Below are 57,671 nucleotides of genomic sequence, written 5' to 3' on the forward strand. Positions count from 1 at the left end.
TCCTTGCCCAGGCGGCCTGCCTCGATCGGGGTCAGGCGGTGATGGATGTCGTGCAGCAGATGCACGTCCCAGCCGAGTGCCTCGCGGGCCTTCTCGAACAAGGGCGGGACGGAGCGCAGATATTTCTCGCTCGACCAGACATTCTCGGTCGGCAAATCGGCATCGGCCGGCTCGTAGAAATAGCGGTCCTTCGACACACCATAGGTCGAGGCAAGGCCCGGGACGCCCGACTGAAGCCTGATCGCCTTGTAGCCGAGCGACTGGTAATGGAGCGCGTTGTCGACCGTCTCCTCGATCGTCCTGCCATTGGCATGGCCGTACACCATCACGCCCTCACGGCTCGCCCCGCCCAGCAGCTGATAGACCGGCAACCCCGCGATCTTGCCCTTGATGTCCCACAAGGCCGTGTCGACCGCGGCGATCGCCGACATGGTCACCGGACCCCGGCGCCAGTACGCCCCCTTGTAGAGGAACTGCCACACATCCTCGATCCGGTGCGCGTCGCGCCCGATCAGGCACGGCACGACATGGTCCTGCAGATAGCTCGCCACGCTCAGCTCCCGCCCGTTCAAGGTCGCATCGCCAAGGCCGTACAACCCCTCGTCCGTCTCGATCTTCAACGTGACGAAATTCCGCCCAGGGCTAGTGACGATGACGCGCGCATTCGTGATCTTCGGCATCAGGCTCCCCTAGCCTTTTTCATACTTGTCATACAACTTTATTGACAGGGCCGCTGAAAAAGGAAAGATGTTTTTGTCACCGGTGTCAGAAAACCGGGACCGGACAGGAGGAGCAGGGATGCGCGAATCGGATTCATTCGGCCCAGCCGCGGGGTGCCGCGCCTTGCGGGCAAAAGGCTGGCGCGCCATCACCCTGGCGAGCCCGCCGCCGTCCTTCCGGTCGCCAATGAGCCGGGTATCTGGGAGAAAATGATGTTCGTGATCCTTCCCGCCGCGGCAAGCGCCGTCATGCTGGTGGCGCCGGCGACAGCCGAAACCGCCATGCCGCGCCCCGCCGATATCCTCGCCGCCACGCGCCGGGTCGCCGACTGGCAGCTCACCCACCGCGACAGTTTCGATCGGATGCCGTCGGCCACCGCGAGCACGGGCAATCCGCGCGGCTGGCAGCAGGCGACCTTCTGGGTGGCGCTGACCGAGCTGGCCGACCGGACCCGCGACCCGCGCTATGCCAAGACGATACTCGATCTCGGGCGGGAAGCCGGCTGGCAGCTGGGCGACCGGCCCTTCCATGCCGACGACCAGCTGATCGCCCAGGCCTGGCTCTGGGCGTCGCGGCACGGCGCCGGGCAGGCGGCGGTCAAGCCGATGATCGCCTATTTCGATCATGTGCTGGCCAATCGCCCGACGAACGATTTGCGTTTTGTTCCGCCGCCCGCGCCCGGCGATCCGGCCTGCACGACCCGGTGGTGCTGGTGCGATGCCTTGTTCATGGCGCCGCCGAGCCTGTTGGCGGTTTCCCGGGCGACCGGCGACAAGCGTTATGCCGCGTTCGCGCATGAGGAATATCGCGCGACCAGGGACTATCTCTACGACCCCGCCGAACATCTGTTCTTCCGTGACAGCCGCTTCTTCGAGCCGCGCGACGCGGCGGGGCGCAAGCTGTTCTGGAGCCGTGGCAATGGCTGGGTGATGGGCGGCCTCGTGCGGATCATCCCGCAGCTCGACCGGACCGATCCGATGCGCGCCTATTATGTCGGGCTGTTCCGCGAGATGGCGGCGCGGGCGCTGAAGCTGCAGAAACCCGATGGCTATTGGGCGCCGTCGCTGCTCGACGACGGGCCGAACACCCAGCCCGAATCGAGCGGTACCGCCTTTTTCGTCTATGCACTCGCCTGGGGGATCGAGGCGGGGCTGCTCGACGACGCCACCTATCGCCCCGCCGCGATCCGCGGCTGGGCGGCGTTGCAGCGCGCGGTCCAGCCCGACGGGATGCTCGGCTGGGTGCAGCAGGTCAGCGACCGGCCGGATTCGGTGGCGCAGGCCGACACCCAATTCTACGGCGCGGGCGCCTTCCTGCTGGCGGGAAGCGCGATGTACGATCTGTCGCGGCACAAGATCCGGCGATGAAGACGGTCCTGATGGCCGCGCTGGCCGCGGCCCCGCTGGCTGCTGGACCAAGCGCGCCGGCCTCGCCCGATCGCTGGGCCGGCCGGCCGCACGGACCCGTCTATGCGGTCGCGCCGCCGATGCACGACACGGTCGAGCGACGGCTGATGCCGCAGGTCGAGCACTTGCTGGCGCACTTGCTGCGCGAGCGCCGCGAGATGGTGCTGGACGGGGTGAAGGTCTTCGACAGCGGCGACAAGTTCCTGCCCGGCAAGATCGCGGCGGCGATGAGCTATCATGTGCTGGACCTGCCGCGCGGCGATCCGCGTCTCGACCGGCGCCTCGCCGACTATGCCGATATCGCCGATCTCACCATCGGCGACGCGAACGACAGCTGGGGCATCTATTATTACGTCTCGGCGCTCCACCAGCTGAAAGAGGCGGGGCTGCTGGACCGCGCGGTGCGGCCGGCGACCCTGGCGAAACTGCGGACGCAGCTCGACTGGCGGCGCTTCGTCCGGCCCGACCTTTCGCTGATCAACCTGCCGAACAATTATTACGGCGTCGCCTTCAGCGTCGCCCGCTTCCGCTTCCTGATGGGCTGGGAAGATGCCAGCGCCAGCGAGGCGCTGCTGGCGAAGATGATCGATCATTACCGGCTCTATTCCGGCAAATACGGCTTTGCCGACGAGACGGAAGGGGAAGGTCGGTTCGACCGGTACAGCGTGCTGCTGATCGGCGAGATCGCGCAACGCCTCGCCGAGACCGGGATGGCGCCGACGCCCGAGGTGAAACAATGGCTGCGCCGGTCGGTCGACCTGATGCTGCCGCGCTTCAACCTTGGCGGTGAAGGCTTCGAATATGGGCGCAGCATCGGCACCTATGGCGAGACGGCGTTTCTCGAGGTGCTGACCGCGGCGGCGCGGTTCAAGGTGCTCAGCCCGGTCGAGGAGCGCATGGCCTATGCCTTCTCGTCGCGGATCGCGGCGCGCTACATGGATTTCTGGGTCGATCCGGCGACGGGATCGGTCGACATGTGGGACCATGGCCGGCGGACCGACACCTATCGCGGCAAGCACCGCATCTTCGGCGAAAATCTCAGCCTTGCGCGCCAGTATATCTATACCGATGCGATCTGGAACGACCTGGGCTATCGCGGGCAGGCGCCGTCGGCGGACTATGCGCGGTGGCTCGACCGGTTGCCCAGATCGACCATGACCTGGTTCGCGCGCGGGGAGTATGACCGGGCGCTCGTCACGATCCGCGACCGCGGGCAGGTGATCGGCCTGCCGGTGATCAACGGCGCCGGCGGGCAGCATATGAACACGCCCTATTTCCCGGTGCCCTTCGCGCCGGGCCTGCTGCAGGGATCGGCCGATGCGGCATATCCGCACCTCGTGCCGCGGATCACGCTGGCCGACGGCAGCGTGCTGATGCCGCTTGCCTTTTTCAGGAACCTGTCGGTCAAGCGGCGCGGCGCCGTGACGGAAATAGGATGGCGCCAGGATGCGCTCGATCTGATGGGGGCGGCCAATGCCCGGCGCGATGCCCGGGTGGCGATCGAGACCCGCTATGTCTTTTCGCCGGGCAGGATCACGCGCAGCGACAGGATCATGGCGCAGCCGACGGCCAGGATCGCGCGGGTCGATCTGGAATTCGCGACCTTCTCGAATCGGGCGTCGGCGCGTGGCTCGACGGTCCGATTCGGCCAGGGCGAGGTCTCCGGATTCGCGGCGCGGGGCCTGGGCGATTGCACGGCAACGCCGGCCGATGGCGCCTCTTACGGCGCGCCGACAGGGCCTTTTTCGACGATTGTTCGCTGCAAGAAAGCCGTTGTTTCTCAATCGGAAAAACCAATGACAACTTTGTCCTTGGGCTGGACATTGTCATACAACTATCGCGATTTGGATTGACACGGCGCCAGACGCGGTTACTTTCGATCTCCAATGACACCGGTAGCAATCGGGGCGTGACGGCGGCTTGGGTCGCCGATCAAAAAACTTGGGAGGATATAATGATCAACACGACGAATCGCCGTCATGCGGCACGCGCGCTCCTGCTGGCATCGGTCGCGGGAATCGGCCTGTCGCCGCTCGCCGCCGCGGAAACCCCCTCCGCACCGCCGCCCGGCACGGGCGTCGTGCTGGCCGCGGCGGAATCCGGACAGGATCAGGTCCCGAAGACCGACACGGCCGATATCGCGGCGCAGGAAGGCGTCGCCCAGGATATCGTCGTCACCGGCGCTCGGGCGACCCAGCGCAGCTCGATCGAGCTCAAGCGCGATTCGGCGGTCATTGTCGACGGCCTGGTCAGCGACGAGATCGGCGCGACCCCGGACAATTCGGTCGGCGACACGCTCGAGCGCATCACCGGTGTTTCCGCCGATCGCTTCAAGGGCAATGCCAACGAGCTGTCGGTGCGCGGCTTCGGCCCGACCTTCACCCTCTCCACCTTCAATGGCCGCGAAGTCTCGACCGCGGGACCGGATCGCTCGGTCGCGTTCCAGCAATTCCCGTCGGAGCTGGTCAACGGCGTGCTCGTGTACAAGACTCAACAGGCCGATTTCCTGGAGGGCGGCGTCGGCGGCGTCATCGAACTGCGCTCGATGAAGCCGCTCGACTATGGCAAGCGCCGCATCCAGGCCGAGTTCCGCGCGGATTATCAGCCCAAGGACAATGACGTCTATCAGCATGACGGCATCGGCTACCGCGCCAACATCTCCTATACCGACCAGTTCAAGACCGGCATCGGCGATATCGGGATCAGCATCGGCTATCAGCGCCAGGATACCACCACGCCTGAGGATTATTACAACGCCAACGCGACCTTCCAGGCGTGCAACACCTCGGCGAACAATCCCACCGTCCTGACCGGCAGCGCCGCGGTGCAGACCGCGTCGGGCGCCAACCAGAATTGCGTGCTGGCGACGGGCCCGCGCACCGTGGCCGGCACGGTCGTCGGGGAAACCCGCGGCCCGGTCTATTTCGCCAATTCCTCGCGCAGCTTCCGCACGCAAAAGACCGCCGAGGTTCGCGACGCGGTGATCGGCGCGCTGCAATGGCGCCCCTCGCCCGATTTCGAGATCGCGCTCGACGGCCAATATTCGAAGCGCGACAGCCTCGAGGACCGCAACGTCCTGTCGATCGCCGAAGGGCTTCGCGGCATCCAGCCGCTGATCATCGGCAACGGCACCAACGGCTATTCGCCCGGCGCGCTGATCAGCTATCGCGGCAATTCCAACATCGAGGATCAGCTCGAGACGCGCCAGCGCAACGAGGAATATATCGGTGGCGGGATCAGCTTCGCCTGGACGCCTGACCAGTGGAAGATCACCGCCGACGGTTCCTATTCGCGCTCGCACCGGACCGAGACGCAGAAGGCGACGCGGATGCGCTCGACCAACCGCGTCGCCTATACGCTCACCTATGTCGGCGACAATGTCGTGCCGAATGTCGTGTTCGACAATTTCGACGTGACCAACCCCGCCAACTTCCTCGCGCTCGCCAACAACGCGGTCTATGCGCGCAATCGCTTCGTCACCGATCGCGAGGACGAGATCTGGGCCGGCCGGTTCGACGTGACGCGCGAACTCGACGGCTTCCTGACCTCGGTGAAGGTCGGCGGCCGGGTATCGAACCATCAGCGCACCAACGACAATGCGCGCAACACCGATCTGAACACCATCCCGGGCACGCCGGCGCAGGTGTCGGCGATCATCACCGCGGCCAACCAGAATTGCCGCGTACCGTTCACCACCACGTCCTACATGGCGGGGCAGGGCACCAACCTGACCAACTGGGCGACCTTCGACAATGACTGCCTGTTCCGCGCCTTCGCCGGCAGCGACGATGCCTTGCCCTATCCGGCCGACGGCCGCGACCCGAGCGATATCAACGTGCAGGAGCGGATCTATGCCGCCTATGCGATGGCGAATTTCCGGTCGGACCTGGGGAGCGTGCCGTTCAGCGGCAATGTCGGCCTGCGCTATGTCCGCACCGACATCACCTCGATCGGCTATCGCCAGGCCTATCTGATCACGGTGGATACCGGTGCCGACAATTATACCGTCGCGGTCGATCCGGCGGGCACGCTGACCTCGAACACCGCCAAGGGCCGCTACGAATATTGGCTGCCCAGTGCGAACATCGCGTTCGATCTCAGCGACAAGCTCAAGCTGCGCCTCGCCGGTTATCGCGCGATCGCGCGCTCGGGCATCGAGAGTTTCGGTGCCGGCATCACCCTCACCCCGGGCACCGGAACGGGCGCCAACAACATCATCTTCAACGCGACCACCGGCAACCCGAACCTCAAGCCGTTCCGCGCCTGGAACGCCGACGCCTCGCTCGAGCTCTACGCGTCGAAGGACACGCTGCTGGCGATCGCGGGTTATTATAAATGGGTCACGGGCGCGGTGATCGGCCGTTCGGAGCCGATCCCGACCGACATCACCGTCACCACCATCACCGATGGCGGTCCGCGTCAGACGCGGAGCATGACGATCAACCCGGTGGGCCCGGCCAACGATCTCGATCAACGCCATCTCTACGGCGTCGAGGTGACGGCCAGCCACGCCTTCACCTGGCTGCCCTCGCCGCTCGACGGCTTCGGGGTGACCGGCTCGGCCAACCGCGCCTTTGCCGATTTCGAATTCCCCGATACCTCGACGCTCGCGCCCTATCTCGAGCCGTCGAACCTGATCGGCCTGTCGAAATTCACCGCCAGCGGTTCGGTCTATTTCGAGAAATGGGGGGCGTCGTTGCGCGCGTCCTATCGCTACCGTTCGTCCTATTACAAGCCGAACGGGGGCACCAATCGCGAGGTGCGCGGCGCGGGCTATCTCAACCTGTCGGCGCAGTACGACCTGACCAAGAACGTCCAGCTCAAGGCCCAGGCGCTCAACGTCACGGGCACCAAGGACGTCTTCTACAAGGGCGGCGTGGACAGCATCGCCGAGGTCAGCAACAGCGGCCCGCAATATTTCCTCGGTTTCCGGGTGCGCCTGTGATCCGGTTCGGCACGGCGACTCTCTTCCTCGCCTGTGCCAGCTTCGCCGCTGCCGACTCCCCGTCGGCAGCGGCGGATTTTTCCCTGCGTGCGCCATCGACGCCGTCGTCCTGCGCCGCGGAGGAAGGGTATAAGGCGGCGTTCGGGGGGCGGCGGACCTTTTATCTGAAGCCCGATCAGCTGGAAGCGATCAAGGCGGTTCGCGATACCGATCCGGCGGTGGTGAAAGCCTATGCCGCGCTGATCGCCCGCGCCGACGCCGCGCTCCAGCGCAAGCCCGGATCGGTGATGGACAAGACGACCATCCCGCTGTCCGACGACCGCCACGACTATCTCAGCATCGCGCCCTATTGGTGGCCCGATCCGGCCAACCCCAATGGCCCTTATGTCCGCCGCGACGGCGAGGTGAATCCGAAGCGCGACACGAAATCCTATGATCGCACCGCGATCGGCCGGATGAGCGGCGACGCGGAAACCCTGTCGCTCGCCTATTTCTACAGTGGCGACCGCAAATATGCCGACAAGGCGGCCGAGGTCATCCGCACCTGGTTCCTCGACCCAGCGACGGCAATGAACCCCAATGCCAGGTTCGCCCAGGCAGTGCCGGGCCGTGAGAATGGACGCGCCGAGGGCGTGCTCGACACCAATGCCTTTCAGCCGGTGATCGACGCGGTGGGCCTGATCGGTCCGTCGGGCGCGCTAAGCGATGCCGAGGTGAAAGCGCTGGAAACCTGGTTCGGCCGCTATGTCGACTGGATGCTGAGCAGCCCGACGGGTCGCGAGGAACAGGCGGCGAAGAACAATCACGGCATGTGGTTCGACGCCCAGCTCACCCAATATGCGCTGTTCGCGCGCCGCCCGGCGATTGCGCGCAAGGCGGTCATGGAATTCCCCAAACGGCGGATCGCCAGCCAGTTCGATCCGTCGGGCTCGCTTCCGGGGGAGCTGACCCGCACGCGCAGCTTCCACTATTCGATCTACGCGCTGGAACCCGCTTATGACGTGGCGGAGATGGCCGGCTGCCTTGGCCTCGATCTGTGGCGCTATGCCGACGACAAGGGGCGCGGTCTGCGCAAGGCGACCGACTTCATCGCCGCCTATCGCGGCCGGCAGGCCGACTGGCCGTACAAGGAACTGAACTGGCCGGCGGCCGAACTCGACGCGCTGCTGACCCGGGCCGACTGGGCCTGGGGGCCGGGGCGTTATCCTCGTTCCGGTGAGGGCACGCTGGCGCTGCTCTACCGCCCTCAAGCGTCCGCGGCGCGCTGACCGTCATGGGTCGCCCGGCCCCTTCGCCCTTCCTGTTCGGCCGGCGGGACATGCTTGCCGGGGCAGCCTGCCTGGCGGTGGCAGGCCGGTCGGCCGCCGCCGCGCCGATCGATCTCGCCGCGATCGACCGGCAACGGGTGATGCGGGCGGCCGATGCCTGCCTGGCGCGGGCGCCGCTGACGATCACCGCCGTCCCGGCGCCGCGCAGCCCGGGCAGTCGCCACGATTATTATTCGGAAGGCGATTATTGGTGGCCCGACCCGGCCAACCCCAACGGCCCCTATGTCCGCCGCGACGGCTTCTCCAATCCGGCGAAGTTCGACGGCCACCGCGACCTGCTGATCCGCTTCGGCATCGATATGCCCGCTTTGACCTCGGCCTGGCGGGTGTCGCGGGATGCGCGCTATGCCCGCCACGCCGTAGCCCATCTCAAGGCCTGGTTCGTCGACCCGTCGACCCGCATGACGCCGAACCTGGCCCATGCCCAGGCGATCATCGGGGTCAATCAGGGTCGCGCGATCGGCATCATCGATACGCTGCAGATCGTCGAGGTCGCGCGCGCCGCCGAGCTTCTCGGCCGGCACCACGCGCCGGGCTATGACGACCGGACGCGGCAGGGCGTCGATAGGTGGTTCCGCGACTATCTGGCCTGGCTCACCACCTCAGCGCCCGGCCGGGAGGAGCGCGACCAGGCCAATAATCACGGCAGCTGCTGGCTGCTTCAGGCAGCCGCCTTCGCGTCCCTGACCGGCGACAGGGCGGTCCTCGACAACGTCCGCACGCGGCTGACGGACGTGCTGATTCCGCGCCAGATCGCACCAGATGGCAGCCAGCCGTTCGAACTCGCGCGCACCAAACCCTTCAGCTATTCGCTGTTCAACCTCGATGTCCTTGCCGGGGCCTGCCAGCTCCTGTCGGGCGGCGGCGTTGATCTCTGGCGCTTCGCCACGGATGACGGGCGGGGGGTCGGCCCGGCGATCGACTTCATGGCACGCTATATCCGCGACAAGACGCGCTGGCCCTATCCGCGCGATGTCGAATATTTCGACGCGCTGCCCGTCCGGCAACCGAGCCTGCTCTTCGGCGGGCTTGCGCTTGGACGGGCCGACTGGCTCGATCTGTGGAAATCGCTCGAGCCCGACCCGACAGTGCCGGAGATCGTCCGGAACTTCCCGATTCGCCAGCCACTGCTCTGGGTTTCGCCCGGCGCCTCACACAATGGAACAGACTCATGATGGCGGATCGAACGCCCCGGGACCTCGTCGAGGGACGCGCCGAGCATCGGTCGATCGCGGCCAGCTTCGTCGCGGCGCGGCGGGCCGGCAAGGCGCTTGGCTATTATCCCGGCACGCTGCCGGAATCGCTCGGTGAAGCCTATGCGATCCAGGCGCTGGCGATCGCGTTGCGCGGCGGGTCCGTCGGTGGATGGAAGCTCGGGCGGATCAATCCCCCTGCTTCCGAGCATATGGGCGCCAACCGGCTTGCGGGCCCGATCTTTGCCGACGCGATCGTCGAGGGAGACCTGGGCGGTACCCGCGAGATGCCGGTGATCGCGGGCGGGTTCGCTGCGGCCGAGGCCGAGTTCCTGTTGCGCATCGGCACGCGAACCGATCCCTCGAAGACGGTGTGGACGTTGGAGGAGGCCCGTGGTCTGGTCGATCGGGTGGCGATCGGCATCGAGATCGCCAGTTCGCCGCTCGGTGCCATCAACGATCTCGGGCCTGCCGTCACCGCATCGGATTTCGGCAACAATAACGGCCTGCTGGTCGGTGAGGAGCTTGCCGGATGGCGTTCCGCCGACCTGGATTCGATTCCGGTCGCCTTCCTGCTCAACGGCACCGAGATCGGGCGCGCCACCACCGCGACCATGCTGGATGGCCCCTGGGGAGCGGTCCGCTTCGTCGCCGAGCTTTGCGCGAAACGCGGCCTCGCACTCGAGCCGGGGCAGTGGATATCCACCGGCGCCGTCACCGGGGTCCATCCCGTTTCGGTCGGGGAGCGGGTCGAGGCACGGTTTGGCGAGACACTGTCCGTCGGGTGCGCCATCGTGGCGCAGGGCAATCGGGATTGATCGGGACATGACGATGAGCACAGGCGACACGGTGGTGGCGGCGGCAACCGACAGGATCGGGCGCTATCGATGGCTGATCTGCGGCCTGCTCTTCGCGGCGACCGCGATCAACTATGTCGATCGCCAGATGATCGGCGTGCTGAAACCGACCATTTCGGCCGAACTCGGCTGGAACGACAAGACCTATGCCGACGTGATCTTCTGGTTCCAGGCGGCCTATGCGATGGGCTATCTCAGCTTTGGCTGGATCATCGACCGGCTTGGCGCGCGGATCGGCTATTCGATCGCCTTCACCATCTGGACGCTTGGCCACACCCTGTGCGGCTTTGCCGGCAACGCCTTCCAGTTCTCCGCCGCGCGCTTCATCCTCGGCATTGGCGAATCCGGCAATTTCCCGGCGGGCATCAAGGTGGTGTCGGAATGGTTCCCGGCGCGGGAGCGCGCCTTCGCGACCGGCGTGTTCAACGCCGGCGCCAATATCGGCGCGGTCGTCACCCCGCTGATCGTGCCGATCATCACCATCGCGTTCGGCTGGCGCATGGCCTTCGTCATCACCGGCATTGCCAGCCTGGTTTGGCTGGTCGCCTGGATCGCGGTCTATCGCCGACCGCGCGAGCAGCCGCGGGTTTCCGAGAGCGAGCTCGCCTATATCGAGAGCGATCCCGCCGACCCGGCCGAGAAGATCAGCTGGCTGCGCCTGCTGCGCTATCGCGAGACCTGGGCCTTTGCGATCGGCAAGTTCCTGACCGACCCGATCTGGTGGCTCTTCCTGTTCTGGACGCCCGACTTCCTCGCCAAGACCTATGGCCTCGATCTGAAGAGCTTCGGCCCGCCTTTGGTCGTCATCTATCTCATCTCGGACCTGGGCAGTGTGGCCGGCGGCTGGAGTTCGTCGAAGCTGATGAAGCGCGGGATGACCGCAAACCGGGCGCGCAAGCTCACCATGCTCGCCTGCGCCTTTCTGGTGATGCCGATCTTCTTCGCGCAATATGTCACCAGCCTGTGGGCCGCGGTGGCGATCCTGGGCATCGCGACCGCCGCGCACCAGGCCTGGTCGGCCAATCTCTACACCATCCCGTCGGACATGTTCCCGCGCGCCGCGGTCGGATCGGTGGTCGGGATCGGCGGGACCGCCGGCGCGATCGGCGGGATGATGATGGCCAAGTTCGTCGGCTATATCCTCGACGCGACCGGCAGCTATACGCTGATCTTCGCGGTGGCGGGAAGCGTCTATGTCATCGCCCTGGCCTGTGTGCATCTGCTCACGCCGCGTCTCGCCCGCGTTCAGGTCGCCTGATCCCGGAAACCGCCGGACGATGACGGACGCTTCCATCGAGCCTGTCATGGTCGGTGAGCGGCATTGCTCGCCATGGCGACGACACCGATAGCAGGTGCGCGCCGTCGCGGCAGGCGCTCGCTGACGACTAGGGCGGCTCGGCCTTCAGCGGCGGGGGGCGTCGATTCAACCTGACAGCGACTCATGGCAGCGTGGGATCGGACGACGCTCTCGCTGGGCGCCGCCCCACTCTTTCTCAGCTTGAAGATGCCGGACGATCGGCGCCGGCTGTTTTTCCGGCAGAACAGCCAGCATGCTGGCTGTTAGCTGGCTGTTATTCGATAACAGCCAGCATGGCCGCAAACGCTTGAAACCGGGCCGTAAATCCCGGTTCAAAATCCAACATAACAGCCAGCAAAAAATTATCAGCCAGGAACAGGCAGCACGGCGCCCTTTTTGTTGGACGCGTTTCATGCCGTCGATGTGCCCCAGGCGATCCCAAGGCGGGCGCCGACCATCTCGCTCGGCTCACATCGGAAGTGACGCGCACCGGCAGGCGCAGGGGGCGTGTGGGTCTTGCGGCCTTCAATCCATCATGCTATATCACATAACAATTATGGAGAGGGTGATGACCGAATCCGACACCATGCTCGCCGAACGTTCGGCAACGACTTTCGATCGCCTCGATCCAGTAACGGGTGAAGTCGCGAGCACCGCGCCTGCGGCGAGCGTCGCTGATGCCAATGCCGCGTGCGAAGCGGCGGCGGCGGCCTTCCCGGTCTGGTCGGCGATGGGCCCGAATGCCCGGCGCGTACTGCTGATGAAGGCCGCCGATGCGCTGGAAGCCAGGGCGCCGCAGTTCATCGAAGCGATGATGGGCGAGATCGGCGCGACCCGGGGCTGGGCAGGGTTCAACCTGATGCTCGCCGCCGGGATCGTGCGCGAGGCGGCAGCGATGACCACCCAGATCGGCGGCGAAGTGATCCCGTCGGACAAACCCGGCTGCATCGCGATGGCGCTACGCGAGCCGGTCGGCGTGATGCTCGGCATCGCGCCGTGGAACGCGCCGATCATCCTCGGCGTGCGTGCGGTGGCCATGCCGCTGGCGTGCGGCAACACGGTGGTGCTGAAGGCGTCGGAACAATGCCCGCGTACCCACGGCCTGATCGTCGAGGCGTTCGAGGAAGCGGGCCTGCCCAAGGGCGCGATCGTGCTGGTCAGCAATGCGCCGAAGGACGCGGCCGAGATCGTCGCCGCGCTGGTCGACCATCCAGCGGTGCGCCGCATCAACTTCACCGGATCGACCATGGTCGGCAAGATCATCGCGAAGCGCGCGGCGGAGCATCTGAAACCCGTGCTGCTCGAACTGGGCGGCAAGGCGCCGCTGATCGTGCTGGACGATGCCGATCTCGACGAGGCAGTGAAGGCGGCCGCGTTCGGCGCGTTCATGAATTCGGGCCAGATCTGCATGTCGACCGAGCGGATCATCGTGGTCGACAGCGTGGCCGACGCGTTCGTCGAGAAATTCGCGGCCAAGGTCGGCTCCATGCCGGTCGGCGATCCGCGCGAGGGCAAGACGCCGCTGGGCGCGGTGGTCGACCAGAAGACGGTCGATCATGTGAAGGGCCTGATCGCGGATGCGCTCGGCGCCGGCGCGGTGCAGGTCAATGGCGGCGACGCCGATGGCGTGCTGATGCCGGCCCATGTCATCGACAGGGTGACGCCCGAGATGAAGCTGTTCCGCGACGAAAGCTTCGGACCTGTCGTCGGCATCACCCGCGCCCGGGACGAGGCGCATGCGATAGAGCTGGCCAACGACACCGACTATGGCCTGTCGGCGGCGGTGTTTACGAAAGACACCGCCCGGGGCCTGCGCGTCGCGCGTCAGATCAAGTCGGGCATCTGCCACGTCAACGGCCCGACCGTGCATGACGAGGCGCAGATGCCGTTCGGCGGCACCAAGGCCTCCGGCTATGGCCGCTTCGGCGGCAAGGCAGGCATCGACAGCTTCACCGAGCTGCGCTGGATCACCATCGAAACCCAGCAAGGCCAGTTTCCGATCTAGGCCTCCCCTCCCTGCTTGCAGGGAGGGGCCGGGGGTGGGTGCTCTCCACGAGCGCTGCCCCTGCGGCCGACCCACCCCCGACCCCTCCCTTCCAGGGAAGGGAGAATACAGGAATTGTGTATGACCGAGACCAGCTCCAACGGCACCGTCGCCTATGACGTGATCGATCGCATCGCCTGGGTGCGTTTCAACCGGCCGGACAAGCGCAACTGCATGTCGCCCACGCTCAACCGCGACATGATGGAGGTGCTCGATCTCCTCGAATATCGCGACGATGTCGGTGTGCTGGTGCTGTCGGGCGAGGGCGCGGCCTGGTCGGCGGGCATGGACCTGAAGGAATATTTCCGGGAGACCGAGGCCAAGGGTCTGGGCGCGACCCGTCAGGCGCAGCGCGAGAGCTATGGCTGGTGGCGGCGCCTGCGCTGGTATCAGAAGCCGACGATCGCGATGGTCAATGGCTGGTGCTTCGGCGGCGGTTACGGCCCGCTGTTCGCCTGCGACCTGGCCTTTGCGGCGGAGGAAGCGCAGTTCGGGCTCAGCGAGATCAACTGGGGCATCCTGCCCGGCGGCGGGGCGACCAAGGTCGCTACCGAGCTGCTGCCGTTCCGCAAGGCGATGTACCACGCGATGATGGGCGAGAATGTCGACGGCAAGACCGCCGCCGATTGGGGCCTGGTCAACGAGGCACTGCCGCTCGCTGAGCTCAAGGACCGGGTGACCGAGGTCGCCGGGGTGCTGCTCAAGAAGAATCCGGTCGCGCTGAAAGCGACCAAGGACGCGGTCCGCCGCGTCGGCGTGATGAGCTATGACGATGCCGAGGATTATCTGATCCGCGCGCAGGAAGCGGCCAACAGCCACGACAATGAAGGCCGCAAGGAAGGCATCAAGCAGTTCATCGACGACAAGAGTTTCAAGCCCGGGCTCGGAGCGTACGACACGTCGAAGCAGAAGGCCTGAAGCCTCCTAATCGTCACCCCGGACTTGTTCCGGGGTCCATCGTCCCGCGCACGCAACGGCCCGATGATCTTGCGGCGCGGTGGATGCCGGAACAAGTCCGGCATGACGGAGTGGGCGTAGACTGCGTGTTCGATTTGCCGGAGACTGAAGTGACCACCGACACCAAGCTCGCCACTCCTTCTCTCGACCGGCTGCTCAAGGCGGAATCGGTTGCGATCGTCGGAGCGTCGCCGACGCGCGGCGCGCTGGGCAATTCGGTGCTGCTCAACCTTGAGCGGCACGGCTTTGCGGGCGATATCCACCTGATCAACCCGAAGCGCGACGAGATTGCCGGGCGGCCGTGCCTCAGGTCGATCGACGATTTGCCGATGGGCGTCGACGCCGCGGTGCTGGCGATCCCCGGCGCGGCAGTGCTCGATACGGTGCGGGCGCTGGCCGCGCGGGGCGTGGGCGCGGCGGTGATCTTCTCGGCCGGCTTTGCGGAAGGGGGTGAGGAAGGGCTCGAGGCGCAGCGCGAGGTCGCCAGGATCGCGGCCGGGCACGGCATGGTGATCGAGGGACCGAACTGCCTGGGCATGGTCAACTATGTCGACGGCATTCCGCTGACCTTTGTCGAGACGCCGGCGCGGCGTCTCGGCGACAAACCCGGCATCGGCATCGTGTCTCAGTCCGGTGCGATGGCGGTGGTGCTGGGCACTACCTTGATGGCGAAGGATCTCGGAATCTCGATCTCGGTGTCGACCGGCAACGAGGCGGCCAGCGGGGTCGAGGATTATGTCGAGTATCTGCTCGACGATCCGAACACGCGGGTGATCGGCATGATCGTCGAGCAGTTCCGCAAGCCCGCGCGCTTCCTGGCGCTGGCGGCGAAAGCGTGCGCGGCGGGCAAGCCGATCGTACTGCTCCATCCGGGCAAGAGCAGCGCCGCGCGCGCGTCCGCCGCGACCCATACCGGCGCTATGGCCGGCGATTATGCGGTGATGCGGGCCAAGGTGGAGCGCGCCGGCGTGGTGCTGGTCGACAGCCTGGAAGAGCTGGGCGACGTGCTCGACCTCGCGCTGCGCAGCGGGCCGATCCCCGCAGGCGGCTGCGCGGTGCTGACCGAATCCGGCGCGTTCAAGGCGCTCGCGCTCGACCTGTGCGAGGCACTGGCGCTCGACCTGCCGGCGATGGAAGCGGCGACCGCGGCGCGGATGCGCGCGGCGATCCCGGATTTCATCCCGGTGAGCAATCCGATGGACCTGACCGCCCAGGCTTTGGTCGATCCCGACCTGTATCGTCGCACGCTCGAGCCGCTGCTCGACGACCTGACCTATGGCAGCGTGATCATGGGCATCATCCAGACCGACGCGGCCACGTCGCGGATGAAGTTCCTGCCGATCATCGAGGCGATCCGGACCTTGAAGCCGGGCAAGCCGGTGGTCTTTGCCGGGCTGGACGACGGCGCCGATGTGCCGGCGGACTATGTCCGCGACCTGCGCGCGCTGGGCGTGTCCTATTTCCCCTCGCCGGATCGCGCCTTCCGTGCCGTGGCGCAGCTCGCGCGGCTCGGTGCCCGCGATATCGCCAGCGCCGACGCCGCACCGGTGGTGGCCGACCTGCCGATCGGCGGCGGTGTGATCCCCGAATATCGCGCCAAGCAAGTGTTGGCGCCGCTCGGCGTGCCCTTCCCCAGGGGCGGGTTCGCGCGCGATGCGGGCGAGGCCAAAGCGGTCGCGGCGGAGATCGGCTATCCGGTGGTGCTCAAGGCGCAGGCTGTCGCGCTGTCCCACAAGAGCGATGCAGGTGGGGTAATCCTGAACATCGCGGACGATGACGCGCTCGATGCCGCCTGGATCCGGCTCTACGCCAATGTCGCGGCGCATGCGCCCGACGTGTCGCTCGACGGCGCGCTGGTCGAGGCGATGGGTGCGCGCGGCACCGAGCTGATCGTGGGTGCGCGGAGCGACCCCGAATGGGGTGCGACGATCCTGGTCGGCTTTGGCGGGGTGATGGCCGAGATGCTGCACGATTTCCGCCTGCTGCCGCCCGACCTGACCCGCGACGCGATCATCGCCGAACTGCGCCGGCTGAAGAGCGGGCAGCTGCTCGATGGCTATCGCGGATCGCCCGCGCTGGATGTAGGCGCGGTGGCGGACATCATCGCAGGGCTGGGGCGGCTGCTCGTGGGCACGCCGGCGATCCGCGAAATCGATCTCAACCCGGTGGTGGTCTATCCCGACGGACAAGGCGCGGTGGCGCTCGACGCGCTGATCCTGGCCGATCCGGGGGAGTGATCAGCGCTCCTGCGCTTCGATCTTCGTCAGAAGCGCGATCAGGGTCTTGCGCTCGGCGGCGGTGAAGCCGGCGAGCATGCGCTGTTCGTGCTGCTCGATCCGGGCGAGGCAATCCTTGAGCATCGCGTCGCCGGCAGGGGTGAGGTTGAGCGCGAAGGCGCGGCGATCGTCGCTCGCGGTCTTGCGGTCGACAAGGCCGGCATCGACGAGCTGGTTGATCAGCGCCACCATATTGGCACGCTGGATGCCGAGCAGGCGGCCCACCTCACCCTGGTTGATGTCCTGATTGGCGCCGACCACGGAGAGGATGCCGAACAGCACCTGGCGCATGCCGGTACCCTCGATCGCACGGGCGAAATCGTTCGAAAAGGCGCTAGAGGCGCGGCGCAGATGATAGCCGGCGAGGTCTTCCAGCGCGCCGAGCGCGGTATCGTCCTCTTCCATGGGCACTGGCGCGACGGTCAAACGGCTTCTCCTGATCGGCCTTCGGCATAAGTCGAGTCGTGCTTCGCCTCAAGCCGCAGCCGCGTTCCGTCGCAGCCCGAGCAGCGCGAGCGCGGCGACCAGCGAGCCCATCGCCATCAGCACCGCCACGGTCGCGAGGCCGAAGCCGGCCGCGAACAGGAAGCCGGCGAGGGCAGGGGCAAGCGCCGATCCACCTCGGCCGATGCCGATGACGAACCCGGTCGCGGTGCCACGCAGCGAGGTCGGGAAGGACTGGGCGACCAGCGCATACATGCCGACCACGCCGGCATTGGTGACGAAGCCGGCGAGCGCGGCGACGATCGACAGGCCGTGCAGGCCGGACTGGGGCTGGCCGAACGCGACGACGAAGCCGGTCGACAGCAGCGTCGCGACGATGGTCAGGGTCAGCAGCCGGACGCGGGCGGTGAGCAGGCCGAGGATCAGCGATCCGCTGGCGCCGCCGAGACTCGCCCAGACCAGTACGCCTGCCGCCGCCGAGGGTGCGAAGCCCATGTCGACGACGATCTTCGGAATCCATTTCAGGATGAAATAGAAGGTCATGATGTGCGCGAGATAGGCGAGCGTCAGCAGGATGGTGACGCGGGCGAGCGCGGGCGAGAACAGCGCCGAGACGGGCAAGGCGGGCGGCTCGTCCGCGGCAGGCGGCAGCGCATCGATCGGCGGATGGCCCATGCGCGCGAGCGTGCGGTTGATCCGTTCCAGCGCGTTCACCGGGCGGCGCTGCATCAGGAAGGCGATCGATTCAGGCGCCCGCCACAGCACGATCGGAATGAAGCAGAGGGTGACGATGCCGCCGAACACGAACACCGCCGGCCAGTCATAGGAGCGCAGCAGCACCGCCGAAACCGAGCCGCCGACCACGGTGCCGATCGGATAGCCGCCGGCCATCAGCACCACGGCGAGGGGGCGGCGCGCGCCGTTCGACGCCTCGGCGACGGCCGCGTTGGTCGCGGCGAGCATGCCGCCGATGCCGAGCCCGGTGAACAGCCGCCAGCCGGACAGGGTGACGATGTCATGCGCAGTGGAGGCGCCGAACATGCCGGTGGCCATCACGACGAGGCAGGTGAGGATCATCGCGCGACGGCCGATGCGATCGGTCACGCGGCCGAGCACCAGCGAGCCGGCGGCCATGCCGATCAGCTCCATCGAGAGGACGAGGCCAAGCGCGGCGCGATCCACGCCCCAGGCCTTGGCAATGCCGGGAGAGGCGAAGCTGATCGAGAGCACGTCGAACCCGTCGAGCGCGTTCAGCCCGACCATGACCGCCACGACGCCCCATTGGAACGGCGACATGGGCTCGCGGTCGAGTATCGCGCGCGGATCGGTGGCCATGTCATCCCCTCACTTCTCGTTATGCCCGGATGCTGCCGGATTTTGCTATGTTGTGCAACAATATCTGGGTCGGCGCGTCAGTCGTGGATCCGACGCAACAATGCGATCAGCTGTGCCGTCTCCGCCTTGGTGAAACGCCCCCTCAGCCAGGCCTCATGCGCCTCGATCGCCTTGCGCGCGGTGCCGAGCAGGGTTTGTCCCTCGGGTGTCAGGGTCAAGGCGATGCGGCGGCGATCGGTCTCGGCCGGGCCACGCGCGAGCAGGGTGCGGCGTTCGAGCGCGTGGACGATCGCCATGGTCGTCGCGCGGTCCATCTGAAGACGGCGCGAGAGGTCGGTCTGGGCGATGCCCGGCTGGTCGTGGGCGAGCCACAGGACCGAAACCTGTTTCTGGGTGAGGTCGAGATCGGCGAAATGCTCTGAGAAATGGCGCTGCACCGCGCCGTGCGCGAGGCGGATGTGAAAGCCGAGGATCGCGTCGAGCGCGCCGATATCATCCGGCAAGCTCGGCCTCCTCCGTGCGCGCCAGCCGGTCGATGATGCGGCGCGCGCGGACGCCGCCCTGATCGATGGCATAGGCCCTGAGCTTCATGTCGGGATTGGCCGCGATCGACCGTTGCTGCGCTTCCAGTATCTCGACATCCTCCTGGAACACCGCGCCCTGCTGTGCCTTGAATCGGGCGGTGAAGCCCGTATCGGCGATATCGAAATTCCGCGCCATGCCCCAGAAATAATGGCAGCTCGTCTCGGTTTCCGGGGTGATCGCATCGACCACCATGCCGCGCACGCCCTGATCGTGCCGCTCGGGCGTCGCGCCGGCCGCGACCGGGGCAACGCCGACATCGATCAGCACCGATGACGGCGGCAGGAAGTGGCAGATCTGCCAGCGGTCGACCAAGCCATCCTGCCTCAGCGCATCGCGCCAGAAGGGCGGCGGTTCGATGCCGGGCATCCAGCGCCGGACGATCACTTCGTCGCCGCGCGTCTCCGTCTCGATCGGGGTTTCGTTGATCTCGAGCTGGCCGATCGATCCCGCATGGACATAGGTCTCGTGGCTGAGGTCCATCAAATTGTCGATCACCAGGCGATAGTCGCAGGCGATGGGGTAATAGCCGCCGTCGAAGGTCCAGCCCGGGGCGCTGCATGGCCAGTAGTCGGGGATCAGCGCCGGGTCGGCCAGGGCCGCCTCGCCGATCCAGATCCAGACATAGCGGTGGCGTTCGACGACCGGATAGAGCGTCGCGCAGACCGATTTGTTCACCCGTTCGGACTTGACCGGCATCTCCTCGGCGCAGCCGTCCGGGCCGATCTTCAGGCCGTGATAGCGGCAGCGGATCGAATCGCCTTCCTTGATGCCCATCGACAATGGCAGCAGGCGGTGGGGGCAGGCATCGCGCATCGCGACCACGCCGCGATCGAGCTTGCGATAGAGCATCACCGCCTCGCCGCAGATGGTGCGGGCGATCGGCTTGCGGTCGACCTCGCTGTCCCAGGCGGCGACATACCAGCGGTTGCGGATGAAGGTCATGATCTCTCCTTTCGACGCGCTTGACCGCGTCGCGATATTGTACGTAACACATACAGATAATCCGACTCGATCGGATCATGCAAGGAGAGTGAGACGATGCCGGGCAAGCCGCCTTTCCGTGCCGACCATGTCGGCAGTTTCCTTCGTCCCAGGGCACTGATCGAGGCGCGTGCGGCGCACCGCGCCGGGGAAATCGGGCCGGACGTGCTGCGTGTGGTCGAAGATGACGCGATCCGCGACGTGGTGCGCTTCCAGGAAGATCTCGGGCTCAAGGGTATCACCGACGGTGAGTTTCGCCGGACCTATTTCCATACGGATTTCCTGCTTCAGCTCGACGGGGTCGAGGAGGCGGGCGGAACCCAGGTGAAGTTCCACCAGCACGGCGGCAAGGAACTGGAATATGCCCCGCCGGTGATGAAGGTGGCGGGCACGATCCGCCATGCGCGCGACATCCAGCGGCGCGATTTCGAATTCCTCGCCTCGGTGACGTCGGCCACGCCCAAGGTAACGATCCCGTCGCCGACGATGCTGCATTTCCGCGGCGGGCGTGAGGCGATCGATAGCGAGGCCTATCCTGATCTCGAGCAGTTCTACGAGGATGTGGCGGCGGCCTATCGTGCCGAGATCGCCAGCCTGGCCGAGGCGGGGTGCCGCTATATCCAGCTCGACGACACCAATCTCGCCTATCTCTGCGACGAGACGCAGCGCGAGAATGCGCGCCGGCGCGGCATGGACCCCGACGAGCTGCCGCGCGCCTATGCCCGGCTGATCAACGCGGCGATCCGCGACCGGCCGGCCGACATGGCCGCCTGCGTCCATCTGTGCCGCGGCAATTACCGGTCGAGCTGGGCGGCGGAGGGTGGCTACGAGCCGGTCGCCGAGGTGCTGTTCAACGAACTCGCGGTCGACGGTTATTTCCTTGAGTATGACGATCCGCGCTCAGGCGATTTCGCGCCGCTGCGTCATGTGCCCAAGGGAAAGACGGTGGTGCTGGGGCTGGTCACGACCAAGCTTGGCGAGCTGGAAAAGGCCGACGACGTGAAGCGGCGGATCGACGAGGCGGCGGCGTTCATGCCGATCGAGCAGATGGCGCTGAGCCCGCAATGCGGCTTCTCCTCGACGGTGCATGGGAACGACATCGAAGTCGGACAGCAGTACGACAAGCTGAAGCTGGTGGTGGATATCGCGCGGGATGTGTGGGGGACGGTCTGAGCCAATCCCTCAGCGGTTGCTCGCGGCGATCAGGCTGTGCGCCGTCTGCCGTAGCAGCGGGGTGGCCTCGCCCGGTTCGAACATCTGCGCGCTGACAAAGGCGCCGTTGATCAACACCGCAAGCTGGCCGGCGAGCTCGTCCGGCCGGTCGATGCCGAGCCGTCCGGCGATGTCCCGCAACCGCCGCCGCATCTCCCCTTTATGCGCGGCCGCCACCTTGCGTGCCGGATGATCCATATCGGGGAATTCGGCGGCGACGTTGATCTGCGGGCAGCCCCGGTAATCGGGCCGCCCGACCCGTTCGCCGATCCAGTCGAGATGCGCGTCAAGCTCGGCCCTCGGATCGTCGTTGTGCCGTTCGGCCACCTTGTCCCAAGTGCCCCAGAAATCCGCATCCTCGCGTTCGAGAAAGGCCGCGATCAGATCGTCCTTCGTCCCGAAATGACGGTAGAGGCTGGTCTTGGCGACATCGGCCTGTTTGACCACGAGGTCGACGCCGACCGCGCGCACGCCCATGCGATAGAAGAGTGTCGACGCCGTTTCCAGGATGCGCTCCCTCACATCGGCGCTTTGGGTGTCGGGGGCGGTTGCGGTCGTCGGCATCGGAAATCTCCGGTTCAACGCCGGATACCATATCGGCGATTGACACGCTACAGACCTGTACGTATCGAAAGAACAGACAGGTCTGTAGCGTATATGGAGAAGGACCATGGATGGGATGGAAGGTACGGAAAAGGAACGTCGCGTCGCGGTATTCGGGGCGGCCGGGCATACGGGCAGGTTCGTCGTCGCCGAACTGCTGCGCCGGGGTTTGACGCCGATCGCCATCGGGCGCGATGCGACCAGGCTCGCCGAGTTGAAGACTGCCGAACGCCGGATCGCCTCGGTCGAGGATCCGGCCTCGCTCGACCGGGCCTTCGACGGCGCTGCGGCGGTGATCAACTGCGCGGGCCCGTTCCTCGAAACAGCCGAGGCGGTGGCTGCCGCCGCCATCAGAGCGGGCATCCCCTATCTCGACGTGACCGCCGAGCAGGCCAGTGCCAGCGCCCTGTTCGACCGCTTCGATGCCGACGCGCGCCAGGCCGGCGTGCTCCTGATCCCGGCAATGGGTTTTTATGGCGGCCTGGCCGATCTACTCGTCACCACGGCCATGGGCGCGTGGGAATCCGCCGATGCGGTCGAGATCGGGATCGCGCTGGATAGCTGGCACCCGACCCGGGGCACGCGGATCACGGGCGCGCGGAACACGGCGCCGCGCCTCGCGATCGAGCAAGGGGAGTTGACGCCGATCGCCGTGCCCGCCGCGACAAGGGTCTGGGACTTTCCGCCCCCCTTTGCCCGCCAGACTGTCGTCGAAGTGCCTTTCTCCGAGGTGATCCTGATCTCGCGCCATCTGCGGACGGGGACTCTCCACACCCATCTCAACCACATCGCCCTGAACGATATCCGCGATCCGTCGACACCGGCGCCGAAGCCGGCCGATGCCAGCGGGCGATCGGCGCAGCGTTTCCTGGTCGAAGCCTTGGTCACGCGCGGTACGGATCGATGCAGCATCGTCGCGCAAGGCCAGGATATCTATGCCTTCTCCGCCCCGCTGATCTGCGAAGCGGTGGCGCGCATCCTGGACGGGCGGTTCATGGGCTTCGGCGTGCAGGCGCCGGGTGCTGCATTCGATGCGCCGGATTTCCTGCGGGCTCTCGCGCTCGACCATCTGACGGTCGACGCGATCCTACGGGCTTGAGCTGGTCCGGCCGATCGGCTGAGGTCAGGCGAGTTCCTCGCCGGGCAGCAACTCGGTGCTGACCTGGGCCTGCAAGGGTGCGGCATAGCGGGCGCCGCGGATCGCGCCGGGGGCGAAGATCGTGTCGATCTGCGCGATCGTGTCGGCGCCCAGCGTGACCGCCGCCGCCGTCACATCCTCCTCCAGATGCACCGGGTCGCGCGTGCCCGGAATCGGCACGACATGGTCGCCGCGCGCCAGCACCCATGCGAGGGCGAGCTGGGCCGGGGTCAGGCCGATCCCCGCCGCCAGCGCGTCGAACGCAGCAACCGCCTTGAGGTTGTGCGAGAGATTGGGTTCGACGAAGCGCGGCATATGCGCGCGGATATCGCCGGCTGCGTAGCGGTCGTTGTCGACCGCGCCGGCAAGCAGACCGCGCGCGACCGGCGAGAAGGCGACGAACGCGATGCCGAGGCCGCGGCAGGTTTCGAGCACCGCCACCTCGGGATTGCGCACCATCGGCGAATATTCGGTCTGGACCGCCGCGATCGGATGGACCGCCTGGGCGCGGCGGATGGTCTCGGCGCCCATTTCGGACAGGCCGATCGAGCCGATCTTGCCTGCCTCCTTCAGCCTGACGAGTGCACCGACCGACTCCTCGATCGGCACGTTCGGGTCGGGGCGATGCAGATAGAGCAGATCGATATGGTCGGTGCCGAGCCGCGCGAGCGAGCGTTCGACCGAGCGCATGATGGCCTCGGGAGAGGCGTCGAGGATGCGCTTGCCGTCGATCACCTCGAGCACGCATTTGCTTGCCAGGGTGAACTCGGCCTTGCGGTGCATGATCGCGCCGGCGATCAGTTCCTCGTTGCGGCCGCCGCCATAGAGCGCGGCGGTGTCGATCAGCGTGATGCCGAGATCGAGCGCGCGGTTAAGCAGGCGGGCGCCGTCTTCCGCCGAGGGCGCGACGTCATAGGCGTGGCTGAGGCCCATCGCGCCGAGGCCGATGGCGGAGACGGAAAAGGGGCCGATCCGGCGGACGGGCAGGGTCATGGCTACAGCGGCAGTCCCACATAATTTTCGGCGATCGCGGTCTGCATTGCCTCGGACGCGGCGACATAGTCCAGCTCCGCGATCTGCATGCGGTGTTCGAACGGGCCGTCTTCGGGAAAGCGGTGCATCAGCTTGGTCAGATACCAGCTGAACCGCTCCGCCTTCCAGATGCGGGCGAGCGCCTTGGCCTGATAGCCATGGAGGCCTGCCTCATCGGCGCGCTTGTAATGGGCGATCAGCGCGTCGGAGAGATAGGCGACGTCCGACGCGGCGAGGTTCAGGCCCTTGGCGCCGGTCGGTGGGACGATGTGCGCCGAATCCCCCGCGAGGAACAGGCGGCCATGGCGCATCGGCTCGAACACATAGGAGCGCAAGGGAGCGATCGAGATTTCCAGCGCCGCGCCGCGGGTGACGCCGCGGCTCGAGATCGGGTCGAAGCGCAGCGCCAGCTCGTCCCATAGCCGCTCCTCCGGCCAGTCCTCGACTGTGGCGGTCAGCGGCACCTGGACATAGTAGCGGCTGCGCGTCGCCGAGCGCATCGAGGCGAGCGCGAAGCCGCGCGGGCCGTTGGAATAGATCAGCTCGTGATGGCAGGGCGGCACATCGGCGAGCACACCGAGCCAGCCGAACGGATATTCGCGCTCGAACTCGCGGGCGGACGCGGGAAAGGCCTTGCGCGAGGGGCCGTGGAAACCGTCGCAGCCGGCGATGAAATCGGCCTCGATCGTGATCGTTTCGCCGCCCTTTGTGTAGCTGATCAAGGGATGATCGCTGTCGATATCATGCAACGCCACGTCCTTCGCCTCGAACACGATCTCCAGCCCGCGATCCGGTGCGGCGGCGATCAGGTCGCGGGTCAGCTCGGTCTGGCCGTAAACCATGACATGCTTGCCGGTGAGGCGGGTGATGTCGATGCGGATCAGCCGCTCGCCATCGGCGAGGTTGAAGCCCTGCTCGATCAGGCCTTCCGCATCCATCCGTGCCTCCACGCCGAGGCGGCGCATCAGGTCGGTCGTGACGGTTTCCAGCACGCCGGCGCGGATCCGGCTTTCGACATAGGCGCGCGTCTGGCGTTCGAGGATGATGCACTCGATCCCCTCGGCGCGCAGCAGATGGCCGAGCAACAGCCCGGCCGGGCCGGCACCGATGATCGCGACCTGAGTCTTCATCTATGAGTCTTTCCGAAGACGATCGAGCGCGCCGCGCACCCAGGCGACGAACTCCTTGTTGGCCTGGCGCACGCCCAGCGCCGACGCCCGATATTGCTCGACCTCTTCGCCCAGCCGCACCGCGGGCCAATCGGCCTGATGGAGCGCCGCGGCCGACCGCATCCGCGAGAATTTGCTGCGATACTCCAGGGTCATGCGGGCCTCCGCCGTGGCGAAGATCGGCTCGGCGACCTTGCCGACCTCGGCGATCTGGAGCGAGAGCGCGCGGCGCAACCGGATCAGGTCGTGCCGCCGTGCGTCGTCGGTCCGCTCGGCGATGCTGGCCAGCTCGGCCTGCACCGCCTCAAGCGTGCTCAGCTCGCGGGAGAGGGGACCGAAATCGTGCATATCACCCCGCGAGCTGCTGTTCGAGTGCGTTGAGCACGCGGTAGCAGGGCAGGACCTGCGCGACCGAGCTGTTGGGTTCGCGGCCCTCGCGGATCGCGGCGACGAATTCGCGGTCCTGCAGCTCGATGCCGTTCATCGAGACATCGACCTTCGACACGTCGATCTGCTCGTCCTTGCCGGTGAACAGGTCGTCATAGCGCGCGAGATAGGTCGCGGTGTCGCCGATATAGCGGAAGAAGGTGCCGAGCGGCCCGTCATTGTTGAAGCTGAGCGAGAGCGTGCAGATCGCGCCGCTTTCCGCCTTCAGCTGGATCGACATGTCCATCGCGATGCCGAGTTCGGGATGGATCGGGCCTTCGATGGCGTTGGCCTTGACGATCGGGCCGGCCTGATAAGCGAACAGATCGACCGTGTGGGCAGCGTGATGCCAGAGCAAATGATCGGTCCAGCTCCGCGCCTCGCCCTTGGCGTTCATGTTCTTGCGGCGGAAGAAATAGGTCTGGACGTCCATCTGCTGAATGGCGAACTCGCCTGCCGCGATCCGGTTGTGGATGAACTGGTGGCTCGGGTTGAAGCGGCGGGTGTGGCCGACCATGCAGGTCAGGCCGGTTTCCTGCTGCTTGGCCAGCACAGCCTCGGCATCGGCCAGGCTGTCGGCCAGCGGGATCTCGACTTGGACGTGCTTGCCGGCGTTCATGCACTGGATCGCCTGGTCGGCGTGCATCTGGGTGGGGGTGCAGAGGATCACCGCATCGACATCGTCGCGCGCCAGGCTGTCGGCGAGATCGGTCGTCGCATGGCCGATGCCGTATTTGTCGGCGATCGCCCGGGTGGGTTCGAGCCGGCGGCCGACGAGCGACACGACCTCGACGCCTTGGATCAGCCTGAGACCGTCAAGGTGTTTTTCACCGAAGGCGCCGGCTCCGGCGAGGGCAATTTTCATGGCATGCCTTTCTTCATGTTGCCGTGCCTCGCCGTGTCAGGCGAGGAAATCAGGAGAGGGGAGAAGGCGGCGACGCTTCTTCTCCCCTCTCCGTTCTTCGCTCGCGTCGGTCCCCCCGGAACGACGCGAGCGACGCTCACACCGGTTCCAGCACGATATGCCCAACAGCCGTGTTGCTGGCGGGCACGTGATAATGCCGGTGCAGCACCCGCGTGGCCTTGCCCAGCGCACCGCGCATGACGAGCCACATCACCATCTCGATCCCCTCGCTGCCGGTTTCGCGCAGATAGTCGATATGCGGGATACGGCGCAGGCGATCGCTGTCGCCGATCAGGCCGTCGAGGAAATCATTGTCCCAGGCGGCATTGATCAGCCCGGCGCGCGGGCCCTGGAGCTGGTGGCTCATGCCGCCGGTGCCCCAGACCTGCACGTTGAGATCCTCCGGGAAGCTCTCGATCGCGCGGGCGATCGCCTCGCCCAAGGCCCAGCAGCGATTGCCCGAGGGCGGCGGATAGGTGACGACGTTGACCGCGAGCGGGATGACCTTGCACGGCCAGGCGTCAGGCTGGCCGAACATCATCGACAGGGGCACGGTCAGGCCGTGATCGACGTCCATCTCGTTGATGATGGTCATGTCGAATTCGTCGAGGATCAGGCTCTGCGCGATGTGCCAGGCGAGATCGGGATGGCCCTCGACCACCGGCACCTTGCGCGGGCCCCAGCCTTCGTCGGCGGGCCGATACTCCTCGCCGCAACCGATCGCGAAGGTCGGGATGATCTTCATGTCGAACGCCGAGGCATGGTCGTTATAGACCAGGATGACGACGTCGGGCTTCGCCTCCTTCTCCCATTCCTTGGTCCACTCGTATCCGGCAAAGGCGGGCTTCCAGTAATCCTCGCCCGTCTTGCCGAGATCGATTGCGGCGCCGAGCGCGGGGATGTGGCTGGTCGCCACGCCGGCGGTGATGCGCGCCATTACTCGTCGCCCTTTTCGTTGGCCCTGATTTCATTGGCCCTGATCGACCGCACACCCTCGGGCGAGCGGCCGCCGGCGATCATCATGGCCGAATAGTCTTCCAGGCTCATGCCGCTCATCGTGCTGACCGCCTGGAGGAAGCTCTGCCCGTCGGTCGAAAAGACCTTGGCGAGGAAATAGATGTTGCCGCCGAGATCGAGCAGGCGGTTGTAATCACGATCGAGCACCGCCTGTTTCTGCTCCTCGCTGAGCTTCCATTCGTCGAGATAGGCGCGTTCGTCAGTCTTCCAGCGTTCGCGATTCTCCGCCTTCATCAGGCTCATCGCGAACTGGTTGAGGTGATAGCCCTGCCGCGCCCGCGCGGCAGTGAAGACGCGTGTGCCGGGGATGTCGTCGAACTGGGCGAGATAGGCGTGGATGTCGCGGGGCTCGGTCACAGGCCGCGTTCCTTGAGCTTGGCGTCGAGGCGCGGGAAGACGCGCCGGGCATTGCCCTCGAAGATGGCGTGCTTCTGCTCGGGGCTCACGGGCAAGGCATCGACATAGCGTTTGGTGTCGTCGAAATATTGCCCGGTCTGCGGGTCGATGCCGCGCACCGCGCCGACCATCTCGCTGCCGAACAGGATGTTCTTGGTGTCGATCACCTCGGCGAGCAGGTCGATGCCGGGCTGGTGGTAGACGCAGGTGTCGAAATAGACGTTGTTCATCACATGCGTGTCGAGGCTGGGCTGCTTGAGCATGTCGGCGAGGCCGCGATAGCGCCCCCAATGATAGGGCACCGCGCCGCCGCCATGCGGGATGATGAAGCGCAAGCTCGGAAAATCCTTGAACAGGTCGCCCTGGATCAGCTGCATGAAGGCGATGGTGTCGGCGGCGATATAGAAGGCGCCGGTCGCGTGGAGCGCCGGATTGCAGCTTCCCGAAACGTGGATCATCGCAGGAACGTCGAGCTCGACCATCTTCTCGTAAAAGGGATACCAGTAACGGTCGGTCAGCGCAGGGAAGGCGAAGTGCCCGCCGCCCGGATCGGGATTGAGGTTGCAGCCGATGAAGCCGAGCCCGGTGACGCAGCGCTCCAGTTCCTCGATCGACCCCTGTAGATCGGCCTTGGGCGATTGCGGCAGCATGCACACGCCGGCGAAGGTCTCGGGATAGAGTCCGACGACGCGGGCGATCAGGTCGTTAGAGACATGCGCCCAGGCCTTGCTGACGCCTTCGTCGCCGACATGGTGCGCCATGGTCGAGGCACGCGGGCTGAAGATCGTCATGTCGGCGCCGCGCTCCTTGAGGAGCTTGAGCTGGTTCGCCTCGATCGTCTCGCGGATCTCGTCGTCGGAGATGGCGGGATAGGGCGGGGGCGTCTCGCCGGCCTTGAACGCGGCTTTTTGTGCGTCGCGCCACGCGTCGTGCTGCGGCGGCGCGGTGGTGTAATGGCCATGACAATCGATGATCAGCGTCATGCGGCTTCGGCCTCTTCCTCGGAACTGGTGGGCTTACTCCCGCAGCCGTTCGTTTCGAGCGAAGTCGAGAAACCTGCGCCCGACGCCTGTTTCTCGACTTCGCTCGAAACGAACGGGGAGAGGGTTTCGAATTTGGCTTTCAAGCCTTTCGGGGGTGTCAGACCCAGCGCACCGATCGCGCGCTGGCGCTCGACCGTGCCGCGGGTCATCGCCGATCCGGTGCCGAGCGCATCGAGCGTCTTCACCACCTCTTCCATCTCCGCCGCGCGGCGCAGGCCATGGACCATCATGCGGTCGAGATTGTAGTCGGCCTTGTCGGCCCAATCCACGCCCGGCCAGCTCGCGTTGAGCGAGGCGGTGACCTCTCCGGACACGCCGGCCTTCTCCGCCGCGAGGAAGCATTCGGCGGTCAACGCTTCGAGCCCCTTCACCATCACCGATCGGATCATCTTGATCGAGGATGCGGCGCCGACCGGGCCTTCGACAATCGTGACATTGGTGAAGCCGAACTCGGCCAGCAGCGTCGCGCCGGTCTCTGCATGCGGCCCGCTGAGCAGCAGCGGCACAGCGCGCCGGGCGGGGTGGACGGGTGCCATCACCGCGACATCGACATAGCGCCCGCCGGCCGCCTCGATCAGCCTGGCGGCATCCCGCTTGGTGTCGGGCGCGACGCTGTTCATGTCGAACCAGAGGGCACCGGGCTCTATAGTGCGCGCGCCAGTCCTGGCGGCTGCCAAGGCCTGGTCGGCCGTCACCAGCGAGAGGATCGCGCGGGCATGCTCGATCGCTTCGGCCGCGTCGGCGCAGGCGGTCACGCCGGCCCTGGCGAAATCGTCGAGCTTGGCCCCGCGCAGGTCCGGCTGCTCGGTCTTGCAGTCATAGCCGCGCGCCGGGGCGCCGCCGGCAAAGGCCGCACCCGCTTCCCCGAAACCGATAAAGGCGAACGTCGCATTCATGGCTCGGGCCTAGGGGGTGCGCGCCCGAATCCGCCAATCCAATTGTCGACCCGGCTATTGGTTTTCCCGAATTCTTGTATCGGAGACCGCGGTTTCGAGCAGTGCGATGAAGCGGCGTTGCGCGGCGGTGGGCCGCCAGCCGATCCGGGTCGTGATGCCGATGGTGCGCACACCCTGGTCGAGCGGCCGGCCGATCGCGGTGAGGATGCCGCCCTGCATCTCCATTGCCACCTGGTCGGGCGACAACAGGGTCAGCAGGTCGCTGCCGCGCAGTACGCCACGGATCACCATCACCGACCCGCACTCGATCGGCGCGTCGGGGGTGGGGCGCCCGGCGAACAGGCTGTCCCAATGGCCCCGGAGCGGGGTGTCGGCCTGGCCGACGATCCAGCCGTAACGCGACAGGTCGTTCAGCGTCACGTCGGACTTGGCTGCGAGCGGATGGCCCGTCCGGCCGATCACCACCAGCCGGTCGGTGAACAAAGCGCGCTGGTCGAGCCCGGGCGGGGTCTCCTCGCGCAACGCCCCGATCATCAGGTCGATCACGCCGTCGCGCAACGGCTCGACCAGCTCGCGCCACGACCCCTCCGCGACGTCGACCAGCGCACGCGGCGACCCCCGGACGAAAGCGGCGATCGCGGCGGGCAGGATCAGCGCGCGCGACAGCGGCATCGCCCCGATCGCGATCCGGCCGCTGTCCGGCTCTCCAGCCACTTCGGCGATGCCGGCCGCCAGCTCCCGAGCGGCGAGCCGCACCCCGCGGGCGAGCCGGCGCCCCATGGTCGTCAGGACGACGCCGCGCCCGCGCCGCTCGGCCAGGGCAACGCCGCAGATCTGTTCCAGATCGCGCACCGCGCGATGGAGCGCGGGCTGGGACAGGCCGGTCGCCGCCGCGGCGGCGACGAAGCTGCCGGCATCGGCCAAAGCGAGAAAGGCGTGGAGCTGGCTTGCCGTCATGAGCTGCTCGGGCCGGGCGAATCCCCGCCCGCCACGCCGTAGCGCGGGCCTGGTCGCGATGGTCAGATAGTCGACCGCGGTCGTCGCCCGATCGGCCATCAGCACGCCGGCCTTGGTCGGGCTGACGCCGTCGGGATGGCGATCGAACAGGGGTATGCCGAGCTGGCGTTCGAGCTTGGCGAGGCCCTGGGTGAGCGCCGGCTGCGACAGGTTCACCGCCTGCGCCGCCGCGTTCATGCTGCGGTGCGCGGCGATCGCGGAGAGCGCCCGCAGATGACGCAGGTTCATGTCGAAAGGCGTGATCATCGACGCACCTATAGCAAAAACTTATTGGGCGGGTGCAATTGTGATTGGGGTGTGGTGTGGCTGCTGCCTAGGGCGGCTGCTTCAACCAGGAGATCAGCATGGCGGGTCGGGTCATTCGCAGTATCGAGCGCACCGAGGCGGGGGTGATCGACGGGCTTGGCGCAGCCGGGGTTGCCACGGTGCATGAGGCGCAGGGGCGGATCGGCCTGCTCGCCAGCCGGTTGCGGCCGATCTATCCCGGTACGCGGATTGCCGGCTCGGCCGTCACCATCTCGGCACCGCCGGGCGACAACTGGATGATCCATGTCGCGATCGAGCAGCTGCGCGACGGCGACATCCTCGTGCTGGCGCCGACCAGCCCGTGCGAGGACGGCTATTTCGGCGACCTGCTCGCGACATCGGCGATGGCGCGGGGGTGTCGCGGGCTGGTGATCGATGCCGGAGTACGCGACGTGCGCGATCTGACCCAGATGGGGTTCCCGGTCTGGTCGAAGGCAGTGTTTGCGCAAGGGACGGTCAAGGCGACGCTGGGTTCGGTCAATGTGCCGATCGTGTGCGCCGGCGCGGCGATCGAGGCGGGCGATGTGATTGTGGCCGATGACGACGGGGTGTGTGTGGTCAAACGGGCGGATGCGGCGGCGGTGCTGAAAAAGGCACAGGCGCGCGAGGCGGCCGAGGAGTCGAAGCGGCAGCGGTTGGCGGCGGGCGAGCTGGGGCTGGATATCTATGACATGCGCGGGAAGCTGGCCGAGCTGGGGCTGACCTATGAGTGACATCCTCCATTTCTCCCCATCGCAGATGGGGAGGGGGACCACGCGCTTCTTCAGCGCGTGGTGGAGGGGACGCCACGGGCGCGGCGCTTGGGGCCAAGCCCCCTCCACCATTCGCCGGAAGAGGCGAATGGTCCCCCTCCCCCGCTTCGCGAGGGAGGAACAGCGATGGGCGTGAAATGCATGTGGATGCGGGGCGGCACGTCCAAGGGAGGCTTCTTCCTCGCTGACGATTTGCCTGCGGAAATCGCCGAACGCGACGCGTTCCTCCTCCGGGTGATGGGATCGCCCGATCCGAACCAGATCGACGGCATGGGCGGCGCCGATCCGCTGACCTCAAAGGTCGCGGTCGTCTCCAGATCCGCCCGCGCGGGCGTGGATGTCGACTATCTCTTCCTCCAGGTCTTCGTCGACCAGGCGATCGTCACCGATGCGCAGAATTGCGGCAACATGCTCGCCGGGGTCGGGCCGTTCGCGATCGAGCGCGGGCTGTTCGCCGCGACGGGCGACGAGACGCGCGTCGCGATCTTCATGGTCAATACGGGCCAGGTCGCGGTCGCCACGGTGCGGACGCCGGGTGGCGTGCCGACCTATGAAGGCGAGGCGCGGATCGACGGAGTGCCGGGCACCGCCGCGCCGATCCCGCTCGAATTCCGCGACACCGCCGGATCGTCCTGCGGCGCGCTGCTGCCGACGGGCAATGCGGTCGATGTGATCGAGGGGGTGGCCTGCACCCTGATCGACAACGGCATGCCCTGCGTCGTGTTCAAGGCCGGGGATGTCGGTGCGACCGGCTATGAGGATCGCGACACGCTGGACGCGGCAACCGATCTCAAGGCGCGGATCGAGGCGATCCGGCTGAAGGCCGGGCCGATGATGAACCTGGGCGATGTGACCGAAAAATCGGTGCCCAAGATGATGCTCGTCGCCCCGCCCGCGCATGGTGGCGCGGTCACGGTGCGCAGCTTCATCCCGCACCGCGCCCATGCCACGATCGGGGTGCTCGGCGCGGTCAGCGTCGCCACCGCCTGCCTGGTCGAAGGGTCGCCCGCGGCAGCAGTCGCCTCGATCCCCGAGGGCAACCGCAAGATCCTGTCGGTCGAGCATCCGACCGGCGAAATGAGCTGCGTGCTGGAACTGGACGCTGGCGGGCAGGTAACGACCGCGGCGCTGCTGCGCACCGCGCGCAAATTGATGGACGGAGAGGTGTTCGCATGAGCGTTGACGAACAGGGCCGCATTCGTAGCTGGACCGAACATCCCTCGACACCGCGGTTCGTGCCGCCGCCCGGTGCGGTCGATGCGCATTGCCATGTGTTCGGCCCGATGGCCGACTTCCCGTTCAGCCCGCTTGCCAAATATCGGCCCCAGGATGCCGGGCCGGACATGCTGTTCGCGCTGCGCGATCGGCTCGGTTTCACGCGCAACCTGATCGTCCAGGCGAGCTGCCACGGCACCGACAATGCCGCGACCTTGAACGCCATCGCGACGTCGAACGGCAGGGCGCGCGGCGTCGCGGTGGTTGATCCGGCGATCTCCGATGCCGATCTGCAGGCGCTGCACGACGGCGGCATGCGCGGCGTGCGCTTCAATTTCGTCAAACGCCTCGTCGACAACGCGCCCAAGGACAAGTTCCTCGAGGTGGCGGGGCGCCTGCCCAAAGGCTGGCATGTCGTGGTCTATTTCGAGGCGGATATCCTTGAGGAGATGAAGCCGTTCCTCGCCGCGCTTCCGGTGCCGGTGGTGATCGATCATATGGGCCGGCCCGATGTCGCGCGGGGCCCCGACGGCCCCGACATGCGCGCCTTTCGCGCGCTGCTCGACAGCCGCGACGATATCTGGACCAAGGTGACCTGTCCCGACCGGCTGTCGCCGCAAGGCGAGCCCTATGACGATTTCGTCGACGCGGTGCGGCCGCTGGTCGAGGACTATCAGGACCGGGTGCTATGGGGCACCGACTGGCCACACCCGAACATGGAGCATCGCATCCCAGACGATGGCGGGCTGGTCGATGTGATCCCCCGCATCGCGCCGACGACAGCGTTGCAGCACAAGCTGCTCGTGGCCAATCCGATGCGCCTCTACTGGCCGGAAGAAGCCTGACCTCGGGGTGGCCCCGTTAACCTCGCGATTACGAGCGCGTCGTAGAGGTCGAGTGGGGAAGGTCGTCATCCGATGATTGAGGTCGTCATTGCAGCTATGAGCGACGGCCTCGGGCGCCTTGCCGGCTATTGGGGCAATCAGCTTGGCGGCACCTTCCTCGGGCGCGGGTCGACCCTCGCGATCGATGGGCTGATCTGCACCTTGCTGCTCGCCGCCTTCCTGGCCGTGCCGCGTGGCCGGCGGAGCCTGCCGCGCCTCCGGGTGTGGTGGCGCGCGCTGTTTCCCCGGCGGCTGTTCAGAAGCGCCTCGGGCCGCGCCGACATCGCCTATTTCCTGTTCGGCCTGTTCTTCTACGGTCTGGCTTTTGGCTGGATGCTGTTCTCGGCCGGCCCGCTGGCGCAGTGGATCGCGAACTGGCTGACGCTCCTGCTCGGGCCGGCCCCGGCGATCGCGATCCCGGCGCCGGTCCAGGGGGTGGTGCTGACCGTCCTGTTCTTCGTCGCCTATGAATTCGCCTATTGGCTCGACCATTATGTGAGCCACAAGGTCCCGGTCCTGTGGCAGTTCCACCGCGTGCATCATGGGGCCGAGAGCCTGTCGCTGCTCACCAATTTCCGGGTCCATCCGGTCGACACCCTGGTCTTCGCGCATATCGTTGCCGCGGTGCTCGGCCTCAGCCAGGGCATTGCCCGTTATGCGCTGGGCCCGGCCGCCCATCCCTGGGAGATTGGCGGCACCAACATATTGATCATGCTGGCCGCGGTGATGCTGACTCATCTCCAGCATTCGCATCTGTGGATCACCTTCGGCCCGACATGGGGGCGGTGGTTCCTGAGCCCGGCGCATCACCAGGTTCATCATTCGACTGACCAACGCCATTTCGACCGGAATTTCGGGAGTACGCTCGCGATCTGGGACCGGCTGTTCGGCACGCTCCATGTGCCCTCGGAGAAGCGGGAGGTGCTACGGTTCGGGCTGGACGACGATGTATCGCCGCATGGGCTGCGCGCCGCGATCGTGACGCCGCTTCGCGGGACGCTGGCACTGCTTCCGCTGACGCGCGGTGCGACGGCGGTGGAGGCCATGGATCGGGGCAATCTCGATGCACCGCAGGAAATGGCGCTCGGTACCGAGTGACCCGCCCGCGCGGAACGGGCTGAATCCCTCGGGAATGAGGGACCCGCACATGGCTGACCCCGTTCAAGGCGGATGACAGCCAGATGACAGGAAAACATTACATAAATGTAACTTGATATTTCATGTGATGCGCCGACAAGGCGCCAGCACTTGTGCGGTATCTGGAAGAAGATCGGCGTCTTTAGGGACGAACATGGTTCGCCTCGTCTGCACGTTACGCTTTAGAGCGCGATTCTACTTCACCGGGTGAAGCATAGGGCAGTGAATCTGGAGGTATCATGCATCATTTACTTGCCTGCTCCGTCGCCGCGATCGCCCTTGCCGGTTGTCACCCTGCGTCCGGCAACGAGTCCGCACCTGCCGGCAATGCGACGGCGCAAGCTGTGCCCGCTGCCTTCAAGGTCGACAAAATATCGCTGCCCGGCGAGGGCCGGGGCGATTATCTGACGGTCGATCCCGACGCGAACCGCCTCTACGTCACCCATTCGACGGCGGTGCATGTGCTCGATCTCACCACGCTCAAGCCGCTGTTCCAGGTCGATGGGCTGAAGGCGGCGCACGGCGTCGCGCTCGATCCGGCGCGGGGGCATGGTTTCGTCACCGCCGGCAAGCAGAACGCGGTGGTGATGTTCGATCTCGCCACGGGCAAGACGATCAAGGCGATCCCGGCCGGCACGAAGCCCGATTCGATCGTGCACGACCTCGCCTCGGGCCTGATCTTCGCGTTCAATGGGGAATCGTCCGATGTCAGCGTGATCGATCCTGCCACGGCCGCGGTGGTGAAGACGATCAAGCTGCCCAACAACCCCGAATTCTCCCAGGCCGATGGACTGGGCAAGGTCTGGGTCAATCTCGAAGAGGGCAATGCCATTGCCGAGATCGACAGCAAGACCCTGACGCTCGTGCGGACGATCAAGCTCGACGGATGCGACGGCCCGGGGCCGCTGGCGTTCGATCCGACCGATCGCCTGTTGTTCGCCGGTTGTACCGGCAATTCGCTGCTGGCGGTGGTCGATCCCGACACCGGCAAGATCATCGCGACGGCGAAGATCGGCGAGCACCCGGACGGCATCGCCTATGACGATGCCAAGGACCGGATCTTCGTCGCCAATCGCAAGGGTGGATGGTCGATCATCGATCAGGCCGACAGGACGCATTATACGTTGAACCAGACCCTGCCGATCGACGACTATGCCAAGACGGTCGCGGTCGACCCGAAGACTCACCGCGCCTTCAGCTCGACCGCCGACCTGGTCTGGCCGAAAGGTGCGGCTGGCGACGGGGTGTTGCCCACCGCGAAGCCGGGCTCGTTCCGCCTGATAATGGTGTCGGAGAAATAGGCGGCCCGCTTCCACCGCCGCCGAACGTTGGTGATTTGTATAGTCCGGGAAAAGGGTGACCAATCCCGGGCGGTGCAAAGGCGGATACAGGAGGATGCGGTGTTGAAGGTGCTGGTCGCGGAAGATGACGGCGAGACGCGCGATTATATCGAGCGCGGCCTGCGCGAACTCGGCCATGCGGTGACCACCGCGGCCGATGGCCGCGACGCGATGTTCCTCGCGACCGGCGAGCCGTTCGACGCGATCATCCTCGATCGCATGCTGCCGGTGCTCGACGGCATGACGATCCTGCGCTCGATCCGCTCGGCCGGCATTGCCACTCCGGTGCTGATGCTGACCGCGCTGGCGCGGGTCGAGGATCGGGTCGAGGGGCTCGAGGCCGGCGCCGACGACTATCTGGTCAAGCCCTTCGCCTTCACCGAGCTGACCGCGCGATTGAACGCCCTGTCGCGGCGCCCCGCGGCGGTCGCGACCGAGACGGTGCTGCGGGCGGGCGATGTCGAGATGGATCTGCTCAAGCGCGAAGTGCGCCGCGGCGGGCAGCGCATCGACGTCCAGGCGCGGGAGTTCGCCCTGCTCGAGCAGTTGATGCGCAATGCCGGACGCGTGGTGACCCGGACCATGCTGCTCGAGCGTGTGTGGAATTTTCACTTCGACCCCAAGACCAACATCGTCGAGACTCATATCAGCCGCCTGCGCTCGAAGCTGAACGCGGGGAGCGACCGCGACCGCATCCAGACGGTGCGGGGCGCCGGCTACATGTTCGATGCCGATGCCTAAGCTGCCCTCCTCGACCGCCTTCCGGTTCGCGGCCTTCTATAGCCTCGCCTTCACGGTGCTGATCCTGGCGCTGGGTACGGCCATGTACTGGGCGATCCGCAACGAGCTGCGCTACGAGCTGGAGCAGCGCGTGGTGACCGAGCGCGGCGCCATCCTGCGCGAGGCGAGCGACCTCGGCGCCGGCGGGCTCAAGACGATCATCGCCGACCGCGCGGCCACGAAACACAGCGACATGCGCTATGCCCTGCTCGATGCCTCGGGCCGGCTGCGCGCCGGATGGAGGGTGACCGCGATCCCCGCGCCCGGCTGGTCCAACATGCTGTTCGTCAAGCACAGCGGCAAGCTGGACGACACCCGTGCCTTCACCTCGCGCACCGCTGACAAGGGCACGCTGATCGTCGGTGCCGATCCCGAAGCGATCGAGGAGCTTGACGGTCGGATCATCCCGCTGTTCGCGGTCGCCTTCAGCCTGATCACGGCGATCGGGGTGATCGGCGCCTTCCTGCTGAGCGGTGCGCTCGGCCGGCGGCTCGGGGCGATCAATCGTACGGCCGACGCGATCATCGGCGGCGACCTCACGCAGCGCATGCCGCTTTCCGGCACGGGCGACGAGTTCGACCGGCTGTCCGAGACGCTCAACCAGATGCTCGACCGGATCGCCGGGCTGCTCGACAACCTCCGCCAGGTTTCGGGCGATATCGCGCACGACCTGCGCACTCCGCTGGCGCGGTTGCGGCAGCGGCTCGATCTCGCGCTGGCCGGCAATGCCGATGCGCCCGCGCTGCGTACCGCGATGCAGCAGGCGATCGAGCAGAGCGAAGACATGCTCGAGCTGTTCGCCGCGATCCTCAGCATCTCCGAGGTCGAGGCCGGCGGCGCGGTGGTGCGCATGGCGCCGCTCGACCTGAGCGGGTTGATGAATGATCTCGCCGATTCCTATCAGCTGTCGGCGGAAGATGCCGGCCGGCCCTTTTCGCGCGGCATCGCGCCGGGCATCGCGATCGAGGCCAATCGCGAGTTGATCGCGCAACTGGTCGTGAACCTGCTCGACAACGCCCTGCGCCACACGCCGCCTGGCACCGCGATCGGCATCGCGCTGTCCGCCGACGAAGACGCCGTGCATCTGGCGGTGAGCGATCACGGCCCAGGCATCCCCGAAGCGGATCGCGAGCGCGTGTTCGCCCGCTTCGCGCGGCTGGAAAGCAGCCGCACCACCCCCGGCCACGGCCTGGGTCTCAGCCTCGTGGCGGCGATCGCCAGGGCGCATGGCGGCACCGTCCGCCTCGACGACCATCATCCCGGAGCGACATTCATGGTGATCCTGCCGCGGAGGCCGCGATGAAGCGTGCCCCGCTTGCCCTGTTGCTGGCGGGCAGCCTGCTCTCTGGTTGCCAGACCTATCAGTCCGCGCCGCTTTCCGCGCCGTCCGATGTGCTCGCGCCGCCAGATGCAGCGATCCTGTCGGCCGATGCCGCGAAGATCGGCCGGCCCTTCCTGACGCCGCAGCCGATCGACCTGTCGCAGCCGCTGACGCCCAATGCGCTGGCGGTGATCGCGGTGCTGGAGAATCCCGATCTCAAGGCGCAGCGGGCCAAATCGGGGGTTACCGATGCGCAAGCCTTTGCCGCGCGGCTGCTGCCCGATCCGAGCTTCCAGGCGAATTTCGACAAGATCCTGTCGGGCCCGGACATATTCAATGCGTTCGGTGGGCAGCTCGGCCTCGATATCGGCCAGCTCCGTACCGCGCGCGTCACACGGGAAGCAGGCGAGGCGAGCAAGCGCCAGGTGCGGCTCGATCTCGCCTGGGCCGAATGGCAGATAGCGGGGCAGGCGCGGCTGCAGGGCGTGCGGGTCCTCGCGCTGACCGACCAGCTCGCCATCGCCCGAACCAGTGCCGCCGCGGCGGAGAAGCTGTTCCAGGCGACCCAGCGTGCCGCCGGCCGCGGCGATATCGCGGCGAGCGAGCTCGACAGTCGCCGCCAGGCATTGCTCGATGTGACCGACAAGCTGCGCGTCGCCGAGCGCGATCTCGCCGCGGCCAAAGGTGATCTCAACAAGATGCTCGGCCTGCCGCCCGAGACCGAATTACGGCTCGCCGCGACGCCCGATCCCGTCGTGCCGCCCGACAGCGCCACGCTCGTCGCCCAGGCGATCGAGCGCCGTCTCGATCTCCAGGCATTGCGCGCCGGCTATGGCGTGGCCGAGGCCGATCTGCACAAGGCAGTGCTCGATCAGTTCCCCAACCTCTCGCTGACCGTGGCGGGCGCCCGCGACACCGCCGACAATTACACGATCGGCCCGGCGGTGGGCTTCACCCTGCCGCTATGGAACCGCAATCGCGGCGGCATCGCTATCGCCCGGGCGACCCGCGAGCAGCTCCATGCCGAATATGACGCGCGGTTGTTCCAGACCCGCGCCGAGATCGACGCGGCGAATGGCGCGCTCGCCACCGTGCGCCGCCAAAAGGCCGAGCTGATCGCGCAGATGCCCGCGCTGGAGCGCTTCGCCACTAGCACCGAGCGTGCCGCGAAACGCGGCGATCTCGCACCCGCCACCGCCGATACCGCCGCGCAGGCCCTGCGCGATCGGCGTCTCACCCTCCGCCAGCTCGACCAGCAGATCGCCGAGCAGACCATCGCGCTCGAATTGCTCTCGGGCGGCCCCGCCGAAGGATGGACCCAATGAAGTTCTGCGCCCCGCTCATCCCCCTGATCCTGCTCGCCGGGTGCGGCGGGGGTGCCGCGCCCGAGGCAGCCGCGCCCGAAGCCGTCGCGCAGGTCCGCACCGGCACCGCCGAAGCCGGCGCGTCGAGCGACGATGTGGCCGTCTACGGCGCGACCGAGGCCGGCCCCGGTGGCGAACAGTCGGTCGTGGCGCCCGCCGAGGCGATCATCGCCTCGATCGTCGCGCCGACCGGAACGGCGGTTGGCGCCGGACAGACCATCGCGCTGCTGCGGCCCAGCCCGACCACCCGGCTCGACATCGCCAAGGCGGGCAGCGATGCCGCAGCGGCGCAGGCCGCCTATGCCCGCGCGCTGCGGCTGCGCGCCGACGGCCTGATCAGCGATGCCGATGTAGAGACCGCCCGTGCCGCCGCCGCGACCGCCAATGCGGCGCGCGCCAATCTCGGCATCAAGGGCGGCGCGCTTGCCTTGCGCGCACCGATCGCCGGCACCGTGCGCAACCTCACCGCCAAACCGGGCGACCAGCTCGCGGCCGGCGCAACGCTTGCGACGGTCGCCGCGCAGGGCGACCTGCGCGCGCGCTTCGGTGTCGATCCGGTGCTCGCCCAGCGCGTCCATCCCGGCCAGCCGATCAGCATCGACACGATCAACGGCACTGCGCCCGCCAGGGTGGCGGTGGTGGGCGTCGATCCGCAGATCGATCCGACCACCCGGCTCGCCTCGGTCTATGTCCGCATTCCCGCCGCGCTCCATCTCGGCGCGGGCGAGCCGCTCCGCGCGACGCTTCAGGTCGGCGCGAGCGGCACAGGCATCACCATCCCCTATGCGGCGCTGCTCGACGACGGCGGCCGCAGCTATGTCTTTGTCGTGAAGAACGGCGTGGCGAAGAGCCGCGACGTCTCGCCCGGCAATTCGGCGGGCGATCGCATCCAGATCCTGAAGGGGCTCCAGCCCGGCGAGAAGGTCGTCACCGAGGGCGGCACCGCGCTCGAGGACGGCATGAAGGTCGCTGAACAGGGCGGGGCGGCGAAGTGAAGGAGCTTCTGCAACGCCATCGCCGATCGATCTGGCTCAGCGTCTTCCTGATCACCTTGGCTGGCCTGGTCGCGGCGACGCGGCTGCCCGTCACCCTGTTCCCGCATATCGATTATCCGCGCGTCGTCGTCTCGATCGACGCAGGCGAGCGCGATGCGGCGCAGATGGCGGCCGACATCACCCGCCCGGCCGAGATCGCGCTGCGCGAAATTCCCGGCGTCACCCAGATCCGATCGACCACCAGCCGCGGCTCGGCCGAGGTCGCGATCAGCTTCGACTGGGGTGACGACATGGTCGCCGCCACGCTCGCCACCCAGGGCGCGCTCGCGACGATCGCGCCCGATCTGCCACCGGGCACGCGCTTCAGCGTGCGCCGCTCGGATCCGACGATCTTCCCGGTACTCGGCATCTCGCTGACGTCGACCAAGCGTGACGGCGTTGCGCTGGAACAGCTCGCCCAGCTCAAGCTGCGGCCATTGCTTTCGACCGTGCCCGGCGTGGCCGGCGTCGATGTGCTCGGCGGCTCGACGCCCGAGATCGAGGTCGAGGTCGACCCGGCCCGGCTCCAGACGCTCGGCCTGACCATCACGGACGTCACCACCGCGCTTGGCAGCGCGAACAGCGTCGCCGCGGTCGGCAAGATCGAGGACCGCCACCGGCTGTACCTCGCTCTGGTCGAGGACCGGCTGGTGAACGAAGCCGATATCGCCGCGATCCCGGTCAAGGCCGGCACCGCGCCCGGCGCCGGCGTCGCGACGCTCGGCCAGATCGCGACGATCCGCCGCGCGCCCGCCCCAGCCTGGACCAAGGTCACCTCGAACGGCACCGACGCGGTGCTGGTCAATATCCGCCAGACGCCCACCGCCGACGCCGTGAAGCTGGTGCAACAGGTCGACGAGCGGCTGAAGGGCGCGTCACTGCCCGCCGATGTGAAGGTCAGCGTCTTCTACGACCAGTCGGAGCTGGTGACGGGCGCGGCCAATGCGGTGCGCGATGCGATCCTGCTCGGCGCGGTGCTGGCCGGCGTGGTGCTGTTCCTCTTCCTGCGCAGCTGGCGGCTGATGGTCATCACCGCCGCATTGCTGCCGGCGGTGCTCGCGGCGACCTGCCTCGCGCTCTACGCGCTGCACATGAGCTTCAACATGATGACGCTCGGCGGCATGGCCGCGGCGGTCGGCCTGGTGGTCGATGACGCAGTCGTGATGCTCGAGCATCTCATGCGCCGTTTGCAGGAAGCCGAAGGGGAGGCGGATCGCCCCTCGATGCTGGCGGCGGCGCGCGAAATGGCGAAACCCCTGTTCGGATCGACCATGGCGACGATCGTCGTGTTCCTGCCGCTCGCCTTCATCTCGGGCGTCACCGGGGGCTTCTTCAAGGCGCTGGCGGTGACGATGACCGCGGCTTTGGTCGTGTCGCTGCTCTACGCCCGGTTCGTGCTGCCGATCATCGCCGATCGCTGGCTCACCGAAAAGGATGCCGAGGCAGCCGAAAAGGCGGATCGCTTCACCGGCGCGCTCGGCGGCCGGTACGAGAAGGTCGCGACCCGCGCCTTTGCCCGCCCCGGCCTGTTCACCGGCATCGGCGTCGCGGCGCTGATCGTGATCGGCGCCTTCGCCTGGACTCACCTGCAATCGGGCTTCATGCCGGTGATGGACGAGGGCGGCTTCGTGCTCGACTACAAGGCAAAGTCGGGCGCGGCCCTGTCCGATACCGACCGGCTGCTGCGCCAGCTCGAAAAGATCATCCGCGAAACGCCCGAAGTCACCGGCTATTCCAGGCGGACCGGCGTCCAGCTCGGCGGCGGCCTGACCGAGGCCGATGAGGGCGATTTCTTCATCCGCCTGAAATCCGGTTCGCGCCGTCCGATCGACGAGGTGATGACCGAGATCCGCGACAAGGCGCAGGCCACCGTGCCCGGGCTCGAGATCGAGACGGTGCAGCTGATGGAGGATCTGATCGGCGATCTCACCGCCGTGCCCCAGCCGATCGAGGTCAAGCTGTTCGGCGACGATCAGGCGCAGCTCGCGGACGCGGCCGGGAAGGTCGCCGAGACGATCGGCAAGATCGGCGGCGTGGTCGAGGTGCAGGACGGTCTGCGCGTCGCGGGCGATGCGATCATCATCAAGGTCGATCGCGCCGCCGCGGCTCTGGCCGGGCTCGATCCGGATGCGGTGGCAAAGCAGGTCGAGACTCAGATCGGCGGCACGGTCGCGACTCAGATCCTGTCGGGCGAGCAGGTCATCGACGTGCGCGTCCGTCTGCCGCAGGAATTGCGCCAGCGCGCCGATGCGCTGAACGCGCTCACGGTGCGCGCGGCTGACGGGCGGGCGGTGGCACTCCGCGCCATCGCGCAGGTCAGCATCGCCGCCGGCCAGCGCCAGATCACCCGTGAGGATCTTGCGCCCTTCATCCCCGTCACCGCGCGGCTCGAGGGCAAGGATCTCGGATCGGGCATCAAGGAAGTGCAGGCGGCGGTCGCCGGGCTTCATCTGCCCTCGACCATCCGGGTCGATTATGGCGGGCTCTACGCCCAGCAGAAACAGTCGTTCAGCGATCTGACGACGGTGTTCGTCGCAGCACTTCTGCTCTCCGCATTGCTGCTGACCCTGCTCTACGAGCAATGGGCCTTCACCGCGGCGGTGATCGCGACCGTGCTGCTGTCGACCGCGGCGGTGTTCTTCGGCCTGTGGCTGACCGGGACCGAGCTCGACATCTCGGCGCTGATGGGGCTGACCATGGTGGTCGGCATGATCACCGAGCTGGCGATCTTCTATCTGGCCGAACTGGTGCCCGACGCGCCGGTCGACGCGGCGAGCCTGCTCGAAGCGGGCAAGGCGCGGCTTCGCCCGATCGTGATGTCGGCGCTGATCGCGATCCTGACCTTGTTGCCGCTGGCACTCGGCATCGGCCGGGGATCGGGCCTGCAGAAGCCGCTGGCGACCGCGATCATCTTCGGCCTGGCGATCGGCGCCCCCCTGGTCCTGACGATCCTGCCAAGCCTGGTGCTGGTGCTGACGAAGCGCCGGCGGGCAGCCGGCGGCCCCGCGGAGTCGTGACAACCGCCTCCTGAATCGCCACAGCGCATAACCGGCCTTGTGACCCTGGAGGAGATGCAGCATGGACCGATTCACCGGCGGATGCCTGTGCGGCGACGTCCGGATCGAGGCGTCGGGGCTCCCCTACCGGGTCGGGCTTTGCCACTGTCTCGACTGCCGCAAACATCACGGCGCCCTGTTCCACGCGTCCGCGATCTTCCCCGAGGATGCGGTGACGATCACGGGCGAGACACGCGACTATGCCGGGCGGTTCTTCTGCCCCCGCTGCGGCTCGTCCGTGTTCGGCCGCAGCGACGACGAGATCGAAGTGAATCTGGGCTCCCTGGATGCGCCCGACCAGCTGATGCCGACCTACGAACTCTGGACTATCCGCCGCGAGGCCTGGTTGCCGCCGTTCCCGCTCGCGCGGCGATATGGCCATGATCGAGGCGCTGGGCGCTTCGAGGAATAGGGCCGTTATCAGTCGAAGTGGATCGCTGGCCAACGACTCAATTGCAGACGTCAGCTATCGGATGCATGCTCCTCGGATGAGACGCTAACGCATTAGTGGAGCTATGCTGTGCGCACGGGGCGAAGTCGGCTTGGCGGGGGCAGGTCGCGACGTCAGCCGCAATGCCGAATTGCGATGCTGGGTGCGCTCGGATTTTTGGCGGGATGCCAGCAGGATAATTCGGCTACCACGCCCACCAATACGCGTGCCAGCGCCAGTGCTGCTTCTGCAGCGGCCTCCAACGGCAGCGATCCGCAGGTATATTGCAGCCATTGCGACGACCCGCCCCCGCCGACGCGGGAGGAATCCGTGCTGCCCGAATACAGGAAGTGTGGCGTTTCCGAACGTGATTCGTACGAAGCAGGGTCGCTGGGATTCATGGCAGCTCTTCCTGCCGACCGGGGCGCGGCGTTGCGCGTCGCGACTTGCCTTCTAAAGATGCCTGGTTCCGGCGCTACGCACTTGATAAGTGGTCACGCATACCGTCTTAGCTTACGGGATCCTCGCGGAGCAATATTGTTGCTGATGGCAGCAATCGATCAGGGCATGGCCGAGGCGCCGGGACCGAGCGCCAAATGCCCGCTTGCGTCCATCCCAGCGATCGATGCGGTTCGTATGCTCGACGCCCTGCGCGAGGACGGATTGGCACTTTTACCCGCCGAACGCAGCAAGCTGGCCAATGCCAAGGCCTTGGCCTGCCTGTAGCCGGGCTTATCGGTGGTTTACGCCTTCCGCTTTCTACCACCTCCGGTCGTTCCCACCGCCTTCCACGCCCTTGCCAGCCGCCCTTCATGCGGGCAGCATCCGGCCATTCCGGGCGCTTTGAGGAGCGGGCAATGTCGAACGAAGTCGGTCCTGTCCTGAACCGGAACGCGGTGGTGGAACTGCGGGTGCAGATCTCGCCCGCCGGCCTGTTGTCGATCGCCGCCATCGTCCTCGCAGGGGCGGTGGTCACCGGGGTCGCGATCCGGGAAGCGCGGCGGCCAGTGCTGCCGCGCCTGAAGCGGGGCAGCGATCCCGACGACAATTGAGGGCGCGGGCCTCAAACCGAACCGCGGATTCCAAATTGGTATTGGGCTCGCGGTTTTCGGAGATGAGCCCAAGCGTTTACTGCGTCTCGGAGAGCATCGACGTACGGGGGAATGAATGCTTGGAATTGCCGCATTCGTCTTCATTTTTGCCTATGGCAGGATGTCCAAATCCTTCTCCTTGCGTTCAGTCGCGATCCTCGCGGTGATCGCCCTTTCGCTTACCTATGTTTCGGCGCTGCTGTTCCATGCCCCGCCCGACATGAGATTGCTGGTCGCCGCGGGCGCGCAATTCGTCTTTCAGCTGATCCTGTTCGCGCTCGGGGTGCTTTTCGGTAAATGGCTGGATCGCGACAAGGACGCTGCCTGACCAGGATTCGATGCGCGGCCTTCCTCTCCAGTGGGAGTTTTGACTGCAGACAGGTCAATCATGCCCCCGGCATGATTGAGAAATGCCCGGGGGGCATTTCGACCTGTCTGCAGTCAAAACTGATACGGAGACTTGAGAGCGTAGCGATCTAGTCGGAGTTGGAGAGGGGCTAGGCAGCAAGCTGCCAAGCTTCACTATCCTCTCCCACTGGAGAGGAACGATTGTATCGCCGCCCGGTGAGACAGTCGCGGTGCCATAGCCAACACCCACCTCAGATCGGCAGCCGCGTCGTCGCCTTCACCTCTTCCAGCACCGCATAGGTCCGCGTCTCGCGCACGCCCGGAATGCTGGTCAATATCTCCCCCAGGAACCGGCGATAGGCCGCCATGTCCGCCACGCGCACCTTGAGCAGATAGTCGAACCCGCCCGCGACCATATGGCATTCCAGCACTTCGGGAATGTCGCCGACCTGCGCCGCGAAGGCGGTGAACACATCGTCGGTGGTCCGGTCGAGCACGACCTCGACGAAGATCAGCAGCGCCTGCCCCAGCTTCGCCGGGTCGAGCAGCGCGGTATAGCCCGCGATCACGCCGCTCGCCCTGAGCCGTTTGACCCGGTCGAAACAGGCCGCCGGCGACAGGCCGGCGCGGCTCGCCAGCTCCTGGTTGGTGATCCGCCCGTCCTCCTGCAAAATGCGCAGGATTCGCAGGTCGACGGCATCAGCCGAAGATTCCATGGCGCGGGTGCTCATTCGTAAAACTTCTTCGGCATCGGCACCAATATAACGAAGCACGTTCAGGCTGGAAAGCAGTATGACGAAGATGTCCACCCATCTTCGCCCCCCGCCAAGGATACCGCCCCGATGCCACGCTCGCCCTGGGACATGATCGACGACGCCAAATATCGCGACGAGGCGGAGACCATCGCTGAGTTGCTGGCACGCCAGCCGCTGTCCTTCCCCGAGCGCAAGGCCGTCGTGGCCGAGGCGATCGCGCTGGTGGAATCGGCGCGCTCCGCGGCGAAGAAGCAGGGCGTGGTCGAGGATTTCCTCCAGCAATTCTCGCTCGGCACGCGTGAGGGCCTCGCGCTGATGTGCCTCGCCGAAGCGCTGCTGCGCGTGCCCGATGCCGAAACCCGCGACCGGCTGATCGCGGAGAAGATCGGGTCGGCCGACTGGGCAAGCCATGTCGGCAAGTCCGACAGCCTGTTCGTCAACGCCTCGACCTGGGGCCTGCTCCTCACCGGCAAGCTGGTCGAGGCGGACGAGACCGCGAAGAAGGATATCGGCGGCTATATCAAGCGCATCGCCGCGCGCATCGGCGAGCCGGTGATCCGCCAGGCGGTCGCCGCTGCCGTGCGCATCATGGGCGAGCAGTTCGTGCTCGGCCGCACCATCGAGGCGGCGCTCGCGCGGGCGAAGAAGGAAGACACGCTCTGCTCGTTCGACATGCTCGGCGAGGGCGCCCGGACCGAAGTCGACGCCGCGCGCTTCGAACAGATCTATGCCGAGGCGATCGAGACCGTCGGCAAGGCCGCGGCCGGTGCCGGGCCGGAGCTTGGCCACGGCGTGTCGGTCAAGCTCTCCGCGCTCCACCCGCGCTACGAAGCCTTGCAGGAAGCGCGTGTCTGGGACGAGCTGTATCCGCGCGTGAAGCGCCTCGCGCTGATCGCCGCGCGCCACGACCTGAACTTCGCGATCGATGCCGAGGAGGCCGATCGCCTGGTGATCTCATTGAAGCTGGTCGACCGGCTGGTGCGCGAACCCGAGCTCGGCGACTGGCAGGGCCTCGGCGTCGTGGTCCAGGCCTATCAGAAGCGCGCGCCGCTGGTCATCGCCGCGCTCGCCGAGCTGGCGAAGGACAGCGGCCGCCGGATCATGATCCGCCTGGTCAAGGGCGCCTATTGGGACAGCGAGATCAAGCGCGCCCAGGTCGCCGGCCGGCCCGATTATCCCGTCTACACCACCAAGGCCGCGACCGATCTCAGCTATCTGGTCTGCGCCAAGGCGCTGATCGACGCCTCGCCCGCGCTCTATCCGCAATTCGCCTCGCACAACGCCCACACCCTCGCGGCGGTGCGCCACATGGCCGATGCGGCCGGCGTGCGCATCGAGCATCAGCGGCTGCACGGCATGGGCGAGGCGCTCTATGCCGGCGCTGACCAGCGTTATGGCGGCATCATCCTGCGCGCCTATGCCCCGGTCGGCGGGCATGAGGAGCTGCTGCCCTATCTCGTCCGCCGCCTGCTCGAAAACGGCGCGAACACCAGCTTCGTCCATGCCCTGCTCGACGAGGAAATCCCTGCCGCCGAGGTCGTCCGCGATCCGATCGCGATCGTCGAGGCGCACCCCCGGGCGCATGCCAAGATCCCGGTACCGTCGCGGCTCTACGGCGCTGCCCGGCGCAATTCGCAGGGCCGCGACTTCTCGCTGCTGGCCGCGCGCGACACGGCGGGCAAGGCGCTCGCCATGGTGCGCGCCGAGAAGCTCAGCGCCGGCCCGATCATCGGCGGCAAGCTGGTCAAGCGTCCCGTCGAACCCGTCACCAACCCTGCGGACCGCAGCATGACGATCGGCCAGGTCGGCAGCGCGACCCCGGCCGATATCGATGCGGCGATCAAGCTCGCGCGCAAAGCGCAGCCGCGCTGGAACGCGCTGACCGGCACCGGCCGCGCTATCGTGCTGCGGGCCATGGCCGATGCGCTGGAGGCGGAGGAAGACCGGCTGATCGCCCTGCTCTCGCTCGAGGCGGGCAAGACGCTCAACGACGGCGTCGCCGAGGTACGCGAAGCCGTCGATTTCTGCCGCTATTACGCGATGCTCGCGGAACGCCAGTTCGGCGCAGCCGTCATCCTCGACGGCCCGGTCGGCGAGACCAACAGCCTCGAACTGCACGGCCGCGGCGTGTTCGCCTGCATCTCGCCGTGGAATTTCCCGCTGGCGATCTTCACCGGCCAGATCGCGGCTGCACTCGCCGCGGGCAACGCCGTGCTGGCCAAGCCCGCCGAACAGACCCCGCTGATCGCGGCCGAGGCCGTGCGCCTCTATCACAAGGCCGGGCTCGATCCCGCCTTGCTCGCGCTGGTGCCGGGCGACGGTGCCGTGGTCGGCGCGGCACTGGTCGCGCATCCGGGTATCGACGGCGTCGCCTTCACCGGCGGCACCGACACCGCCGGCGCGATCAACCGCACGCTCGCCGCGCGCCCCGGCCCGATCGTCCCGTTCATTGCCGAGACCGGCGGCCTCAACGGCATGTTCGTCGATTCGACCGCGCTCCGCGAGCAGGTCGTGGACGACGTCATCCTCTCCGCCTTCGGCTCGGCCGGGCAGCGCTGCTCGGCGCTGCGCCTGCTCTATCTGCCCGTCGATACCGCCGAGGAGACGATCGCCACCCTGATCGGCGCGCTGGAGGCGCAGGTCCTCGCCAACCCGAGCGATCCCGCGACCGATATCGGCCCGGTGATCGACGAGGAAGCGCGCACCGCACTCGACAAGCATGTCGTCCGGCTGGAAAAGGAAGCCCGCATCCTCGCCCGTCTCGATCCGGGCGCGTTGGGCAGAAGCGGCAGCTTTTTCGGCCCGGTCATCGCCGAGGTGCCGACCCCCGATTTCCTCGAACGCGAGGTGTTCGGCCCGATCCTCCACATCTATCGCTATGATCCGAACGATCTCGAAGCCGTCGCGGGCAAGCTGGCGGCACGCGGCTATGGCCTCACGCTCGGCGTCCACAGCCGGATCGACCGCTTCGCCGAGGAAGTCCGCGAGGCAGTGCCCGCCGGCAATGTCTATGTGAACCGCTCGATCATCGGCGCGGTGGTCGGCGTCCAGCCGTTCGGCGGAGAGGGCCTGTCGGGCACCGGCCCCAAGGCCGGCGGCCCGCACGCGCTGCTGCGCTATGCGCTGGAACGGGCGGTCTCGGTCAATATCACCGCCCAGGGCGGCGACCCCGCACTGCTCAACCTCTGATTTTCGGACCCGGACTCAACGGACCTTGACCGCCGTCGACGCGTTACGGATAGACGGGCGCTGAGCGCCCGATGGCGCGTAACGGCAAAGAGGGAATCGACGTGGCGGCTGACAAGATGGACATCGACCTGTCGACGCTTCTCGACAATGAACATGAGCAGCAGGTCGAGTTCACCGGCGAAGTGGACGGCGACGATTATGAATTCGCGGTGCAATATGCGGTGCTGGAAGCCCTGAGCGGCGACGCGCCGGAAGACGACGCGATCGACATGTTCAACCGCTTCAGCGACACGATCGCCGAAGCCGGCCTCGTCGCGCTGGCCCGCAACAGCGATCAGGACCTGATCGTGATCAGCGAGAACGACCTGGAATAGCATCCCGATTCAGGCGGGCGGAAGCATCGCTCGATTCCGTCATGCCGGACTTGTTCCGGCATCCACTGTCCCGCGAGAGGAAAACCCTGTTGGTACGCGACACGGCGGGCACCGGGGTACGCCTGAGGTGCGTTAGCGGTATATGACATTCAGATTCGCCACTTTTTTCCTCTCCAGTGGGAGAGGATACGGAGACTTGAGAGCGTAGCGATCTAGTCGGAGTTGGTGAGGGGCTCCGGGAGCTATCGAGAACTCCCGGAGCCCCTCACCAAGTTTCGCTAGGCAACAAGTTGCCAAGCTACACTATCCTCTCCCACTGGAGAGGAGCGAGCGAAACGCTGCTCTATGTGCGACCGGTCTTCACCCCAGCCGCTCGACCAGCGCCCGCGCCGCGGCGGTGACGTCGTCCCACGTCGTCTCGAACCCCTCGTCCGTCCCGTAATAGGGATCCTTCACCGCCTGACCCTCCCGCCCGGGCACCACGTTCAGCAACAGGTCGAGCTCAGCGGTCGCATCATGCGGCGCGATCGCGCGCAAATCGCGAAGGTTCTGCGGATCGAGCGCGAAGATATGGCTGAACCGCCGAAAATCCTCGGCCTCCACCTGCCGTCCGCGATAGCCGGAAATGTCGATGCCATGGCGCTGCGCCGTCGCCAGCGCGCGCCGGTCAGGCGCATGGCCGATATGCCAGTCGCCCGTTCCCGCGGAATCGACCTCCACCGCGAGCCCGGCCCGCGCCGCCTCGGCGCGGAACGCTGCTTCGGCCAGCGGCGAGCGACAGATATTGCCAAGGCAGACGAACAGGACGGCGGGCGAGGGTCGATCGGGCACGTGCCGCGCATAGAGCGAAAAGGCCGAGGAGTCATCGTCTCTCGACCTTCCCCGGAAGGCCGGGGCCCAGTAGGGAAGGCCCCGGTGTCGGCGCGTAACAATCGTCGATACTATCTAAGTACATGATATATAATACATATTACCAAGTTCCTGGCAGCGTCGAAAATGTCAGCAACCCTCATGACATTCCCAACAAACCCGCCGTCTCCCCCTCGATTCAACGCGCCGCGCCGATGGTGCAGCATGCCGCCATGGCCCGTCCTTCACTTTACCGCCCGGAATTCGCCCGCCACGCGCGCATGGCATGCCGCGCCGGCGCCTCGAACCAGGATCTCGCCCGGCTCTGCTCGGTCGGGCTCGCAACACTCTATCGCTGGCTGGATCGGCACGCCGACTTCGCGACAGCCGTCGCCATCGGCCGAGCGCAAGCCGCCGCGCCGAGACCCAGGTCGCTCTACCAGCGCGCCGTCGGCGGCGATTATCTGGCGGAGCGCGTCTATCATGTCCGCGGGTCCGACACCCCGGTCGTGGCGCGCTACCGCCGGCGCATCCTTGCCGAGCCGAAGGCGGCGTTCCGCTGGCTCAGCGTGCGACGCCCGGACGAATGGCGCATCGATGCCAAAGTCGAGGCGGAGAACAGGCGGCAGGCGGCGATAGACGCGTTGTGTCACGCCCTCCGCGCTCTTTTCGCCGCGCGATCAGGCCAGGACGGCATAAACCATTCTCATAACCGGGAGCACCGCAATAGCCTGGATGGACAGTCATGTGTGGAGGGTGGCGCCCAGAAATCCGCAGACACTATGGAGGTTCTTACATCATTACTGGAACGCTATTTGCGCGGCCTGATGGACGTCGAAAAAATCGACCCCCGCATTGGGTGGCGAAAATCCCCGAATAGTATCGCCTTTACTTGCCCGGGTGCCGAACTCGGGGCGCAGGACCGCCATGTGGCGGGATCAGGCGCGGGGCGTGAAATCCTCGACCAGATCGTAGCGATCGCCTGGGAAAAGCTGCTGCGCGACCGTGACCGGCGCGCCGTTCCGCCAGGTCCAGCGCTCGATCCGCAGGCAGGCGGCATGGGCCGCGATGCGCAGGTGCCGCGCGATGGCGGGCGAGGCGGGGACGGCGCTGATCCGGTGGCGCGCATCGGTCCAGGGCACATGGTCGAGCAGCCAGGTGCCGGGCGCCAGGGCGCTGAAATCCACGCCGCGGGCCTCGGGTACCGTGCCAAGGTCGAGCCAGCGTTCTTCCCATCCAAAGGGATCGGCCCCGGCATGATGCACGCCGCAAAGCCGCAGCCAGGGCCCCGCAGAGTCCGCCACGTCCTCGGGAGGATCGGTGTCGATCGCCCGCGAGTCGAGCTGCCAGCGATAGGCCTCGCCGCGCGCCGCGATCAGCGCGCCGATATCGGGCACGCCAACCACCGCGGAGCGGATGCGCGGATGGGCAACGAACGAGCCCGCGCGCCGCCGCCGCTCGATCAGGCCTTCGCGCGCGAGCCGGCTGATCGCCTTGTTCGCCGTCGCGCGCGCGCAGCCATAGGTCACGACCAGCTCATGCTCGAACGGGATGCGCGTGCCCGGCACCCATTCGCCGGAGCGGATGCGTTCCTCGATATCGCGCCGGATGCGCGCCTCGATCGTCATGCGTCGATCAGGCGGGTCAGGACGGTCGAGAAGCGCCGCCGTATCTCATCGCCGCGCCTGTGCCTGCCCCCTTCGACCAGTCGGACGCCCCGGCGCCAGACACAGTCGATCCCAGCGCGCGACGCGAAAATCCAGCTGTCGAGCAGCCGGTCGCCCGACCGCGCGACAAGCGCCGGGTCATCGGCATCGAGCGAGACGAGATCCGCCGGATGACCGACCGCAATGCCGCCCGTCACGCCCAGTGCCCGCGATCCGCCGGCCAGCGCGCCCGTGAACAGGGTCGCGCCGACCGATGCCCGGGCGCCGGCGAGCACGCAGCGCTCGTGCCGGCTCAGCCGCTGGCCATAGTCGAGCAGCCGCAGTTCCTCGGTCGCCGAGATCAGCACATTGGAGTCGCTGCCGACTCCGAACGCGCCGCCATCGGAAAGATAGGCCGCGGCCGGAAAGATGCCGTCGCCAAGATTGGCCTCGGTGATCGGACACAGGCCTGCGACCGCGCCGCTCCCGGCAATGGCCGCGCGCTCCGCGTCGGTTACATGAGTTGCATGGATCAGGCACCAGCGGTCATCGACCGGCATCTCGTCGAACAGCCACTCTACCGGGCGCAGGCCACTCCAGGCGAGGCAGGCGGACACCTCCTTGCGCTGCTCGGCGATATGGATGTGGACCGGGCCGCCCGCCGCCAGCGGCAGGATCGCGCGGATCTCCTCCGGCGTCGCCGCGCGCAGGCTGTGCGGCGCGATACCCACCACCGCATCCGGACCAACGGCAGCGCGCGCGCCCTCGACCAGTCGCGCAAACCCATCGGGATCGCTCAGGAAACGCCGTTGCGCGGTGCCCGGCGCGGTGCCGCCAAAGCCGCCATGGGCATAGAACACCGGCAACAGCGTGAGCGCGATCCCGCTTGCCTCGGCCGCCGCGGCGATCCGCGCGGCCATCTCGGCCGGGTCGGCATAGGGCCGTCCGTCCACATCATGATGGAGATAGTGGAACTCGCCGACACGCGTGAACCCCGCCTCGAGCATCTCGACATAGGCAAGCGCGGCAATCGCCTCGACATCCTCGGGACCGAGCCGGTCGAGGAAGCGGTACATCAGGTCGCGCCACGACCAGAAATCGTCGCCGGTCGTGCCGCGCTGTTCCGCCAGGCCGGCCATGCCGCGCTGAAAACCATGGCTGTGGAGGTTGGGCAGGCCGGGCAGGCCGATCGCGTGGCGCTCGTCGCCCGGCGCTGGATCGACCCCGGTCGCGATCGCGGAAACCAGCCCGTCGGAAATCTCCAGCCGGACACGATCGGCCCAGTCATCGCCGACCAGCGCGGTCTCGAACCACAAAGCGGACATCGGCACCTCCTGTCGAATATGTCTAGACATATTCATCGCTTTGGCCAAGTCTGTATCGCATGACGACTCCGGACCATCCCCGCTGCGACCGGCTGTGGCGCAATGCCCGGCTGATGACCTGCGCCGGCGAGGGGCTGGGCTTGGTCGAGGACGGTGTCGTCGCGGCGCGCGATGGGCGCATCGCCTATGCCGGCCCAGCTGATGAGGCGCCGGCCTTCGACGCGGCTGAGACGATCGACTGTGCAGGCCGCTGGATCACCCCGGGCCTGATCGACTGCCATACCCATCTCATCCATGCCGGCGACCGCGCCCGCGAGTTCGAGATGCGGCTCGACGGGGCAACCTATGAGGAGATCGCGCGGGCCGGCGGCGGCATCCGCTCGACCATGGCCGCGACCCGCGCCGCGAGCGAGGCCGATCTGGTCGCCACCGCGCTCCCCCGCCTCGACGCGCTGATCGCCGAGGGCGCTACCACGGTCGAAGTGAAGTCGGGCTACGGCCTGACGCTCGACGACGAACTCAAGATGCTCCGCGCGGCCAAGGCATTGGGCGAAGCGCGCAACGTCCGCATCCGCGCCACCTTCCTTGGCGCCCACGCGCTCCCGCCCGAATATGCCGGCGACCCGGATGGCTATGTCGACCTGGTCTGCGACTCGATGATCCCCGCTGTGGCTGGCATCGCCGACGCGGTCGACGCGTTCTGCGAAGGCATCGGCTTCACCGCGGCGCAGACCGAACGCGTCTTCGCCGCCGCCGCCGCATACGGCCTGCCGGTCAAGCTCCACGCCGAGCAATTGTCCAATCTCCACGGCGCCGCGCTCGCCGCGCGCTACGGCGCCTTGTCCGCGGACCATCTCGAATATCTCGACGAGGCCGGCATCGCCGCGATGGCGCGGAGCGGCACCGTGGCGACCCTGTTGCCCGGCGCCTTCTACTTCGTGCGCGAGACGAAGCTGCCGCCGATCGCGGACCTCCGTGCTGCCGGCGTGCCGGTCGCGCTGGCGACCGACTGCAATCCCGGGACCTCGCCGCTCACCTCGCTACTGCTCGTCATGAACATGGGCGCGACCCTGTTCCGCCTGACCGTCACCGAATGCCTGCGCGGCGTCACCGTCAACGCCGCCCGCGCGCTCGGCCTGCAGGAAGAGGTCGGCACGCTCGAAGCCGGCAAGGCCTGCGACCTCGCCATCTGGGATGTGGGGCACCCGTCCGAACTCGTCTATCGCATGGGCTTCAACCCGCTCCATGCCCGTATCTGGAGTGGTTTATGAGCGCGATCATCCTGAAGCCCGGCGCCGTGCCGCTGGGCGCGTGGCGCGCCATCTATCGCGGGGCCGAGGTGCGGCTCGATCCCGCCTCCGCCGGCGCGATCGCCGCGAGCGCCGCCGCGGTCGAGCGCATCCTTGCCCGGGGCGAGCCGGTCTACGGGATCAACACCGGCTTCGGAAAGCTCGCCAGCGTGCGGATCGAGGCATGCGATCTCGCCACGCTCCAGCGCAACATCGTGCTGAGCCATGCCGCCGGCACGGGTGGACCCTCGCCGGTGCCGGTCGTCCGCCTGATGCTCGCGCTGAAGCTCGCCAGTCTCGCCCAGGGCGCCTCGGGTGTGCGACCGGAGACGGTCGCGCTGCTCGAAGCCATGCTCGTACAGGGGCTCACGCCGGTGATCCCGGGACAAGGCTCGGTCGGTGCCTCGGGCGATCTTGCGCCGCTCGCGCACATGGCCGCGACGATGATCGGCGTCGGCGACATCCTGGTCGATGGCCAGCGCTTGCCCGCAGCCGATGCGCTCGCCGCAGCCGGCCTCGCGCCGCTGACGCTCGGGCCGAAGGAAGGCCTGGCGCTGCTCAACGGCACGCAATTCTCGACCGCCAATGCGCTGGCCGGCCTGTTCGAGGCGGAGCGGCTGCACCAGTCGGCCCTGGTCACCGGCGCGCTCTCGACCGAGGCGGCCAAGGGCTCCGACACCCCGTTCGATCCGCGCATCCACACGCTCCGCCGCCATGCCGGGCAGATCGAGACGGCGGCGGCGCTGCGCAGCCTGATGGCGGGCTCGGCGATCCGCGCATCGCACGCGACCGGCGACGAGCGCGTGCAGGATCCCTATTGCCTGCGCTGCCAGCCCCAGGTGATGGGCGCCGTGCTCGACCTGCTGCGCCAGGCTGCCGAGACGCTGGAAGACGAGGCGAACGGCGTCTCCGACAATCCGCTGATCTTCCCCGACACCGACGAAGCGCTGTCGGGCGGCAATTTCCACGCTGAGCCGGTCGCCTTCGCCGCCGACATGATCGCGCTTGCGCTCTGCGAGATCGGGTCGATCGCCGAGCGCCGCATCGCGATGCTGGTCGATCCTGCCTTGTCCGGCCTGCCGGCCTTCCTGACCCCGCGGCCCGGGCTCAATTCCGGCTTCATGATCCCGCAGGTCACGGCAGCGGCGCTGGTCTCGGAGAACAAGCAGCGCGCCTATCCCGCAAGCGTGGATTCTATCCCGACCTCGGCCAATCAGGAGGACCATGTGTCGATGGCCGCGCACGGCGCCCGCCGCCTGCTCGACATGGCGGAGAATCTCGGCGCGGTGATCGCCATCGAACTGCTCGCCGCGGTGCAGGGCTGCGACTTCCACGCGCCGCTCACCTCGTCCGACGCACTCGAGGCAGCCCGGTCGCGGTTGCGGCGCGAGGTGCCCTGGCTCGACCATGACCGCCACATGCACCCCGACATGGAAGCGGCCAACGCGATCATCCGATCGGGTGCGCTGATCGAGGCTGTGAACGTCGCGCTACCGGGCGTCGCTACATGAGCGCCTTTGTCGACCTCTTCCATTCCTTGTGTCCCCGCGAAGGCGGGGACCCAGACTGGGCTCCCGCCTTCGCGGGAGCACAAGGGAGCGAGGTGCCCGCATGAGCGTGCAAATCCAACGCGGTCCCGCACCGTTGGTCGTCAGCTTTCCCCACACCGGCACTGACATCCCCTCCGAGATCGAACCCGGTTTCGTCTCTCCCTGGTTGGCGCGCCGCGACGCCGACTGGTGGATCGACCAACTCTACGATTTCGCCGCCGATCTCGGCGCGACGACGGTGCGCACCACCATCTCGCGCAGCGCGATCGACGTGAACCGCGATCCCTCGGGCGCATCTCTCTACCCCGGGCAGGCGACGACCGAGCTGTGCCCGACCACGACCTTCGACGGCGAGCCGCTTTACCGTGAAGGCCACGAACCCGATGGCGAGGAGATCGCCCGCCGCCGGTCGCGC

At 67.1% G+C, this 57,671-nt stretch carries 51 protein-coding genes (1 of these 51 running past the window's edge); 31 read left to right on the forward strand and 20 right to left on the reverse strand.

All coding sequences use genetic code 11. The features are described from left to right. On the reverse strand, positions 1-680 hold a 680-nt coding region (locus tag AC1RT8_RS10540; RefSeq protein ID WP_493075594.1), incomplete at its 3' end, for an enolase-like domain-containing protein. 252 nt (positions 681-932) lie between these two features. Here AC1RT8_RS10540 and AC1RT8_RS10545 point away from each other — a divergent pair. From AC1RT8_RS10545 to AC1RT8_RS10590, 10 genes are all read left to right on the forward strand, one after another. Continuing rightward, a complete protein-coding gene (locus AC1RT8_RS10545) occupies positions 933-2,087 on the forward strand; it encodes a glycoside hydrolase family 88/105 protein (protein WP_493075595.1) in 1,155 nt (384 codons plus the stop codon). Beyond that, on the forward strand, positions 2,084-3,979 hold the full coding sequence (locus tag AC1RT8_RS10550) for a hypothetical protein (RefSeq protein WP_493075596.1): 1,896 nt from the start codon (positions 2,084-2,086) through the stop codon (positions 3,977-3,979). The genes AC1RT8_RS10545 and AC1RT8_RS10550 overlap by 4 nt, the downstream gene beginning before the upstream one ends. Before the next feature lie 101 nt (positions 3,980-4,080). Continuing rightward, positions 4,081-7,071, forward strand: coding sequence for a TonB-dependent receptor (locus tag AC1RT8_RS10555; RefSeq protein WP_493075597.1), 2,991 nt, complete (start codon positions 4,081-4,083; stop codon positions 7,069-7,071). Then, positions 7,068-8,339 carry an alginate lyase family protein gene (locus AC1RT8_RS10560; protein WP_493075598.1) on the forward strand — a complete coding sequence of 424 codons (1,272 nt, stop codon included), beginning with the start codon at positions 7,068-7,070 and terminating at the stop codon, positions 8,337-8,339. The genes AC1RT8_RS10555 and AC1RT8_RS10560 overlap by 4 nt, the downstream gene beginning before the upstream one ends. A gap of 5 nt (positions 8,340-8,344) precedes the next feature. After that, positions 8,345-9,574, forward strand: coding sequence for an alginate lyase family protein (locus AC1RT8_RS10565; protein WP_493075599.1), 1,230 nt, complete (start codon positions 8,345-8,347; stop codon positions 9,572-9,574). Further along, positions 9,574-10,410, forward strand: coding sequence for a 2-keto-4-pentenoate hydratase (locus tag AC1RT8_RS10570; RefSeq protein ID WP_493075600.1), 837 nt, complete (start codon positions 9,574-9,576; stop codon positions 10,408-10,410). Before AC1RT8_RS10565 ends, AC1RT8_RS10570 begins: the two co-directional genes overlap by 1 nt. Before the next feature lie 13 nt (positions 10,411-10,423). Continuing rightward, positions 10,424-11,707, forward strand: a complete 1,284-nt coding sequence (locus AC1RT8_RS10575) for an MFS transporter (protein ID WP_493076121.1) — start codon at positions 10,424-10,426, stop codon at positions 11,705-11,707. Positions 11,708-12,314: 607 nt separating this feature from the next. Beyond that, the gene (locus AC1RT8_RS10580) at positions 12,315-13,751 is read left to right on the forward strand and encodes an aldehyde dehydrogenase (RefSeq protein ID WP_493075601.1); all 1,437 of its coding nucleotides are present in this window, start codon (positions 12,315-12,317) and stop codon (positions 13,749-13,751) included. Positions 13,752-13,871: 120 nt separating this feature from the next. After that, the gene (locus AC1RT8_RS10585; RefSeq protein WP_493075602.1) at positions 13,872-14,708 is read left to right on the forward strand and encodes a p-hydroxycinnamoyl CoA hydratase/lyase; all 837 of its coding nucleotides are present in this window, start codon (positions 13,872-13,874) and stop codon (positions 14,706-14,708) included. 149 nt (positions 14,709-14,857) lie between these two features. Beyond that, positions 14,858-16,984 (forward strand): acetate--CoA ligase family protein, encoded by a 2,127-nt coding sequence (locus AC1RT8_RS10590; protein WP_493075603.1) that lies wholly within the window; start codon positions 14,858-14,860, stop codon positions 16,982-16,984. On the opposite strand, the gene AC1RT8_RS10595 is transcribed toward AC1RT8_RS10590, so the two are convergent. The 4 genes from AC1RT8_RS10595 to AC1RT8_RS10610 form a co-directional block, all read right to left on the reverse strand. Beyond that, the gene (locus tag AC1RT8_RS10595) at positions 16,985-17,449 is read right to left on the reverse strand and encodes a MarR family winged helix-turn-helix transcriptional regulator (RefSeq protein WP_493075604.1); all 465 of its coding nucleotides are present in this window, start codon (positions 17,447-17,449) and stop codon (positions 16,985-16,987) included. It abuts the gene before it with no gap. A 48-nt stretch (positions 17,450-17,497) separates the two neighbouring features. Then, positions 17,498-18,802 carry an MFS transporter gene (locus AC1RT8_RS10600; protein WP_493075605.1) on the reverse strand — a complete coding sequence of 435 codons (1,305 nt, stop codon included), beginning with the start codon at positions 18,800-18,802 and terminating at the stop codon, positions 17,498-17,500. 77 nt (positions 18,803-18,879) lie between these two features. Continuing rightward, positions 18,880-19,305: a Saro_0803 family transcriptional regulator gene (locus AC1RT8_RS10605; RefSeq protein WP_493075606.1), complete on the reverse strand. Its 426-nt coding sequence runs from the start codon at positions 19,303-19,305 to the stop codon at positions 18,880-18,882. Beyond that, a complete protein-coding gene (locus AC1RT8_RS10610) occupies positions 19,295-20,329 on the reverse strand; it encodes a Rieske 2Fe-2S domain-containing protein (protein ID WP_493075607.1) in 1,035 nt (344 codons plus the stop codon). The genes AC1RT8_RS10605 and AC1RT8_RS10610 overlap by 11 nt, the downstream gene beginning before the upstream one ends. Before the next feature lie 96 nt (positions 20,330-20,425). On the opposite strand from AC1RT8_RS10610, the gene AC1RT8_RS10615 reads away from it, so the two are divergent. Beyond that, positions 20,426-21,541, forward strand: coding sequence for a 5-methyltetrahydropteroyltriglutamate--homocysteine S-methyltransferase (locus tag AC1RT8_RS10615; protein ID WP_493075608.1), 1,116 nt, complete (start codon positions 20,426-20,428; stop codon positions 21,539-21,541). 9 nt (positions 21,542-21,550) lie between these two features. Here AC1RT8_RS10615 and AC1RT8_RS10620 read toward each other — a convergent pair whose 3' ends face one another. Further along, positions 21,551-22,144, reverse strand: a complete 594-nt coding sequence (locus AC1RT8_RS10620) for a TetR/AcrR family transcriptional regulator (protein ID WP_493075609.1) — start codon at positions 22,142-22,144, stop codon at positions 21,551-21,553. Positions 22,145-22,250: 106 nt separating this feature from the next. Between AC1RT8_RS10620 and AC1RT8_RS10625 the strand changes: the two genes are divergently transcribed. Beyond that, positions 22,251-23,282 (forward strand): saccharopine dehydrogenase family protein, encoded by a 1,032-nt coding sequence (locus AC1RT8_RS10625; protein ID WP_493075610.1) that lies wholly within the window; start codon positions 22,251-22,253, stop codon positions 23,280-23,282. Between the two features lie 24 nt (positions 23,283-23,306). Here the strand turns inward: AC1RT8_RS10625 and AC1RT8_RS10630 are convergent, their stop codons facing one another. The 9 genes from AC1RT8_RS10630 to AC1RT8_RS10670 form a co-directional block, all read right to left on the reverse strand. Then, positions 23,307-24,314, reverse strand: coding sequence for an aldo/keto reductase (locus AC1RT8_RS10630; protein WP_493075611.1), 1,008 nt, complete (start codon positions 24,312-24,314; stop codon positions 23,307-23,309). Between the two features lie 2 nt (positions 24,315-24,316). Next, a complete protein-coding gene (gene pobA, locus AC1RT8_RS10635) occupies positions 24,317-25,483 on the reverse strand; it encodes a 4-hydroxybenzoate 3-monooxygenase (protein WP_493075612.1) in 1,167 nt (388 codons plus the stop codon). After that, positions 25,484-25,870 (reverse strand): hypothetical protein, encoded by a 387-nt coding sequence (locus tag AC1RT8_RS10640; protein ID WP_493075613.1) that lies wholly within the window; start codon positions 25,868-25,870, stop codon positions 25,484-25,486. 1 nt (position 25,871) lies between these two features. Further along, on the reverse strand, positions 25,872-26,813 hold the full coding sequence (locus tag AC1RT8_RS10645) for a Gfo/Idh/MocA family oxidoreductase (protein ID WP_493075614.1): 942 nt from the start codon (positions 26,811-26,813) through the stop codon (positions 25,872-25,874). Positions 26,814-26,949: 136 nt separating this feature from the next. Further along, positions 26,950-27,789 (reverse strand): class III extradiol dioxygenase subunit beta, encoded by an 840-nt coding sequence (locus AC1RT8_RS10650; protein WP_493075615.1) that lies wholly within the window; start codon positions 27,787-27,789, stop codon positions 26,950-26,952. Beyond that, positions 27,789-28,226 carry a protocatechuate 4,5-dioxygenase subunit alpha gene (ligA, locus tag AC1RT8_RS10655; protein ID WP_493075616.1) on the reverse strand — a complete coding sequence of 146 codons (438 nt, stop codon included), beginning with the start codon at positions 28,224-28,226 and terminating at the stop codon, positions 27,789-27,791. Before ligA ends, AC1RT8_RS10650 begins: the two co-directional genes overlap by 1 nt. Beyond that, on the reverse strand, positions 28,223-29,248 hold the full coding sequence (locus AC1RT8_RS10660) for an amidohydrolase family protein (RefSeq protein ID WP_493075617.1): 1,026 nt from the start codon (positions 29,246-29,248) through the stop codon (positions 28,223-28,225). The genes ligA and AC1RT8_RS10660 overlap by 4 nt, the downstream gene beginning before the upstream one ends. Continuing rightward, positions 29,245-30,204 (reverse strand): NAD(P)-dependent oxidoreductase, encoded by a 960-nt coding sequence (locus AC1RT8_RS10665; protein ID WP_493075618.1) that lies wholly within the window; start codon positions 30,202-30,204, stop codon positions 29,245-29,247. Before AC1RT8_RS10665 ends, AC1RT8_RS10660 begins: the two co-directional genes overlap by 4 nt. Positions 30,205-30,258: 54 nt before the next feature. Beyond that, entirely contained in the window at positions 30,259-31,467 is a 1,209-nt protein-coding gene (locus AC1RT8_RS10670) for a LysR family transcriptional regulator (RefSeq protein WP_493075619.1), read from the reverse strand. 98 nt (positions 31,468-31,565) lie between these two features. Here AC1RT8_RS10670 and AC1RT8_RS10675 point away from each other — a divergent pair, with 98 nt between their 5' ends. The 11 genes from AC1RT8_RS10675 to AC1RT8_RS10725 all read left to right on the forward strand — a co-directional run bounded on the left by AC1RT8_RS10675 (position 31,566) and on the right by AC1RT8_RS10725 (position 44,822). Beyond that, complete coding sequence (locus AC1RT8_RS10675) at positions 31,566-32,240, forward strand: 4-carboxy-4-hydroxy-2-oxoadipate aldolase/oxaloacetate decarboxylase (protein WP_493075620.1); 675 nt, start codon at positions 31,566-31,568, stop codon at positions 32,238-32,240. Between the two features lie 165 nt (positions 32,241-32,405). Continuing rightward, positions 32,406-33,455 (forward strand): 4-oxalomesaconate tautomerase, encoded by a 1,050-nt coding sequence (locus tag AC1RT8_RS10680; RefSeq protein WP_493075621.1) that lies wholly within the window; start codon positions 32,406-32,408, stop codon positions 33,453-33,455. Then, positions 33,452-34,339: an amidohydrolase family protein gene (locus AC1RT8_RS10685; protein WP_493075622.1), complete on the forward strand. Its 888-nt coding sequence runs from the start codon at positions 33,452-33,454 to the stop codon at positions 34,337-34,339. The genes AC1RT8_RS10680 and AC1RT8_RS10685 overlap by 4 nt, the downstream gene beginning before the upstream one ends. A gap of 96 nt (positions 34,340-34,435) precedes the next feature. Beyond that, positions 34,436-35,476, forward strand: coding sequence for a sterol desaturase family protein (locus AC1RT8_RS10690; RefSeq protein ID WP_493075623.1), 1,041 nt, complete (start codon positions 34,436-34,438; stop codon positions 35,474-35,476). Between the two features lie 278 nt (positions 35,477-35,754). After that, positions 35,755-36,816: a YncE family protein gene (locus AC1RT8_RS10695; RefSeq protein WP_493075624.1), complete on the forward strand. Its 1,062-nt coding sequence runs from the start codon at positions 35,755-35,757 to the stop codon at positions 36,814-36,816. Between the two features lie 102 nt (positions 36,817-36,918). Beyond that, positions 36,919-37,596 (forward strand): response regulator transcription factor, encoded by a 678-nt coding sequence (locus AC1RT8_RS10700; protein WP_493076122.1) that lies wholly within the window; start codon positions 36,919-36,921, stop codon positions 37,594-37,596. Then, on the forward strand, positions 37,589-38,938 hold the full coding sequence (locus tag AC1RT8_RS10705) for a HAMP domain-containing sensor histidine kinase (protein ID WP_493075626.1): 1,350 nt from the start codon (positions 37,589-37,591) through the stop codon (positions 38,936-38,938). The genes AC1RT8_RS10700 and AC1RT8_RS10705 overlap by 8 nt, the downstream gene beginning before the upstream one ends. Continuing rightward, positions 38,935-40,281, forward strand: a complete 1,347-nt coding sequence (locus tag AC1RT8_RS10710; RefSeq protein WP_493075627.1) for a TolC family protein — start codon at positions 38,935-38,937, stop codon at positions 40,279-40,281. The genes AC1RT8_RS10705 and AC1RT8_RS10710 overlap by 4 nt, the downstream gene beginning before the upstream one ends. Next, positions 40,278-41,315: an efflux RND transporter periplasmic adaptor subunit gene (locus AC1RT8_RS10715; RefSeq protein ID WP_493075628.1), complete on the forward strand. Its 1,038-nt coding sequence runs from the start codon at positions 40,278-40,280 to the stop codon at positions 41,313-41,315. Before AC1RT8_RS10710 ends, AC1RT8_RS10715 begins: the two co-directional genes overlap by 4 nt. Next, positions 41,312-44,371 carry an efflux RND transporter permease subunit gene (locus AC1RT8_RS10720; RefSeq protein ID WP_493075629.1) on the forward strand — a complete coding sequence of 1,020 codons (3,060 nt, stop codon included), beginning with the start codon at positions 41,312-41,314 and terminating at the stop codon, positions 44,369-44,371. Before AC1RT8_RS10715 ends, AC1RT8_RS10720 begins: the two co-directional genes overlap by 4 nt. Before the next feature lie 61 nt (positions 44,372-44,432). Further along, positions 44,433-44,822, forward strand: coding sequence for a GFA family protein (locus AC1RT8_RS10725; RefSeq protein ID WP_493075630.1), 390 nt, complete (start codon positions 44,433-44,435; stop codon positions 44,820-44,822). A gap of 152 nt (positions 44,823-44,974) precedes the next feature. Here AC1RT8_RS10725 and AC1RT8_RS10730 read toward each other — a convergent pair whose 3' ends face one another. Next, positions 44,975-45,241: a hypothetical protein gene (locus tag AC1RT8_RS10730; protein WP_493075631.1), complete on the reverse strand. Its 267-nt coding sequence runs from the start codon at positions 45,239-45,241 to the stop codon at positions 44,975-44,977. A 139-nt stretch (positions 45,242-45,380) separates the two neighbouring features. Here AC1RT8_RS10730 and AC1RT8_RS10735 point away from each other — a divergent pair, with 139 nt between their 5' ends. The 3 genes from AC1RT8_RS10735 to AC1RT8_RS10745 all read left to right on the forward strand — a co-directional run bounded on the left by AC1RT8_RS10735 (position 45,381) and on the right by AC1RT8_RS10745 (position 46,259). Beyond that, a complete protein-coding gene (locus AC1RT8_RS10735) occupies positions 45,381-45,566 on the forward strand; it encodes a hypothetical protein (RefSeq protein WP_372856698.1) in 186 nt (61 codons plus the stop codon). A 131-nt stretch (positions 45,567-45,697) separates the two neighbouring features. After that, on the forward strand, positions 45,698-45,892 hold the full coding sequence (locus AC1RT8_RS10740; protein ID WP_493075632.1) for a hypothetical protein: 195 nt from the start codon (positions 45,698-45,700) through the stop codon (positions 45,890-45,892). A gap of 160 nt (positions 45,893-46,052) precedes the next feature. Next, positions 46,053-46,259 carry a hypothetical protein gene (locus AC1RT8_RS10745; RefSeq protein ID WP_493075633.1) on the forward strand — a complete coding sequence of 69 codons (207 nt, stop codon included), beginning with the start codon at positions 46,053-46,055 and terminating at the stop codon, positions 46,257-46,259. Positions 46,260-46,530: 271 nt separating this feature from the next. Here AC1RT8_RS10745 and AC1RT8_RS10750 read toward each other — a convergent pair whose 3' ends face one another. After that, positions 46,531-46,995, reverse strand: coding sequence for an Lrp/AsnC ligand binding domain-containing protein (locus tag AC1RT8_RS10750; RefSeq protein ID WP_493075634.1), 465 nt, complete (start codon positions 46,993-46,995; stop codon positions 46,531-46,533). Positions 46,996-47,121: 126 nt separating this feature from the next. Between AC1RT8_RS10750 and putA the strand changes: the two genes are divergently transcribed. Both putA and AC1RT8_RS10760 read left to right on the forward strand, forming a co-directional pair. Next, on the forward strand, positions 47,122-50,223 hold the full coding sequence (gene putA, locus AC1RT8_RS10755; protein ID WP_493075635.1) for a bifunctional proline dehydrogenase/L-glutamate gamma-semialdehyde dehydrogenase PutA: 3,102 nt from the start codon (positions 47,122-47,124) through the stop codon (positions 50,221-50,223). Between the two features lie 101 nt (positions 50,224-50,324). Further along, positions 50,325-50,597, forward strand: a complete 273-nt coding sequence (locus AC1RT8_RS10760; protein WP_493076123.1) for a hypothetical protein — start codon at positions 50,325-50,327, stop codon at positions 50,595-50,597. Positions 50,598-50,957: 360 nt separating this feature from the next. On the opposite strand, the gene AC1RT8_RS10765 is transcribed toward AC1RT8_RS10760, so the two are convergent. The 3 genes from AC1RT8_RS10765 to AC1RT8_RS10775 form a co-directional block, all read right to left on the reverse strand. Beyond that, positions 50,958-51,428 carry a low molecular weight protein-tyrosine-phosphatase gene (locus tag AC1RT8_RS10765; RefSeq protein WP_493075636.1) on the reverse strand — a complete coding sequence of 157 codons (471 nt, stop codon included), beginning with the start codon at positions 51,426-51,428 and terminating at the stop codon, positions 50,958-50,960. A gap of 956 nt (positions 51,429-52,384) precedes the next feature. Continuing rightward, on the reverse strand, positions 52,385-53,074 hold the full coding sequence (gene hutC / locus AC1RT8_RS10770) for a histidine utilization transcriptional repressor HutC (RefSeq protein WP_493075637.1): 690 nt from the start codon (positions 53,072-53,074) through the stop codon (positions 52,385-52,387). Beyond that, positions 53,071-54,417, reverse strand: coding sequence for a formimidoylglutamate deiminase (locus tag AC1RT8_RS10775; protein WP_493075638.1), 1,347 nt, complete (start codon positions 54,415-54,417; stop codon positions 53,071-53,073). Before AC1RT8_RS10775 ends, hutC begins: the two co-directional genes overlap by 4 nt. A gap of 59 nt (positions 54,418-54,476) precedes the next feature. On the opposite strand from AC1RT8_RS10775, the gene hutI reads away from it, so the two are divergent. From hutI to hutG, 3 genes are all read left to right on the forward strand, one after another. Next, the gene (gene hutI / locus AC1RT8_RS10780) at positions 54,477-55,688 is read left to right on the forward strand and encodes an imidazolonepropionase (protein WP_493075639.1); all 1,212 of its coding nucleotides are present in this window, start codon (positions 54,477-54,479) and stop codon (positions 55,686-55,688) included. After that, on the forward strand, positions 55,685-57,217 hold the full coding sequence (hutH, locus tag AC1RT8_RS10785) for a histidine ammonia-lyase (protein ID WP_493075640.1): 1,533 nt from the start codon (positions 55,685-55,687) through the stop codon (positions 57,215-57,217). The genes hutI and hutH overlap by 4 nt, the downstream gene beginning before the upstream one ends. Before the next feature lie 100 nt (positions 57,218-57,317). Beyond that, a protein-coding gene (gene hutG, locus AC1RT8_RS10790) for an N-formylglutamate deformylase (RefSeq protein WP_493075641.1) crosses the window boundary here: on the forward strand, positions 57,318-57,671 show its 5' end (the start). The gene runs 456 nt beyond the window's last position; only the first 354 of its 810 coding nucleotides appear in the window; it begins with the start codon at positions 57,318-57,320; its stop codon lies off the right edge, out of view.

It is taken from the genome of Sphingomonas sp. GW821-FHT10F11 (assembly GCF_058809095.1).

Coding starts and splice junctions, on each gene's coding strand:
- AC1RT8_RS10545 (WP_493075595.1), top strand. CDS start 933: ATGTTCGTGATCCTTCCCGCCGCGGCAAGCGCCGTCATGCTGGTGGCG.
- AC1RT8_RS10550 (WP_493075596.1), top strand. CDS start 2,084: ATGAAGACGGTCCTGATGGCCGCGCTGGCCGCGGCCCCGCTGGCTGCT.
- AC1RT8_RS10555 (WP_493075597.1), top strand. CDS start 4,081: ATGATCAACACGACGAATCGCCGTCATGCGGCACGCGCGCTCCTGCTG.
- AC1RT8_RS10565 (WP_493075599.1), top strand. CDS start 8,345: ATGGGTCGCCCGGCCCCTTCGCCCTTCCTGTTCGGCCGGCGGGACATG.
- AC1RT8_RS10570 (WP_493075600.1), top strand. CDS start 9,574: ATGGCGGATCGAACGCCCCGGGACCTCGTCGAGGGACGCGCCGAGCAT.
- AC1RT8_RS10575 (WP_493076121.1), top strand. CDS start 10,424: ATGAGCACAGGCGACACGGTGGTGGCGGCGGCAACCGACAGGATCGGG.
- AC1RT8_RS10580 (WP_493075601.1), top strand. CDS start 12,315: ATGACCGAATCCGACACCATGCTCGCCGAACGTTCGGCAACGACTTTC.
- AC1RT8_RS10585 (WP_493075602.1), top strand. CDS start 13,872: ATGACCGAGACCAGCTCCAACGGCACCGTCGCCTATGACGTGATCGAT.
- AC1RT8_RS10600 (WP_493075605.1), bottom strand. CDS start 18,802: ATGGCCACCGATCCGCGCGCGATACTCGACCGCGAGCCCATGTCGCCG.
- AC1RT8_RS10610 (WP_493075607.1), bottom strand. CDS start 20,329: ATGACCTTCATCCGCAACCGCTGGTATGTCGCCGCCTGGGACAGCGAG.
- AC1RT8_RS10615 (WP_493075608.1), top strand. CDS start 20,426: ATGCCGGGCAAGCCGCCTTTCCGTGCCGACCATGTCGGCAGTTTCCTT.
- AC1RT8_RS10620 (WP_493075609.1), bottom strand. CDS start 22,144: ATGCCGACGACCGCAACCGCCCCCGACACCCAAAGCGCCGATGTGAGG.
- AC1RT8_RS10625 (WP_493075610.1), top strand. CDS start 22,251: ATGGATGGGATGGAAGGTACGGAAAAGGAACGTCGCGTCGCGGTATTC.
- AC1RT8_RS10630 (WP_493075611.1), bottom strand. CDS start 24,314: ATGACCCTGCCCGTCCGCCGGATCGGCCCCTTTTCCGTCTCCGCCATC.
- pobA (WP_493075612.1), bottom strand. CDS start 25,483: ATGAAGACTCAGGTCGCGATCATCGGTGCCGGCCCGGCCGGGCTGTTG.
- AC1RT8_RS10640 (WP_493075613.1), bottom strand. CDS start 25,870: ATGCACGATTTCGGTCCCCTCTCCCGCGAGCTGAGCACGCTTGAGGCG.
- AC1RT8_RS10645 (WP_493075614.1), bottom strand. CDS start 26,813: ATGAAAATTGCCCTCGCCGGAGCCGGCGCCTTCGGTGAAAAACACCTT.
- AC1RT8_RS10650 (WP_493075615.1), bottom strand. CDS start 27,789: ATGGCGCGCATCACCGCCGGCGTGGCGACCAGCCACATCCCCGCGCTC.
- AC1RT8_RS10660 (WP_493075617.1), bottom strand. CDS start 29,248: ATGACGCTGATCATCGATTGTCATGGCCATTACACCACCGCGCCGCCG.
- AC1RT8_RS10665 (WP_493075618.1), bottom strand. CDS start 30,204: ATGAATGCGACGTTCGCCTTTATCGGTTTCGGGGAAGCGGGTGCGGCC.
- AC1RT8_RS10670 (WP_493075619.1), bottom strand. CDS start 31,467: ATGATCACGCCTTTCGACATGAACCTGCGTCATCTGCGGGCGCTCTCC.
- AC1RT8_RS10675 (WP_493075620.1), top strand. CDS start 31,566: ATGGCGGGTCGGGTCATTCGCAGTATCGAGCGCACCGAGGCGGGGGTG.
- AC1RT8_RS10680 (WP_493075621.1), top strand. CDS start 32,406: ATGGGCGTGAAATGCATGTGGATGCGGGGCGGCACGTCCAAGGGAGGC.
- AC1RT8_RS10685 (WP_493075622.1), top strand. CDS start 33,452: ATGAGCGTTGACGAACAGGGCCGCATTCGTAGCTGGACCGAACATCCC.
- AC1RT8_RS10690 (WP_493075623.1), top strand. CDS start 34,436: ATGAGCGACGGCCTCGGGCGCCTTGCCGGCTATTGGGGCAATCAGCTT.
- AC1RT8_RS10695 (WP_493075624.1), top strand. CDS start 35,755: ATGCATCATTTACTTGCCTGCTCCGTCGCCGCGATCGCCCTTGCCGGT.
- AC1RT8_RS10705 (WP_493075626.1), top strand. CDS start 37,589: ATGCCTAAGCTGCCCTCCTCGACCGCCTTCCGGTTCGCGGCCTTCTAT.
- AC1RT8_RS10710 (WP_493075627.1), top strand. CDS start 38,935: ATGAAGCGTGCCCCGCTTGCCCTGTTGCTGGCGGGCAGCCTGCTCTCT.
- AC1RT8_RS10715 (WP_493075628.1), top strand. CDS start 40,278: ATGAAGTTCTGCGCCCCGCTCATCCCCCTGATCCTGCTCGCCGGGTGC.
- AC1RT8_RS10725 (WP_493075630.1), top strand. CDS start 44,433: ATGGACCGATTCACCGGCGGATGCCTGTGCGGCGACGTCCGGATCGAG.
- AC1RT8_RS10730 (WP_493075631.1), bottom strand. CDS start 45,241: ATGAATCCCAGCGACCCTGCTTCGTACGAATCACGTTCGGAAACGCCA.
- AC1RT8_RS10740 (WP_493075632.1), top strand. CDS start 45,698: ATGTCGAACGAAGTCGGTCCTGTCCTGAACCGGAACGCGGTGGTGGAA.
- AC1RT8_RS10745 (WP_493075633.1), top strand. CDS start 46,053: ATGTCCAAATCCTTCTCCTTGCGTTCAGTCGCGATCCTCGCGGTGATC.
- AC1RT8_RS10750 (WP_493075634.1), bottom strand. CDS start 46,995: ATGGAATCTTCGGCTGATGCCGTCGACCTGCGAATCCTGCGCATTTTG.
- putA (WP_493075635.1), top strand. CDS start 47,122: ATGCCACGCTCGCCCTGGGACATGATCGACGACGCCAAATATCGCGAC.
- hutC (WP_493075637.1), bottom strand. CDS start 53,074: ATGACGATCGAGGCGCGCATCCGGCGCGATATCGAGGAACGCATCCGC.
- AC1RT8_RS10775 (WP_493075638.1), bottom strand. CDS start 54,417: ATGTCCGCTTTGTGGTTCGAGACCGCGCTGGTCGGCGATGACTGGGCC.
- hutI (WP_493075639.1), top strand. CDS start 54,477: ATGACGACTCCGGACCATCCCCGCTGCGACCGGCTGTGGCGCAATGCC.
- hutH (WP_493075640.1), top strand. CDS start 55,685: ATGAGCGCGATCATCCTGAAGCCCGGCGCCGTGCCGCTGGGCGCGTGG.